Here is a 55,966-nt window from a genome sequence, read left to right on the forward strand (position 1 = left end):
TTATCGAGGCGCATACCGAGGGACAGACCGCGAGAGGCCAGAACGTCCTTGATTTCGGTCAGGGACTTCTTGCCCAGGTTCGGAGTTTTCAACAGCTCTACTTCGGTGCGCTGAATCAGGTCACCGATGTAATAGATGTTCTCCGCCTTGAGGCAGTTGGCCGAACGAACGGTCAGCTCCAGGTCATCGACCGGACGCAGCAGGATCGGATCGATCTCGTCTTCCTGCTCTTCAACGACGGGCTCGCTGTCGCCTTTGAGGTCCACGAACGCTGCCAGCTGCTGTTGCAGGATGGTAGCGGCGCGACGGATAGCCTCTTCAGGGTCCAGGGTGCCGTTGGTTTCCAGATCGAGGACAAGCTTGTCCAGGTTGGTACGCTGTTCGACACGGGCGTTCTCGACCACGTAGGCAACACGACGTACGGGGCTGAACGACGCATCGAGCTGAAGACGGCCAATGCTACGGCTTTCGTCTTCATCGCTGGTGCGGGCATCAGCCGGCTCGTAGCCACGGCCACGAGCGACTTTCAGCTTCATATTCAGCGCGCCGTTATCAGCCAGGTGGGCGATAACATGGTCACCGTTGACGATCTCGACATCATGATCCAGCTGAATATCGGCAGCGGTCACCACACCCGAGCCCTTTTTCGCCAGGGTCAGCGTCACTTCGTCACGGCCGTGCAGCTTGATGGCCAGGCCTTTCAGGTTGAGCAGGATCTCGATGACGTCTTCCTGAACACCTTCGATGGCGGAGTACTCGTGGAGTACGCCGTCGATCTCGGCCTCGACTACCGCACAGCCGGGCATGGAGGACAACAGGATGCGACGCAGCGCGTTGCCCAAAGTATGGCCGAAACCACGCTCGAGAGGCTCGAGGGTGATCTTGGCGCGGGTTTGGCTGACCACCTGCACATCAATGTGGCGGGGGGTCAGGAACTCATTTACCGAACTCTGCATGGATGCACCTATTTTCTAGCCCTTACTTGGAGTAGAGCTCGACAATCAGGTTTTCGTTGATGTCGGCGGACAGATCGGCACGAGCCGGGACACTTTTGAAGGTGCCAGCTTTCTTGTCGGTGTCCACGTCGACCCACTCAACGCGACCGCGCTGGGCGCACAGGTCCAGAGCTTGGGCGATACGCAGCTGGTTCTTCGATTTCTCGCGAACAGCAACGACATCACCGGCTTTGACCTGGTAGGACGGTACGTTTACGGTCTGACCGTTGACGCTGATGGTCTTGTGGGACACCAGCTGACGGGATTCGGAACGAGTGGAACCGAAGCCCATACGGTAGACGACGTTGTCCAGACGGCACTCAAGCAGCTGCAGCAGGTTTTCACCTGTGGAGCCCTTGCGGCGGGACGCTTCCTGATAGTAGCCACGGAACTGACGTTCCAGAACGCCGTAGATGCGGCGAACTTTTTGTTTCTCGCGCAGCTGCAGACCGTAGTCGGACAGACGACCACGACGCTGGCCATGCTGGCCGGGAACTTGTTCTGCCTTGCACTTCGAGTCGAGGGCACGAACGCCGCTCTTCAGGAAGAGATCAGTGCCTTCGCGGCGGGACAGTTTGCACTTGGGACCAATGTAACGAGCCATTTCTCACTGTCTCCTATTACACGCGACGCTTTTTCGGCGGACGGCAGCCGTTATGCGGGATCGGGGTTACGTCGGTGATGCTGGCGATCTTGTAACCGCAGGCATTCAGCGCACGAACAGCCGACTCGCGACCCGGGCCCGGGCCTTTGACGTTGACGTCAAGGTTCTTCAGACCGTATTCCAGAGCAGCCTGGCCGGCACGCTCGGCCGCTACCTGGGCAGCGAACGGAGTGCTCTTACGCGAGCCACGGAAGCCCGAACCACCGGAAGTGGCCCAGGACAGGGCGTTGCCCTGACGATCAGTGATGGTAACGATGGTGTTGTTGAAGGACGCGTGGATATGCGCGATCCCGTCAACCACCGTCTTTTTGACTTTCTTGCGAGGACGAGCAGCAGGTTTTGCCATGACTATATTCCTAAGCGATTACTTGCGGATCGGCTTACGCGGGCCCTTACGGGTGCGCGCGTTGGTCTTGGTACGCTGACCGCGAACCGGCAGACCGCGACGATGACGCAGACCGCGGTAGCAACCGAGGTCCATCAGACGCTTGATATTCATGTTGATTTCGCGACGCAGGTCACCTTCGGTGGTCAGTTTGGCCACTTCGGTACGCAGCGAATCGATCTGCTCTTCGCTCAGCTCTTTGATCTTTACAGCCGGGCTGATGCCGGTGGCTGCACAGATGCTCTGTGCGGTAGTGCGACCAACACCATAGATGTAGGTCAGCGAGATAACAGTGTGCTTGTTATCCGGAATGTTTACGCCTGCAATACGGGCCATTCAGAAAAACTCCAATTGACAGCTACCCGGCGCCCAGGGAGCCAAGAAAGGGCGCGGATATTAGCGCTGTAAAAACAAATAATCAACCCGGCAGCACACTAGCTGCCGGGTTATAACGCGTGGTTCACACTCAGCCTTGGCGCTGCTTGTGACGCGGCTCCGAGCTGCAGATCACACGAACGACGCCTTCGCGACGGACGATCTTGCAGTTACGGCACAGCTTCTTAACCGATGCACGAACTTTCATCAGTGACTCCTCGAACCTTACGGGTTAGCGCAGCAGACCGCTGCCATAGCCCTTCAGGTTGGCTTTCTTCATGAGGGATTCGTACTGGTGAGAAACGAGGTGCGATTGTACTTGAGCCATAAAGTCCATCACAACCACGACCACGATCAGCAACGAGGTCCCGCCAAGGTAGAACGGTACGTGGGCAGCTACGACCAGGAACTGGGGCAGCAGACACACAGCCGTCATGTACAGGGCACCGAACATGGTCAAACGAGTCAGTACGCCATCGATATAGCGAGCCGACTGTTCACCCGGACGAATACCCGGAATAAATGCACCGGACTTCTTGAGGTTTTCCGCCACGTCCTTCGGGTTGAACATCAGCGCTGTGTAGAAGAAGCAGAAGAAAACGATCCCTGCACTAAACAGCAGAATGTTCAGCGGCTGACCAGGAGCGATCGCTTGCGCGACGTCCTGCAGCCAACCCAGGCCTTCCGACTGACCGAACCAGGCACCCAGGGATGCCGGGAACAGCAGGATGCTGCTGGCGAAGATCGCGGGAATGACACCCGCCATGTTCACTTTCAGCGGCAGATGGCTCGTCTGGGCGGCAAACACCTTGCGACCTTGCTGGCGCTTGGCGTAATGCACAGCGATACGACGCTGCCCACGCTCGATGAACACCACGAACGCAATGATTGCCACAGCCAGCAGGCCGATGGCGATCAGGGCGAAGATGTTGATGTCACCTTGACGCGCGGACTCGAAGGACTGGCCGATTGCTCGGGGCAGGCCTGCGACGATACCGGAGAAGATCAACATGGAGATGCCGTTGCCGACACCCCGCTCGGTGATCTGCTCACCCAGCCACATCATGAACAGCGCACCCGCCACGAAGGTGGTGACCGACACGAAGTAGAAGCCGAAGTCGTTGGAGAAGGCCACACCCTGGCTACCCAGACCAATGGACATGCCAATGGCCTGGACGAGAGCCAGGACGAGAGTTGCGTAGCGGGTGTACTGGCTGATCTTGCGACGCCCAGACTCACCCTCTTTCTTCAACTGCTCCAGCTGCGGGCTGATAGCGGTCATGAGCTGCATGATGATCGATGCCGAGATGTACGGCATGATCCCCAGTGCAAAGATACTCATGCGCTCCAGCGCGCCGCCGGAAAACATGTTGAAGAGGCTAAGAATGGTCCCCTCGTTCTGCCGGAACAGTGCCGCCAAGCGATCGGGGTTGATGCCCGGGACTGGGATATGCGCGCCGATCCGATAGACGATGATCGCCAGGAACAGGAAACGCAGACGTGCCCAGAGCTCGGACAAACCACCACCGTTGCTCAGCGCAGAGAGAGCACCTTGCTTAGCCATTTAGTCCTCGATTTTGCCGCCAGCTGCTTCGATAGCCGCACGAGCGCCCTTGGTGGCGCCGATGCCTTTCAGAGTGACCGCGCGAGTAACGTCGCCCGACAGCATGACTTTCACACGCTGTACGTTCTGGTTAATCACGTTGGCATCCTTCAGGGACTGCACGGTAACGACATCACCCTCGACCTTGGCCAGCTCGGAGGTACGCACTTCTGCGCGATCCATGGCTTTCAGCGAGTTGAAGCCGAACTTCGGCAGACGACGGTGCAGCGGCTGCTGACCACCCTCGAAGCCCGGAGCGATGGAGCCACCGGAGCGGGAGGTTTGACCCTTGTGGCCACGGCCACCGGTCTTGCCCAGACCGCTACCGATACCACGGCCCGGACGGTGCTTTTCGCGACGGGCACCCGGCGCGGAACGCAGATCGTTCAGTTGCATGGATTAACCCTCCACACGCAGCAGGTAGTAGGCCTTGTTAATCATGCCGCGGTTTTCAGGAGTGTCCTGAACTTCGACGGTGTGATTAATGCGACGCAGGCCGAGGCCTTTAACGCAAGCCTTGTGATTGGCCAGACGGCCGTTCACGCTCTTGATCAGAGTAACTTTGACAGTTGCCATGGTTAGAGAATCTCCTCGACGCTCTTGCCACGCTTGGCCGCTACCGACTCAGGGGACTGCATGTTCTTCAGGCCCTTGAAGGTTGCGTAGACCACGTTCACCGGGTTGGTGGAGCCGTAGCACTTCGCCAGAACGTTCTGCACGCCAGCAACTTCCAGGACAGCACGCATGGCGCCGCCGGCGATGATGCCGGTACCTTCGGAAGCCGGCTGCATGTACACCTTGGAGGCGCCATGGGCGGACTTGGTCGGGTACTGCAGGGTGGTGCCGTTCAGATCAACCTGGATCATGTTGCGGCGAGCAGCTTCCATTGCCTTCTGGATAGCGGCCGGCACTTCACGCGCCTTGCCACGACCGAAGCCAACACGGCCCTTGCCATCGCCAACCACGGTCAGCGCGGTGAAGGCGAAGATACGGCCACCTTTTACGGTTTTGGCGACGCGGTTCACTTGAACCAGCTTCTCGATGTAGCCTTCGTCGCGCTTTTGATCGTTGTTTGCCATAACTTAGAACTCCAGACCGCCTTCACGAGCGGCATCAGCCAGGGCCTTGATACGACCGTGGTACTTGAAGCCAGAACGGTCGAACGCCACCTGAGTGACGCCGGCAGCCTTGGCGCGTTCCGCGACCAGTTGACCAACTTTCTTGGCTGCGTCGACGTTGCCAGTGGCAGCTTCGCGCAGTTCCTTGTCCAGGGTCGAGGCGCTGGCCAGGACCTTGCCGCCGTCGGCTGCAATAACCTGGGCGTAGATGTGCTGGGAGGAGCGGTACACGCAGAGGCGTACGGCTTCCAGTTCGCGCATCTTCAGGCGAGCCTTGCGAGCGCGGCGCAGACGGGTTTCTTTCTTGACGCTCATTTGCTATGCCCTACTTCTTCTTGGCTTCTTTACGAAGGACGACTTCGTCGGCGTAACGCACGCCCTTGCCTTTGTACGGCTCCGGCGGACGGAAGTCGCGGATTTCCGCGGCAACCTGGCCAACCAGCTGCTTGTCGATACCCTTGATCAGGATGTCGGTCTGGCTGGGGGTTTCCGCGACGATGCCGGCAGGCAGTTCGTAATCAACCGGGTGGGAGAAGCCGAGAGCCAGGGACAGCACTTGGCCTTTGGCCTGCGCCTTGTAACCAACGCCGACCAGCTGGAGCTTGCGCTCGAAGCCCTGGCTGACGCCGATTACCATGTTGTTGACCAGAGCGCGGGTGGTACCGGCCATGGCACGGGTCTGCTGATCGCCGTTACGCGCAGCGAAACGCAGCTCACCGTTGTCCTGAATGACTTCGACGGACGGATGTACTTTCAGCTCGAGAGCGCCTTTGGCACCCTTGATCGAAAGTTCCTGACCAGCCAGCTTGATTTCAACGCCAGCGGGCAGAATGACGGGGTTCTTAGCAACGCGAGACATGCTGATTCCCCTTAGAACACAGTGCAGAGCACTTCGCCACCGACACCAGCGGCACGGGCAGCACGATCAGTCATCACACCTTTGTTGGTGGAGACGATCGAAACACCCAGGCCGCCACGAACTTTCGGCAGCTGGTCTACGGATTTGTACTGGCGCAGGCCAGGACGGCTGATTCGCTTCACTTCCTCGATGACAGGCTTGCCTTCGAAGTACTTCAGCTCGATCGACAGCAGAGGCTTAGCCTCGGCGGTGACTTGGAAATCCGCAATGTAACCTTCGTCCTTGAGGACTTTGGCGACTGCCGCTTTCAGCTTGGAAGACGGCATGCTCACGACGGTCTTCTCAGCCATCTGGGCATTACGGATGCGAGTTAGCATGTCTGCTAACGGGTCCTGCATACTCATGGGCTTAATGCTCCTGATACAAAAGATAAGCCTTCAACTTCACAACTCGCCCTCATAACGCCAGGCGAACTAAACCCGGGCTCGGGGGAGCCGGGTATTCTAGAGATCGCTCAAAAACGAATCAAGCCCCACAAGGGGGCTTGCTTCGCAAAGCGATCAACGGAGCCGTTTCCGGCTCCGTGTAGCACTTACCAGCTGGCTTTCACCAGGCCCGGTACGTCACCGCGCATTGCTGCTTCACGCAGCTTGTTACGGCTCAGGCCGAACTTGCGGTAGTAACCGTGCGGACGACCGGTCAGACGGCAACGGTTACGCAGGCGGCTGGCGCTCGCGTCACGCGGTTGCTTCTGCAGGGCGACCTGGGCATTCCAACGATCTTCCGCAGTGGTGCTCGGATTAACAATGATCGCTTTCAGCTCGGCACGCTTTTTGGCGTACTTGGCTACCGTGCGCTGACGCTTCAGCTCACGGTTCTTCATGCTCTCTTTAGCCATGGTCCTACTCCAATCAGTTGCGGAACGGGAATTTGAAGGCGCGCAGCAGGGCACGACCTTCATCATCCGAACGCGCGGTAGTGGTCAGAGTGATATCCATACCGCGGAGGGCATCGATCTTGTCGTAATCGATTTCCGGGAAGATGATCTGCTCTTTGACGCCCATGCTGTAGTTGCCACGGCCGTCGAAGGACTTGGCGTTCAGACCGCGGAAGTCACGAACACGCGGCAGGGAGATCGACAGCAGACGGTCCAGGAACTCGTACATGCGATCGCCACGCAGGGTGACTTTCACGCCGATTGGCCAGCCTTCACGAATCTTGAAGCCAGCGATGGACTTACGAGCGTAAGTCACAACCGGCTTCTGACCCGCGATCTTTTCCAGATCAGCTACGGCGCTTTCGATGACTTTCTTGTCACCAACAGCTTCGCCAAGACCCATGTTCAGGGTGATTTTGGTAACGCGCGGAACTTCCATCACGTTGCCCAGCTGCAGCTCTTGCTTCAGCTTGGGAGCGATTTCCTTCCGATAAATTTCTTTCAATCGTGCCATGGTGATCTACCTAGCTCCCTCAAGCCTGAACCGGTTTCTGGGTCGACTTGAAGACACGAATCTTCTTACCGTCTTCGACTTTGAAACCAACGCGGTCAGCCTTGTTGGTTTCAGCGTTGAAGATGGCGACGTTGGAGACGTGCAGAGGCGCCTCCTTCTCGACGATCCCGCCTTGCTGGTTGAGCATGGGGTTGGGCTTGGTGTGGCGCTTGACCAGGTTCACACCGCCAACGACCAGACGGTCGTCAGCCAGAACCTTGATCACTTTGCCACGCTTGCCCTTGTCCTTGCCGGCAATGACGATGACTTCGTCGTCACGACGAATTTTTTGCATGACGGCTACTCCTTACAGCACTTCTGGGGCAAGGGAGACGATCTTCATGAACTTCTCAGTACGAAGTTCACGAGTCACGGGCCCGAAGATACGGGTGCCGATCGGCTCCTGCTTGTTGTTCAGCAGGACGGCGGCGTTGCCGTCGAAGCGAATGATGGAACCGTCGGTACGACGTACGCCGTGCTTGGTGCGAACGACCACAGCAGTCATTACCTGGCCCTTCTTCACCTTGCCACGAGGAATCGCTTCCTTGACGGTGACCTTGATGATGTCGCCAATGCCGGCGTAACGGCGGTGGGAACCGCCGAGTACCTTGATGCACATTACGCGACGCGCGCCGCTGTTATCAGCGACTTCGAGCATGGATTGAGTCTGAATCATCTTCTATCTCCGACCCTTAGACTTCAACCGCGCGCTCGACGACATCAACCAGGGTCCAGGCCTTGGTTTTGGCCAGCGGACGAGTTTCGCGAATGGTGACCAGGTCACCAATGCGGCACTGATTGGTTTCGTCGTGGGCGTGCAGTTTGGTCGAACGCTTCACGTATTTGCCGTAGATCGGGTGCTTTACGCGACGCTCGATCAGAACGGTAACGGTCTTGTCCATCTTGTCGCTGACGACGCGGCCAGTCAGCGTACGGACGGTTTTCTGAGCTTCAGCCATGATTACTTACCTGCTTGCTGGTTGAGCACAGTTTTCACGCGAGCGATATCGCGCTTAACCTGCGAGAGCAGGTGAGACTGCCCCAACTGGCCAGTTGCTTTCTGCATGCGCAGATTGAACTGGTCGCGCAGCAGGCCGAGCAGTTGCTCGTTCAGCTGCTCAACGGATTTTTCACGAAGTTCATTCGCTTTCATCACATCACCGTCCGCTTAACAAAGGAGGTGGCGAGCGGCAGCTTTGCAGCAGCCAGGGCGAATGCCTCACGCGCCAGCTCTTCGGATACACCCTCGATCTCGTACAGGACCTTGCCCGGTTGAATCTGGGCTACCCAGTACTCGACGCCGCCCTTACCTTTACCCATACGTACTTCCAGGGGCTTCTTGGTAACAGGCTTGTCGGGGAATACGCGGATCCAGATCTTGCCGCCACGTTTTACGTGACGGGTCAGCGCACGACGTGCGGACTCGATCTGACGCGCGGTGAGACGGCCACGGCTGGTTGCCTTGAGGGCGAACTCGCCGAAGCTGACTTTAGAACCGCGATGAGCCAGGCCACGGTTGTGACCGGTCATTTGCTTGCGGAACTTCGTACGCTTGGGTTGCAGCATTTGCGTACTCCTTACTTAGCAGCTTTTTTACGAGGAGCGGGCGCTTGGGGCTTCAGCTCTTCCTGGCGGCCACCAATGACCTCGCCTTTGAAGATCCAAACCTTCACACCGATCACACCGTAGGTGGTGTGCGCTTCGTAGGTTGCGTAGTCGATGTCGGCACGCAGGGTGTGCAGGGGCACACGACCTTCGCGATACCACTCGGTACGAGCGATTTCAGCGCCGCCCAGACGACCGCTTACCTGGATCTTGATGCCTTTGGCACCAATGCGCATGGCGTTCTGTACAGCGCGCTTCATGGCGCGACGGAACATAACGCGGCGCTCCAGCTGCTGAGCTACGCTTTGCGCAACCAGCATACCGTCGAGTTCCGGCTTGCGGATCTCTTCGATGTTGATGTGCACAGGCACACCCATTTGCTTGGTCAGGTCCTGACGCAGCTTCTCAACATCTTCACCTTTCTTGCCGATCACGATGCCGGGACGAGCGGTGTGGATGGTGATGCGTGCGGTTTGGGCCGGGCGATGGATATCGATACGGCTTACGGACGCGCTTTTTAGTTTGTCTTGGAGATACTCACGTACCTTCAGGTCGGCGAACAGATAATCGGCGTAAGTGCGCTTATCTGCGTACCAAACGGAGGTGTGCTCCTTGACGATACCCAGGCGGATGCCATTGGGATGTACTTTCTGACCCATCTGATCGACTCCGTTACTTGTCCGCAACCTTGACAGTGATATGGCAAGACCGCTTGACGATGCGATCAGCACGGCCTTTGGCACGCGGCATGATGCGCTTGAGCGAACGACCTTCGTTGACGAAGACGGTGGAGACTTTGAGATCGTCTACATCGGCGCCTTCGTTGTGCTCGGCGTTGGCAACGGCCGACTCCAGCACTTTCTTCATGATCTCGGCGGCTTTCTTGTTGCTGAAAGCCAGGAGGTTGAGCGCGTCGCCCACCTTCTTCCCGCGGATCTGGTCGGCGACCAAGCGGGCTTTCTGGGCGGAGATACGAGCGCCCGAGAGCTTAGCGGCTACTTCCATCTTCCTTACCCCTTAACGCTTGGCTTTCTTGTCCGCAGCGTGCCCACGATAAGTGCGGGTAGCAGCGAACTCGCCGAGTTTGTGACCGACCATGTCTTCGTTGACCAGAACCGGCACGTGTTGACGGCCGTTGTGGACAGCGATGGTCAGACCAACCATGTGCGGCATGATCATAGAACGGCGCGACCAGGTCTTGATCGGCTTGCGGTCGTTCTTTTCTACCGCCACTTCGATCTTCTTCAGCAGGTGAAGATCGATAAAAGGACCTTTTTTCAGAGAACGTGGCACTGTCGTATCCCTCTATTTACTTGCGGCGACGGACGATCATGTTGTCGGTACGCTTGTTCGCGCGAGTCTTCTTACCCTTGGTCTGAAGACCCCACGGCGATACCGGATGACGACCAGCAGAGGTACGACCTTCACCACCACCGTGCGGGTGGTCGACCGGGTTCATGGCAACACCACGAACGGTCGGGCGAACGCCACGCCAGCGCTTGGCACCGGCCTTACCCAGCGAACGCAGGCTGTGCTCGGAGTTCGAGACTTCACCCAGGGTCGCACGGCAGTCAGCCAGGACTTTGCGCATTTCACCGGAACGCAGACGTACGGTTACGTATGCACCTTCACGAGCAACCAGCTGAGCCGAAGCGCCAGCGGAGCGAGCGATCTGAGCGCCTTTGCCAGGCTTCAGTTCGATACCGTGGATGGTGCTACCTACCGGAATGTTGCGCAGCGGCATGTTGTTGCCGGCCTTGATCGGAGCGCCGATACCGGAGATCAGTTGATCGCCAGCCACCACGCCTTTGGGGGCGATGATGTAACGACGCTCGCCGTCCGCGTATTTCAGCAGAGCGATGTGAGCAGTACGGTTCGGATCGTATTCGACGCGTTCAACGATGGCAGGGATGCCATCCTTGTTGCGACGGAAGTCGACCAGACGATAGTGCTGCTTGTGACCACCACCGATATGACGGGTGGTGATGCGACCGTTGTTGTTACGGCCGCCCGACTTGGACTTCTTCTCGAGCAGGGGAGCGAACGGAGCACCTTTGTGCAGGTCCTGGTTCACTACCTTGACGACGAAACGACGACCAGCGGAAGTCGGTTTGCATTTAACGATTGCCATGATGCACCCCTTTACTCAGCGCCAGCTGCGAAATCGAGATCCTGGCCCGGCTGGAGAGCGATGTACGCTTTTTTCCAGTCGTTACGCTTGCCCAGGCCGCGAACGGTACGCTTGGTCTTGCCCTGAACGTTCAGGGTGGTGACGCGACGTACTTTCACGCCGAACAGGCTTTCTACGGCCTTCTTGATTTCCAGCTTGGTTGCATCAGTGGCAACCTTGAAAACGAATTGGCTGTTGCCGTCCGCCAGGCCAGTGGCCTTCTCGGAGATATGCGGGCCCAGCAGCACTTTGAATACGCGTTCCTGGTTCATGCCAGCAGCTCCTCGAACTTCTTCACGGCGGACACGGTGACCAGCACCTTGTCGTAGGCGATGAGGCTGACCGGATCGGAAGCCTGGACGTCACGTACATCGACGTGGGCCAGGTTGCGAGCTGCCAGGTACAGGTTCTCATCGACGCCTTCGGTGACGATCAGTACATCTTTCAGGCCCAGGCCTTCCAGCTTGCTGACCAGACCCTTGGTCTTCGGTGCATCGACAGCGAAGTCGGCAACGACAACCAGACGATCCAGACGAACCAGCTCAGAGAGGATGGAGCGCAGAGCAGCGCGGTACATCTTCTTGTTGAGCTTCTGGGAGTGATCCTGGGGCTTGGCTGCGAAAGTCGCGCCGCCGCCACGCCAGATGGGGCTACGAATGGTGCCAGCACGAGCACGACCAGTGCCCTTCTGACGCCACGGCTTCTTGCCACCACCGGAGACTTCGGAACGAGTCTTCTGAGCCTTGGTGCCCTGACGACCGCCAGCCATGTAGGCGACGACTGCCTGGTGAACCAGGGTCTCGTTGAATTCGCTACCAAAGGTACGCTCGGAAACCTCGATCGCCTGAGCGCCATTTACATTCAGTTGCATCTCAGCTTCCTCTCTTAACCGCGAGCCTTGGCTGCCGGACGCACCAGCACATCACCACCGGTAGCGCCGGGAACGGCACCTTTCACCAGCAGCAGATTGCGCTCTGCATCGACACGCACGACCTCAAGGGATTGAACGGTTACACGCTCAGCACCCATGTGGCCCGACATTTTTTTGCCCTTGAACACTCGACCAGGAGTCTGGCACTGGCCGATGGAACCCGGGACGCGGTGGGAAACGGAGTTACCGTGGGTGTTATCTTGACCACGGAAGTTCCAGCGCTTGATGGTACCGGCAAAGCCTTTACCCTTGGACTCGCCGGTAACATCTACCAGCTGGCCTGCCTGGAACAGATCGACAGAGATGGAATCGCCTGCCTTGAACTCCTCTTCACCCAGACGGAATTCCCACACGCCGCGACCGGCGGCGACATTCGCCTTGGCAAAGTGACCGGCTTGCGCCTTGGTCACGCGAGAAGCACGGCGCTCGCCAGCAGTTACCTGCACAGCGCGATAGCCATCGCTTTCTTCGTTTTTGAACTGGGTGACGCGATTCGGCTCGACCTCAATGACCGTGACCGGAATGGAGACACCATCTTCGGTGAAGATGCGGGTCATGCCGCACTTACGACCGACAACACCAATTGTCATCTTTAGAACCTCTTTAGTGTACGGGGCTTTCACCCGCTATGGCCGCCCATTTCAGAGCGTTACACGACCAATGCCGAAGGCATTAGCCGAGGCTGATCTGTACTTCGACGCCAGCAGCAAGGTCGAGCTTCATCAGCGCGTCGACGGTTTTGTCGGTCGGCTGAACGATGTCGAGAACACGCTTGTGGGTACGAATTTCGTACTGGTCACGAGCGTCCTTGTTGACGTGCGGGGAAATCAGCACGGTGTAACGTTCCTTGCGGGTCGGCAGAGGAATCGGACCACGCACCTGAGCGCCAGTACGTTTCGCGGTTTCCACGATTTCCTGGGTAGATTGGTCGATCAGGCGGTGATCAAAAGCCTTCAACCGAATACGGATTTGTTGATTTTGCATTTGACCTCAGACTCCAAGTTGCCATTCCCAACGGACGGACTCCGCCCGTTAAAAGGAGGCGCAATTGTACGGATGCGTCTGGGGGGTGTCAATATTTAACCAACCCAACGAAAAAGGGACCCCGAAGGGTCCCTTTTTCTGGAGCGGATCAGCGATTACTCGATGATCTTGGCAACCACACCGGCGCCAACGGTACGGCCGCCTTCGCGAATTGCGAAGCGCAGGCCATCTTCCATGGCGATCGGAGCGATCAGGGTGACAACCATTTTCACGTTGTCGCCCGGCATTACCATTTCAACGCCTTCCGGCAGTTCGCAGTTGCCGGTTACGTCGGTGGTACGGAAGTAGAACTGCGGACGGTAGCCCTTGAAGAACGGGGTGTGACGACCGCCTTCTTCCTTGGACAGCACGTACACTTCGCACTCGAACTTGGTGTGCGGCTTGATGGTGCCCGGCTTGGCCAGAACCTGGCCACGCTCTACGTCTTCACGCTTGGTGCCACGCAGCAGAACGCCAACGTTCTCACCAGCACGACCTTCGTCGAGCAGCTTGCGGAACATTTCAACGCCGGTGCAGGTAGTTTTGGTAGTCGCCTTGATGCCGACGATTTCCACTTCTTCCTGGATCTTGACGATGCCACGCTCAACACGGCCAGTTACCACGGTGCCACGACCGGAGATCGAGAACACGTCTTCGATCGGCATCAGGAACGGCTTGTCGATGGCGCGCTCGGGCTCGGGGATGTACGAGTCCAGGGTTTCTACCAGCTTGCGCACGGCGGAAACGCCCATCTCGTTGTCGTCCTGGCCGTTCAGGGCCATCAGAGCGGAACCGATCACGATCGGAGTGTCGTCGCCCGGGAAGTCGTAGGTGTTCAGCAGATCGCGAACTTCCATTTCGACCAGTTCCAGCAGCTCAGCGTCGTCCACCATGTCGGCCTTGTTCAGGAACACGACGATGTAAGGAACGCCTACCTGGCGGGACAGCAAGATGTGCTCGCGGGTCTGCGGCATGGGGCCGTCAGCAGCCGAGCAAACCAGGATCGCGCCGTCCATCTGGGCAGCACCGGTGATCATGTTCTTCACGTAGTCGGCGTGGCCCGGGCAGTCTACGTGAGCGTAGTGGCGTACCGGCGAGTCGTATTCAACGTGAGAGGTGTTGATGGTGATACCACGAGCCTTCTCTTCCGGCGCGTTGTCGATCTGGTCGAAAGCGCGAGCGGAACCGCCCCAGGTCTCGGAGCAGACCTTGGTCAGAGCAGCGGTCAGAGTGGTTTTGCCGTGGTCAACGTGACCGATGGTGCCGACGTTGACGTGCGGTTTGTTACGTTCAAATTTTTCTTTAGCCACGAGAGTAACCTCTTACTAAAAGAGCTGAATCAAGCTTGTTTTTTGGCCAGAGCTTCGACGACGTTCGCCGGAGCTTCAGCATACTTGGAGAATTCCATGGAGTAGCTAGCGCGACCCTGGGACATGGAACGCACGTCGGTTGCATAACCGAACATCTCGCCCAGCGGAACCTCGGCACGGATAACCTTACCGGAAACCGAGTCTTCCATCCCCTGAATCAGACCACGACGACGGTTCAGGTCACCCATCACGTCACCCATGTAGTCCTCAGGAGTCACCACTTCCACCTTCATGATCGGCTCCAGAACCTTGCCGCCGCCCTTCTGGGCCAGCTGCTTGGTCGCCATGGAAGCAGCGATCTTGAACGCCATCTCGTTGGAGTCGACGTCGTGGTAGGAACCATCGAAGACAGTCGCCTTCAGGCCGATCAGCGGATAGCCGGCGACAACGCCGTTCTTCATCTGCTCTTCGATGCCTTTCTGGATGGCCGGGATGTATTCCTTCGGAACCACACCGCCCACGACTTCGTTGGTGAAGACCAGGCCTTCAGTGATGTTGCCCTTGTCGTCCACGTCCGGAGTCGAGAAACGAATCCAGCAGTGACCGAACTGACCACGACCACCGGACTGACGAACGAACTTGCCTTCGATCTCGATGTTGTCCTTCGAGATGGTTTCGCGGTACGAAACCTGCGGCTTGCCGATGTTCGCCTCAACGCCGAATTCACGCTTCATGCGGTCGACGAGGATGTCCAGGTGCAGCTCACCCATACCGGAGATGATGGTCTGGCCGGTTTCTTCGTCGGTCTTGACGCGGAACGACGGGTCTTCCTGAGCCAGTTTACCGAGGGCGATGCCCATCTTCTCCTGGTCAGCCTTGGTCTTCGGCTCAACAGCCACCGAGATCACAGGCTCCGGGAAGTCCATACGCTCAAGGATGATCGGCTTCTCGATGTCGCACAGGGTGTCACCGGTGGTGACGTCCTTCATGCCGATCAGAGCAGCGATGTCGCCAGCGCGTACTTCTTTGATCTCGTCACGCTGGTTGGCGTGCATCTGCACCATACGACCAACGCGCTCTTTCTTGCCTTTCACGGAGTTGATAACGGAGTTACCAGACTCCAGAACGCCCGAGTAGACGCGAACGAAGGTCAGAGTACCTACGAACGGGTCAGTGGCGATCTTGAATGCCAGAGCCGAGAACGGAGCATTGTCGTCAGCCGGACGCTCGTCTTTCGGAGCGTCGTCGCCGTCGTCAATGTGATCCGGGTGGATACCCTGGATCGCCGGGATCTCGGTCGGAGCAGGCAGGAAGTCGATGACGGCGTCGAGAACCAGGGGCACGCCCTTGTTCTTGAACGAGGAGCCACAGACAGCCGGTACGATTTCGCAAGCGATGGTACGCAGACGCAGGCCAGCCTTGATCTCTTCGATCGACAGCTCACCCTCTTCCAGGTACTTGTTCATCAGCTCTTCGTTGGCTTCGGCAGCAGCCTCAACCATGTTGCTGCGCCACTCGTTGGCCAGCTCGACCATATCGGCAGGAATTTCTTCCTCGCGATAGGAGGTGCCTTTGTCGTCTTCGTTCCAGTAGATGGCCTTCATCTTCAGCAGGTCAACCTGACCCTGGAAGTCATCTTCTGCACCGATGGCCAGCTGAACCGGAACCGGGGTGTGACCCAGGCGGTTCTTGATCTGACCGACGACGCGCAGGAAGTTGGCGCCGGCGCGGTCCATCTTGTTCACGTAAACGATACGCGGAACACCGTATTTGTTGGCTTGACGCCATACGGTTTCGGACTGCGGTTCAACGCCGGAGGTGCCGCAGAACACAACGACGGCGCCGTCCAGTACGCGCAGGGAGCGCTCAACTTCAATGGTGAAGTCTACGTGGCCGGGGGTGTCGATGACGTTTACGCGGTACTTGTCGTACTGGCCGCGCGAACCTTCCCAGAAGGTCGTGATCGCAGCGGAGGTGATGGTGATACCACGCTCCTGCTCCTGCACCATCCAGTCGGTGGTAGCAGCGCCGTCGTGCACCTCACCCATCTTGTGGCTGAGACCTGTGTAGAACAGGATTCGCTCGGTAGTGGTGGTCTTGCCCGCGTCAACGTGGGCACAGATACCAATGTTCCGGTAGCGGTTGATTGCTGTATTACGAGCCATAAAGCCCTCGCAGAAGTGTTGATGCCGTAATTAGAAGCGGTAGTGCGAGAACGCTTTGTTGGCTTCAGCCATACGGTGCACGTCTTCACGCTTCTTGACGGCGGCGCCTTTACCTTCAGCGGCGTCCATCAGTTCGCCAGCGAGACGCAGAGCCATGGACTTCTCGCCACGCTTGCGGGCGAAGTCCACCAGCCAGCGCATGGCCAGTGCATTACGACGGGACGGACGTACTTCGACCGGAACCTGGTAGGTAGCACCGCCGACACGGCGGGACTTCACTTCGACCAGCGGAGCGATGGCGTCGAGTGCTTTTTCGAAGATTTCCAGGGGGTCGCCTTTACCGCGCTCTTTGACCTTGTCCAGAGCACCGTAAACGATACGCTCGGCAACGGCTTTCTTGCCGCTTTCCATCACGTGGTTCATGAACTTCGCCAGAATCTGGCTTCCGTATTTCGGATCGGCCAGGATCTCACGTTTGGCCGCTACACGACGTCTTGGCATTGATAAGCCCTCAAACGGTCTTCAGGTAATCCGGGACTTGATGCCCGACCTTACTCTTATCGACTCAGCAAATAGGAAAACAAAATTACTTCGGACGCTTCGCGCCGTACTTCGAACGACCCTGCTTACGGTCTTTGACACCGGAGGTGTCCAGCGAACCGCGCACGGTGTGGTAACGCACACCCGGAAGGTCTTTTACACGACCGCCACGGATCAGCACTACGCTGTGCTCCTGCAGGTTGTGGCCTTCACCGCCGATGTACGAGGAAACCTCGAAACCGTTGGTCAGACGAACACGGCACACCTTACGCAGTGCGGAGTTCGGCTTCTTCGGGGTGGTGGTGTATACGCGGGTGCATACGCCGCGACGCTGAGGGCAGTTCTGCAGGGCAGGAACGCCACTCTTGTCTACCAGGCGCTTGCGCGGCTTGCGCACCAGCTGGTTGATAGTTGCCATCTATAGCTCCACTGATTGTCTTACGACACTTAAAAACGAAAATGGGCAGAGCATGCGCCCTGCCAATTTTCGGGGTACAAGATACTAAAGAGCTTACGGATTCCAGTCAAGACAAAGCCCCGGTTGTCAAGACAACCGGGGCTTTGTTTGAGGCTTAGTTACCGCTCAGATTGAGCGCTTCGGCCAGTGCTGCTTCGGCCTCGCTCGCGCTCACTCGCTGCGGTTTGCCGAGCTCGCGCTGACGCTTGCGCTCGCTGTGGTAAGCCAGACCGGTACCCGCCGGGATCAGTCGACCCACGACCACGTTTTCCTTCAGGCCGCGCAGGAAGTCGCGCTTGCCGGTGACCGCTGCCTCGGTGAGGACGCGAGTGGTCTCCTGGAAGGATGCCGCCGAGATGAACGACTCGGTGGACAGCGAGGCCTTGGTGATGCCCAGCAGAACGCGCTCGTACTTGGCAGGGAACTTGTCCTGGGTACCCAGCACTTCGTTCTCTTCCAGCACATGGACCAGTTCGACCTGATCGCCCTTGATGAAGGACGAATCGCCCGACTCGGCCACTTCGACCTTGCGCAGCATCTGGCGCAGGATGGTCTCGATGTGCTTGTCGTTGATCTTCACGCCCTGCAGACGGTAAACGTCCTGGATCTCGTTGACGATGTACTTGGCCAGCGAGCTCACACCCAGCAGACGAAGGATGTCGTGCGGGTTGCTCGGGCCGTCGGAGATCACTTCACCACGGCTTACCTGTTCACCTTCGAACACGTTCAGGTGACGCCACTTCGGAATCAGCTCCTCGTACGGATCGCTACCGTCGGTGGGAGTGATGACCAGGCGGCGCTTGCCCTTGGTTTCCTTGCCGAAGGAGATGGTGCCGCTGATTTCCGCCAGGATCGAAGGCTCTTTCGGACGACGAGCTTCGAACAGGTCGGCAACGCGCGGCAGACCACCGGTGATGTCGCGGGTCTTCGAGGTTTCCTGCGGGATACGCGCGATAACGTCACCGATACGCACTTTCGCGCCATCGTTGAGGTTGACCAGGGCGTTCGCCGGCAGGAAGTACTGAGCCGGTACGTCGGTACCCGGCAGCAGCAGATCCTTGCCCGCGGCGTCGATCAGCTTCACGGCCGGACGGATGTCCTTGCCGGCAGCCGGACGATCCTTCGGATCCATCACTTCAATGTTGGTCAGACCAGTCAGTTCGTCGGTCTGACGCTTGATGGTGATGCCCTCTTCCATGCCCACGAAGGCCACGGTGCCGTCCATCTCGGTAACGATCGGGTGGGTGTGCGGGTCCCACTTGGCGACGATGGCGCCCGGATCGACCTTGTCACCTTCCTTCACGGAAATCACCGCACCGTACGGCAGCTTGTAGCGCTCGCGCTCACGACCGAAGTCGTCGGCTACCGCCAGCTCACCGGAACGGGAAACCGCTACCAGGGCGCCGTCGGCACGCTCTACGTGCTTCAGGTTGTGCAGGCGGATAGTGCCGCCGTTCTTGACCTGTACGTTATCCACGGCAGAAGTACGGCTGGCCGCACCACCAATGTGGAAGGTACGCATGGTCAACTGGGTACCCGGCTCACCGATCGACTGGGCAGCGATAACGCCGACAGCTTCACCGATGTTCACGCGGTGACCACGGGCCAGATCGCGGCCGTAGCACATGGCGCAGATGCCGTGACGGGTTTCGCAGGTGATCGGCGAACGCACAACGACTTCGTCGACGCTCATCTGCTCGAGGAAATCGACCCACTTCTCGTCGATCAGGGTGCCGCCTTCGACGATCACGTCGTCGCTGCCCGGCTTGAACACGTCACGCGCGATCACACGACCGAGTACGCGCTCACCCAACGGTTCGACCACGTCGCCGCCTTCGATGTGCGGAGACATCACCAGGCCACGATCGGTGCCGCAGTCGATCTCGGTCACTACCAGGTCCTGGGCCACGTCGACGAGACGACGGGTCAGGTAACCGGAGTTCGCGGTCTTCAGTGCGGTATCCGCCAGACCTTTACGAGCACCGTGAGTGGAGATGAAGTACTGGAGTACGTTCAGGCCTTCACGGAAGTTGGCGGTAATCGGGGTCTCGATGATGGAGCCGTCCGGCTTGGCCATCAGGCCACGCATACCGGCCAGCTGACGGATCTGAGCCGCGGAGCCCCGCGCACCGGAGTCCGCCATCATGTACATGGAGTTGAAGGACTCCTGGTCGACCTGCTTGCCCTCGCGATCGGTCACCTTCTCTTTCGAGAGGTTGGCCATCATCGCCTTGGACACTTCGTCGTTGGCCTTGGACCAGAGGTCGATCACCTTGTTGTACTTCTCGCCCTGGGTTACCAGGCCGGAGGCGTACTGGCTCTCGATCTCCTTCACTTCCTCGGTGGCGGCATCGATGATGCGAGCCTTTTCGTCCGGGATGACGAAGTCGTTCACGCCGATCGACACACCGGAGATGGTCGAGTAGGCGAAGCCGGTGTACATCAGTTGGTCAGCGAAGATGACGGTGTCCTTCAGACCGACCACGCGATAGCAGTGGTTGATCAGCTTGGAGATCGCCTTCTTCTTCATCGACTGGTTGACGACGTCGTACGGCAGGCCTGCCGGTACAACCTGGAACAGCAGCGCACGGCCTACGGTGGAGTCGACGATGCGAGTGTTGGCGGTCAGGGTGCCGTCTTCGTTCTTGATCTTCTCGTTGATGCGCACTTTTACGCGGGCGTGCAGGGACACCTGGCCGCTGCGGTAGGCGCGGTCAACTTCCTGCAGGTCTGCGAAAGCCATGCCCTCGCCCTTCGCGTTGATCGCTTCACGGGTCATGTAGTACAGACCCATTACCACGTCCTGCGACGGAACGATGATCGGCTCGCCGTTGGCGGGCGACAGAATGTTGTTGGTCGACATCATCAGCGCACGCGCTTCCAGCTGAGCCTCGAGGGTCAGCGGAACGTGCACGGCCATCTGGTCACCGTCGAAGTCGGCGTTGTACGCGGCGCAGACCAGCGGGTGCAGCTGGATGGCTTTACCTTCGATCAGTACCGGCTCGAACGCCTGGATGCCCAGACGGTGCAGGGTCGGCGCACGGTTCAGCAGTACGGGGTGTTCGCGGATGACTTCGGCGAGAACGTCCCACACTTCCGGCAGCTCGCGCTCGACCATCTTCTTGGCGGCCTTGATGGTGGTGGCCATGCCACGACCTTCCAGCTTGCCGAAGATGAACGGTTTGAACAGCTCCAGAGCCATTTTCTTCGGCAGACCGCACTGGTGCAGACGCAGGGTCGGACCTACGGTAATTACCGAACGGCCGGAGTAGTCCACGCGCTTGCCGAGCAGGTTCTGACGGAAGCGACCCTGCTTACCCTTGATCATGTCGGCCAGGGACTTCAGCGGGCGCTTGTTCGAACCGGTGATGGCACGACCGCGACGGCCGTTATCCAGCAGAGCGTCGACGGCTTCCTGCAGCATGCGCTTTTCGTTGCGCACGATGATGTCCGGAGCTGCCAGGTCGAGCAGGCGCTTCAGACGGTTGTTACGGTTGATCACGCGGCGATACAGATCGTTCAGATCCGAGGTCGCGAAGCGACCGCCATCCAGCGGAACCAGCGGACGCAGGTCCGGCGGCAGCACCGGCAGGACGGTCAGCACCATCCACTCGGGATGGTTGCCGGAGCCCTGAAAGGCTTCCATCAGCTTCAGGCGCTTGGACAGCTTCTTGATCTTGGTTTCCGAGTTGGTCTGCGGAATCTCTTCGCGCAGGCGGCCAATCTCGTGCTCCAGGTCGATAGCGTTGAGCAGCTCGCGAACGGCTTCCGCACCCATGCGGGCGTCGAAGTCGTCACCGAACTCTTCGAGGGCTTCGAAGTACTGCTCGTCGTTCAGCAGCTGGCCCTTCTCCAGGGTGGTCATGCCCGGATCGATCACCACGTAGCTCTCGAAATAGAGCACGCGCTCGATGTCACGCAGGGTCATGTCCAGCAGCAGGCCGATACGGGACGGCAGGGACTTCAGGAACCAGATGTGGGCGACCGGCGAGGCCAGCTCGATATGACCCATGCGCTCACGGCGCACCTTGGCCAGGGCAACTTCGACGCCGCACTTCTCGCAGATCACACCGCGATGCTTGAGGCGCTTGTACTTGCCGCACAGGCACTCGTAGTCCTTCACCGGGCCGAAGATCTTGGCGCAGAACAGGCCGTCGCGCTCCGGCTTGAAGGTGCGGTAGTTGATGGTCTCCGGCTTCTTGACTTCACCGAAGGACCAGGAACGAATCATCTCGGGCGAGGCCAGGCCAATACGGATGGCATCGAACTCTTCGATCTGACCCTGGTTTTTCAACAGATTAAGCAAGTCTTTCAAGGCCTTTCCTCCTCACGGACCCGGTGCGACCGGCCTTGACCAGCCGCACCGTTTGACGTCACGTGTTATTCGGTTTCCAGTTCGATATCGATGCCGAGCGAGCGGATCTCTTTGATCAACACGTTGAAGGACTCGGGCATGCCGGCCTCCATGCGGTGATCCCCGTCCACGATGTTCTTGTACATCTTGGTACGGCCGTTCACGTCGTCCGACTTCACGGTCAGCATTTCCTGCAGGGTGTAGGCGGCACCGTAGGCTTCCAGCGCCCAGACCTCCATCTCCCCGAAACGCTGGCCACCGAACTGCGCCTTACCACCCAGCGGCTGCTGGGTAACCAGGCTATAGGAGCCGGTGGAACGTGCGTGCATCTTGTCATCGACCAGGTGGTTCAGCTTGAGCATGTACATGTAACCAACAGTGGTCGTACGCTCGAACTGGTTGCCGGTGCGGCCGTCGTACAGACGCATCTGACCGCTCTCCGGCAGATCGGCCAGCTTCAGCATGGCCTTGATCTCGCGTTCCTTGGCACCGTCGAACACCGGGGTAGCCATGGGCACGCCGCCCTTGAGGTTGTTGGCCAGAGCGAGGATCTCGTTATCGTTCAGCTCGTCCAGGCTCTCCTGGCGGCCGCCGATCTCGTTGTAGATCTCGTTCAGGAACACACGCAGCTCAGCGATCTTGCGCTGCTCTTCGAGCATGCGGTTGATCTTCTCGCCCAGACCCTTTGCCGCGAGGCCCAGGTGGGTTTCGAGGATCTGACCGACGTTCATGCGCGAAGGTACGCCCAGCGGGTTCAGAACGATGTCGACCGGAGTGCCATGCACGTCGTGCGGCATGTCTTCGACCGGCATGATCACCGAGACCACACCCTTGTTACCGTGGCGGCCTGCCATCTTGTCGCCCGGCTGGATGCGGCGCTTGATAGCGAGGTAGACCTTGACGATCTTCAGTACGCCCGGAGCCAGGTCGTCGCCCTGCTGCAGCTTGCGCTTCTTGTCTTCGAACTTGTCGTCCAGCATCTGGCGGCGATCGCTGATGTAGGCCTGAGCCTTCTCCAACTGCTCGTTCAGAGCATCTTCCGCCATGCGCAGCTTGAACCACTGGCCGCGCTCGAGACCGTCCAGGTACTCGTCGGTAATCTCTGCGCCTTTCTTCAGGGCAGGACCGCCGTCGGCCTTGGAGCCGACCAGAGCGGAACGCAGACGCTCGAAGGTCGCGCCTTCGACGATGCGGAACTCTTCGTTCAGGTCCTTGCGGATCTCGTCCAGCTGCATCTTCTCGATGGACAGGGCACGGCTATCGCGCTCCACGCCATCGCGAGTGAAGACCTGTACGTCGATGACGGTGCCCTTGGTGCCGGTCGGCACACGCAGGGAGGTGTCCTTCACGTCGGACGCCTTCTCACCGAAGATCGCGCGCAGCAGCTTCTCTTCCGGAGTCAGCTGGGTCTCGCCTTTCGGGGTGACCTTGCCGACCAGGATGTCGCCGGCCTGTACTTCGGCGCCGACGTAGACGATGCCAGCTTCGTCCAGCTTGTTCAGCGCAGCTTCACCCACGTTCGGGATGTCCGCGGTGATTTCTTCTGGGCCGAGCTTGGTGTCACGGGCAACGCAGGTCAGTTCCTGGATGTGGATCGTGGTGAAACGATCTTCCTGGACCACGCGCTCGGACAGGCAGATGGAGTCTTCGAAGTTGAAGCCGTTCCAGGGCATGAACGCGACGCGCATGTTCTGACCCAGAGCCAGCTCACCCATGTCGGTGGACGGACCGTCGGCCAGGATGTCGCTGCGCGAAACCTGGTCACCCTTCTGCACCAGCGGACGCTGGTTGATGCAGGTGTTCTGGTTGGAACGGGTGTACTTGGTCAGGTTGTAGATGTCGACACCGGCTTCGCCAGTCTCGACTTCGTCGTCGTTCACACGCACAACGATACGGCTGGCGTCGACCGAGTCGATCACGCCGCCACGACGGGCAACCACGCAGACGCCGGAGTCACGGGCGACGTTGCGCTCCATGCCGGTACCTACCAGCGGCTTGTCGGCGCGCAGGGTCGGTACAGCCTGACGCTGCATGTTCGAACCCATGAGTGCACGGTTGGCGTCGTCGTGCTCGAGGAACGGAATCAGCGAGGCAGCGACGGAAACGACCTGCTTCGGCGATACGTCCATGAGGGTGACGTCTTCCGGCGCCTTCACGGTGAATTCGTTCAGGTGACGGACGGCTACCAGTTCGTCGATCAGCTGGCCTTTTTCGTTCAGGGTCGCAGACGCCTGAGCGATGACGTGGTCAGCTTCTTCGATCGCGGACAGGAAGACGATGTCGTCGCTGACCAGACCTTCCTTCACCACGCGGTACGGGCTTTCCAGGAAGCCGTACTTGTTGGTGCGGGCGTAGGTGGCCAGGGAGTTGATCAGACCGATGTTCGGACCTTCAGGGGTTTCGATCGGGCACACACGGCCGTAGTGGGTCGGGTGTACGTCACGAACCTCGAAGCCCGCGCGCTCACGGGTCAGACCACCTGGGCCGAGTGCAGAGACACGGCGCTTGTGGGTGATCTCGGAGAGCGGGTTGTTCTGGTCCATGAACTGCGAGAGCTGGCTGGAACCGAAGAACTCCTTGATCGCAGCAGCCACCGGCTTGGCGTTGATCAGGTCCTGCGGCATCAGGCCTTCGCTTTCGGCCATCGACAGACGTTCCTTGACCGCGCGCTCTACACGCACCAGGCCAACGCGGAACTGGTTCTCGGCCATCTCACCGACGCAACGAACGCGACGGTTCCCCAGGTGGTCGATGTCGTCGACGATGCCTTTACCGTTACGGATGGCAACCAGAGTCTTGAGGACCTCGACGATGTCTTCCTTGCTCAGGACGCCGGCGCCTTCGATCTCGGTACGACCGATACGACGGTTGAACTTCATGCGGCCAACGGCAGACAGGTCGTAACGCTCGGCGCTGAAGAACAGGTTGCCGAACAGGGTCTCGGCGGCTTCCTTGGTCGGCGGCTCGCCGGGACGCATCATGCGATAGATCTCGACCAGCGCTTCCAGTTGGTTGCTGGTGGAGTCGATCTTCAGCGTGTCGGAGATGAACGGTCCGCAGTCGATGTCGTTGGTGTACAGCGTTTCGAGACGCGCAACCTGGGCCTTGGCGATCTTGGCCAGGGCATCGACGGTCAGCTCGGTGTTGCACTCGGCGATGATCTCACCGGTAGCCGGGTGCACGACAGCCTTGGCCACGGTACGGCCAATCAGGTAGTCGAACGGCACTTCCAGCTGGCTGATGCCGGCCTTCTCGAGCTGGTTGATGTGTCGTGCGGTAATACGGCGACCCGCTTCAACGATGACCTTGCCGGCAGCATCCTTGATATCGAAGCTGGCGATCTCGCCACGCAGACGCGACGGCACCAGCTCCAGATTCAGGGTCTCACCCTTGATCTCGTAGACGTTGGTGTCATAGAACGCGTTGAGGATTTCCTCGGTGCTGTAGTTCAGCGCGCGCAGCAGTACCGAAGCCGGCAGCTTGCGGCGACGGTCGATACGAACGAACACGCAGTCCTTCGGATCGAACTCGAAGTCGAGCCAGGAACCGCGGTAAGGAATGATCCGAGCGGAGTACAGCAGCTTGCCGGAGCTGTGGGTCTTGCCACGGTCGTGGTCGAAGAACACACCCGGGGAGCGGTGCAACTGGGAAACGATGACGCGCTCGGTACCGTTGATGATGAAGGTACCGTTCTCGGTCATCAGGGGGATTTCCCCCATGTAGACTTCCTGTTCCTTGATGTCCTTGATCGCTTTGTTCGACGATTCCTTGTCGAAAATGATCAGGCGCACTTTCACACGCAGCGGGACCGCAAAGGTCACACCGCGCAGCACGCATTCCTTGACATCGAAGGCCGGCTCACCCAGACGGTAGCCGACGTATTCCAGGGCAGCATTGCCGGAATAGCTGATAATCGGGAAGACGGACTTGAAGGCCGCATGCAGGCCGATGTCTCGGACCTGGTCCTTGCTTGCACCCGCCTGCAGGAATTCGCGATAGGAATCCAGCTGGATGGCCAGCAAATACGGCACATCCATGACGTCCGGCAACTTGCTAAAGTCCTTGCGGATACGTTTTTTCTCAGTGTATGAGTAAGCCATCAGCGTTCCCCAGCTTGGTCACCTGCTTGTTTGGCCTCTCCCGCACAGGGGAGCAGCCCAAAATCGTGCAAACCCTAGGTTTGCGCCGCCACTCGTGGCGGGTTTTTCCCGTGATGGAGGCACCTACGGCACCCCACCCATAACGGAAAAAGGCCGGTGGCAATTGCCACCAGCCATCAGCCTGTCGCTTAACGCTCGGGCTGTCGACGCAAGGTGCGAACTTACTTGAGCTCGACCTTGGCGCCTGCTTCTTCCAGGGCTTTCTTGGCAGCTTCGGCTTCTTCTTTCGAAGCGCCTTCCTTGACCACGCCCGGGGCGCCGTCAACGACAGCCTTGGCTTCTTTCAGGCCCAGGCCGGTCAGTTCACGAACGACCTTGATCACGTTCACTTTCTTGTCGCCAGCTTCGGCCAGGACGATGGTGAACTCGGTCTGCTCTTCAGCAGCGGCAGCAGCCGGGCCGGCAGCAGCAACGGTAGCGGCAGCAGCGGTAACGCCGAACTTCTCTTCCATCGCCTTGATCAGTTCAACGATCTGCATGACGGACATTTCGGATACGGCGGAGATGATGTCTTCGTTGGTCAGAGCCATGACTCTAATTCCTGTATTGGGTGACGGCCTAAGGCCATCGAATTAAACAAAAAAGGTTGAAAGCAGATGCCGAGCCTTAGGCTGCGGTAGCTTCTTTCTGATCGCGAATTGCCGCCAGAGTACGAGCCAGCTTGCTGGTAGCGCCTTGGATCACGCTCATCAGCTGTGCAACAGCTTCGTTGTAGGTCGGCAGGGTCGCCAGCACGTCGATCTGATTGGCTGCGAGGAACTGACCCTCAAACGCGGCCGCCTTGATCTCGAACTTGTCCTGACCCTTGGCAAACTCCTTGAAGATACGAGCGGCAGCGCCCGGATGTTCGTTGGAGAAAGCAATCAGGGTCGGGCCCTTGAACGTGTCGTTGAGCACTTCAAACTGAGTGCCTTCAACGGCGCGCTTGAGCAGGGTGTTGCGTACGACTTTCACGTACACACCAGCTGCGCGGGCCTCTTTACGGAGTCCGGTCATAGCGCCGACAGTCACGCCGCGTGCATCAACCACGACAGCGGACAGACCGGCTTTGGCAGCCTCGTTGACTTCAGCGACGATGGCCTTCTTGTCTTCGAGTTTAATTGCCACGGGTTTACTCCTGGATGTTACCGATTCGTCCAGCCGGAGCCGGACGGCGTTTTGGTGTCTGATTCGGTAAACGAATCGGGAGCACCATCTGCGTAGGCTTGAGAGGATCACCTCCCGGGTTTAAGGCTTGCGCCGCCTACGGTCTTGGATAGCCCCCGCCAGGCAGGGACCCCAATACCTGCGAGCAGTGGGCGAACCCACTACTCGACTTAGTTCATCAGCCTTCCAGCGAAGCCTGATCGATCTGCAGACCCGGGCCCATGGTGGTGCTCAGGGTAACGCGCTGAACGTACACGCCCTTCGAGGAGGACGGCTTCAGGCGTTTCAGATCGCTCAACAGCGCTTCCACGTTCTGCTTCAGCTTGACCGGCTCGAAGTCGATCTTGCCAACGGAGGCGTGGATGATGCCGTTCTTGTCGGTACGGAAACGTACCTGACCGGCCTTGGCGTTCTTGACGGCGGTAGCGACGTCCGGGGTCACGGTGCCGACTTTCGGGTTCGGCATCAGACCGCGCGGGCCCAGTACCTGGCCCAGTTGGCCAACAACACGCATGGCGTCCGGGGAAGCGATGACGACGTCGTAGTTCAGGTCGCCGGCTTTCATTTCGGCCGCCAGCTCGTCCATGCCAACCTTGTCTGCACCAGCAGCCAGGGCAGCTTCAACACCAGGACCCTGGGTGAAGACGGCAACGCGTACGGATTTACCGGTGCCGTTCGGCAGAACGGTGGCGCCACGTACGACCTGGTCGGATTTACGCGGATCAACGCCCAGATTGATGGCGATGTCCACGGACTCCTTGAACTTGATGGTCGACAGCTCGGCCAGCAGCTTGGCGGCATCTTCGAAGCCGTATTGCTTGCCCGCTTCAATCTTCTCGGCGATAGCCTTTTGACGCTTGGTCAGCTTAGCCATTACACACCCTCCACGTTCAGGCCCATGCTGCGCGCGGAGCCAGCAATGGTGCGTACGGCAGCGTCCAGGTCAGCAGCGGTCAGGTCAGCCTGCTTGGCCTTGGCGATCTCTTCCAGCTGAGCACGGGTAACGGTGCCGACTTTCTGAGAGTTCGGACGAGCGGAACCGCTGGTGATGCCAGCTGCTTTTTTCAGCAGAACGGCAGCCGGGGTGCTCTTGGTTTCGAAGGTGAAGCTACGGTCGCTGTAAACAGTGATGATCACAGGAGTCGGCAGACCCGGCTCTTGGCCTTGGGTCTTGGCGTTGAACGCCTTGCAGAATTCCATGATGTTCACGCCGTGCTGACCCAGAGCCGGGCCGACGGGCGGCGACGGGTTGGCCTGGCCGGCCTTAACTTGCAGCTTGATGTAAGCCGTGATTTTCTTAGCCATTTGCTACTCCAAATGCGGGTCAAGCGCCCTGTCGGGCTCCCCGGTTGCTTTCGCGTTTTATCCCAAGGACGACAAAACCCCGCAGCCTATGGCTGCGGGGTGTGGGATTCATTGTGCCGGTTAGACTTTCTCTACCTGGCTGAACTCCAGCTCTACCGGAGTAGAGCGACCGAAAATGAGCACGGCGACCTGGATGCGGCTCTTTTCGTAGTTAACTTCTTCGACGACGCCATTGAAGTCGGCGAACGGACCGTCGATCACACGAACAGTCTCGCCCGGCTCGAACAGGGTCTTCGGCTTGGGCTTGTCGCCGCTATCGGCAACGCGACGCAGGATGGCATCAGCTTCTTTATCAGTGATAGGCGCCGGCTTGTCGGCAGTACCACCAATGAAGCCCATGACGCGAGGAGTGTCCTTGACCAGGTGCCAAGTACCCTCGTTCATCTCCATCTGCACCAGGACATAGCCCGGGAAGAATTTGCGCTCACTCTTGCGTTTCTGGCCGTTCCGCATCTCTACCACTTCTTCGGTAGGGACCAGAATCTCACCAAACCCGTCTTCCATGCCGGCCAGTTTGACCCGCTCGATCAGCGAGCGCATGACATGCTTCTCGTAACCCGAGTAGGCATGCACAACGTACCAACGCTTAGCCACGGAACACCCTTAACCTACGATCATGGAAACCAGCCAACCCAGCAGGGAGTCGAGCCCCCAAAGCACCAGCGCCATTACCAGCACTACTGCCACTACGATCAGCGTGGTCTGAGTTGTCTCTTGACGAGACGGCCATACAACCTTGCGAATCTCGGCGCGAGCTTCTTTAGCCAAAGTAAAGAACGCTCGCCCCTTGACGGTCTGCAGCGCAATGAAACCTGCAACAGCCGCCATCACGAGGATACCGAGAACGCGATAGAAGATCGGTTGCGTGGAGTAATACTGGTTGGCAACCACAGCCACCACCACCAGCACCGCAACCACAAGCCACTTCAAGAGATCAAGACGCGACTCTTTGGCTTCTACCTTCGCATTCATCTGCTAGGAATCCCGTTTAAAGAAGTGCCAGATCTTGAAAAATCTGGCAGGCCAGGAGGGAATCGAACCCCCAACCTGCGGTTTTGGAGACCGCCGCTCTGCCAATTGAGCTACTGGCCTAGAACAAAGTCAGGCCGACCATTATGCCGGCCTGATAGGGAAAGATCAATCGATTATTCGATGATCTTGGCAACCACGCCGGCGCCAACGGTACGGCCGCCTTCGCGAATCGCGAAGCGCAGGCCATCTTCCATGGCGATCGGAGCGATCAGAGTGACAACCATTTTCACGTTGTCGCCCGGCATTACCATTTCAACGCCTTCCGGCAGTTCGCAGTTGCCGGTTACGTCGGTAGTACGGAAGTAGAACTGCGGACGGTAGCCCTTGAAGAACGGGGTGTGACGACCACCTTCTTCCTTGGACAGCACGTACACTTCGCACTCGAACTTGGTGTGCGGCTTGATGGTGCCCGGCTTGGCCAGAACCTGGCCACGCTCTACGTCTTCACGCTTGGTGCCACGCAGCAGAACGCCAACGTTCTCACCAGCACGACCTTCGTCGAGCAGCTTGCGGAACATTTCAACGCCGGTGCAGGTAGTTTTGGTAGTCGCCTTGATGCCGACGATTTCCACTTCTTCCTGGATCTTGACGATGCCACGCTCAACACGGCCAGTTACCACGGTGCCACGACCGGAGATCGAGAACACGTCTTCGATCGGCATCAGGAACGGCTTGTCGATGGCGCGCTCGGGCTCGGGGATGTACGAGTCCAGGGTTTCTACCAGCTTGCGCACGGCGGAAACGCCCATCTCGTTGTCGTCCTGGCCGTTCAGGGCCATCAGAGCAGAACCGATCACGATCGGAGTGTCGTCGCCCGGGAAGTCGTAGGTGTTCAGCAGATCGCGAACTTCCATTTCGACCAGTTCCAGCAGCTCAGCGTCGTCCACCATGTCGGCCTTGTTCAGGAACACGACGATGTAAGGAACGCCTACCTGGCGGGACAGCAGGATGTGCTCGCGGGTCTGCGGCATGGGGCCGTCAGCAGCCGAGCAAACCAGGATCGCGCCGTCCATCTGGGCAGCACCGGTGATCATGTTCTTCACGTAGTCGGCGTGGCCCGGGCAGTCTACGTGAGCGTAGTGGCGCACCGGCGAGTCGTATTCAACGTGAGAGGTGTTGATGGTGATACCACGAGCCTTCTCTTCCGGCGCGTTGTCGATCTGATCGAAAGCGCGAGCGGAACCGCCCCAGGTCTCGGAGCAGACCTTGGTCAGAGCAGCGGTCAGAGTGGTTTTGCCGTGGTCAACGTGACCGATGGTGCCGACGTTTACGTGCGGCTTGTTACGCTCAAACTTTTCTTTAGCCATCTTGACCGCCTCCCGTAAGGAATTGAGAAAGTCACGTCACCATTAAAACAAAGGCAGATATTTTCATATCTGCCTTTGCGAGATGGAGCTCATGAGCGGATTTGAACCGCTGACCTCACCCTTACCAAGGGTGTGCTCTACCAGCTGAGCTACATGAGCAAGACATCAGCAACAAACTTGGAGCGGGTAGCGGGAATCGAACCCGCATCATCAGCTTGGAAGGCTGAGGTTCTACCACTGAACTATACCCGCGGAGCTTGCAGCTCACGCTTGAAACTGGTGGAGGGGGAAGGATTCGAACCTTCGAAGTCTGAGACGTCAGATTTACAGTCTGATCCCTTTGGCCGCTCGGGAACCCCTCCGAGTGAGGCGGCATTCTACAGCCTGCCACCGCGTTGTCAACTGTTTTTCTTTAAAAAACTTGAGCTTAGCTCTTCGACAACGGCTTCCAGCGTTCAACCTTTTCAGGTCACCCCTGTGAAGCGGGCGCCATTCTATTCAAACTATTGAGCGCTTGCAACGTTTTTGCACGGCATTGTTTGTTTCTGCAATTCGGGGAAATCCGGGGCCAGCTGACGCACCAGGGAGTCATCCACCAGGCGCCCACTTTCTGGTGCGATCTGCGCCCAGTAATCATGCTGCGAACGAGCCAGTTCGCGCACCAAAGCATCGTAACCAGCGGTCTTCAGCCGCTCCACCACGCTGTCGGCGGAGTCCTTGCGCTGAAATATGCCAAGGGAGATCCCGTCAGTCAGATCCCCTTCCGTAATGATGTAGCTGTCAATCTTTCGTGCCTGCAACTCGCGCAGTTGCCATAGCGATGCCTGGCGCGACGCCAACGGCGGCAGATAAACCCAGAAGTCGACACCAGCAGCAGCATCCACTGTTTGCACTGACGCCTGCACATCCAGGCTCAACAGACGCTGCACCAACTGCCGAGCACGATCCTCCACCGGGAAGCTGCCCAGGTAGACGCAAGCAGATGCGGGGGCGGTCGCCACCTTTTCTTCAGCCTGTCGACGCTGAGGCGTCTCCGCAGACTCGCTGAGTAGCCGAATATTCTTCTGCTCACTGTGAAACAGGCTGAGCGGGGCAATCTCCTTGGGGCGGAGAGGCGCCTGCTGTTGATGCCAGACGTAGTAGAAGACGTTGAGGGCAAGCAGGAAAAGAAAGAACCAGCGCATCGATCAGACTCACTCGATCGGACAGGCAAGTGCCAGCCCGAGAAATACCAGGTCCGGAAGCACAACCGCGCGAGCAGACTCATCCTTGACGAGCTCAGCATCTCCACCGGTCAGGTAGACGGCGCAGTCATCACCCAGCAGCTTGTTGGCCAACTCGATCTGCTCCCGCACGAACCCGCGCAGCATCAGCACGCAGCCACGCTCCACCGCCTCGGAGGTTTCCCGCCCCGGCAGCAGATTCTGCAGCGCCTCATGAGCCGCCTCGTCGTCGTAGCGAATACGCCGAGTGTGAGTACGCAACTGGCTTCGCATCAGCGGCATGCCGGGTGCGATATAGCCTCCCAGATGCTTGCCCGCGGCATCGACTAGGTCCGAAGTCACGGCAGTTCCAAGGTCGAGCACCAGGCATCCGCGCCCCGCCAGACAGTGACCAGCCACCAGAGCCAGCCAACGATCCATTCCCAGGCGCTGATACTCCCGGTAGCCGTTTACCACACCACTGAGCTCGATAGCCGGCGCAGCTATCTGCACCGCAATGGGGAAAGCACTCTCCAGGCTCACACGAAGCGCGTCGGTTTCCTGCTCGCTTCGAACACTCACCATGCGGCAATAGCGAATATCGGCCGCTTCATTGCCCTGCAACTGCGCGAGCAACGCTTGGTCCGAGTCCGCTACGCCACCTGCGACAGTCACTAGGTCATGCTTTCTGACCACTCGCCACTTGATCAGGCTATTTCCACAATCCAACTCAAGAATCATCCGACAACCTCAGACTCAACTCGCCTCCGCTGTAGCTGTGCTCCTTGCCATCGACCAGAAGGCGAAGCGCGCCCCGCTCATCGATGCCAAGCGCGCGCCCAACGATATTATTGGCAGCAGTGGACAGCGTGACTTGCCGCCCCTGCCATAGATGAAGGGACTCCCACTCCTCGCGGCTGGCAGCGAAGCCAGACTCGCGATGACGGGATAGAACATCCGCAAGCTGAGACTCCAGCGCCTGCAGCAACTCGTTACGGTCAACCACCCTGCCTAGCGCCTCCCGCACCGAAGTCCAGGGCTGATCGATCCCCTCCGCCTTGCGCATGTTCACATTGATGCCGATACCGATGGCAACACTGCAGATGTCAGCGGGATCTCCGGTGAGCTCGAGCAGAATGCCGGCAATCTTCTTGCCGCCCACCAGAACGTCATTGGGCCACTTGAGGCCTACATCCGTCACACCCAGAGACTGAATCGCTCTCGCTACCGCAAGACCGACCACCAGACTCAACCCCTCCAACTCCTGCGCACCACCACGAACAGTGATACCCAGGGTGTAATAAAGGTTGGCGCCGAACGGACTTTCCCATTGCCGCCCTCGCCTGCCCCGCCCAGCGGTCTGCCGCTCTCCAAGGATGGCAAACGGAGCCGCGGCGCCGGCAGAAAGACGTCGCAGCACTTCGGCATTGGTGGAGTCGATCGAAAACAGGACATCAAGAGGCCACAGGCCGAAGTCGGACCTGGGCGAGATAATACTCAGCGGCTCTTCCAGGCGGTAACCACGGCCGCGCACTCGCTGCACGACCATACCGTAGTCACGCTCAAAGCCTTCAAGGCGTTTCCAGACGGCGCTGCGACTTACTCCGAGGAGAGCACCCAGCTCTTCTCCGGAATGAAAGCGGCCATCGCTCAGCAATTTCAGCAAGGTCTGCATATCACCCCCACAACAGTCAGGCACGCATCATATAGAGGCATGCCTGAATTGCCTACGCAGCAATGGCCCGACTTTCCCGCGCGCAAAAGCAAAACCCCCGGCCAGCGATGCTGACCAGGGGTCTTGGGATAGGAGCTTGACGATGACCTACTCTCACATGGAGAAACTCCACACTACCATCGGCGATGCGTCGTTTCACTACTGAGTTCGGGATGGGATCAGGTGGTTCCAACGCTCTATGGTCGTCAAGCAATTCTTTATGGACGCTCGTGGCAGTTGCACACGCTCATCCAGATTCGGGTATGTGACAGGTAATTTGCGGTTCACACGAACTTTCGGTTCGTTACGTCTTCACCGTACAACACGCAAATTGTTTGGGTGTTATATGGTCAAGCCTCACGGGCAATTAGTATCGGTTAGCTCAACGCCTCACAGCGCTTACACACCCGACCTATCAACGTCGTAGTCTTCGACGGCCCTTCAGGGGAATCAAGTTCCCAGTGAGATCTCATCTTGAGGCTAGTTTCCCGCTTAGATGCTTTCAGCGGTTATCTATTCCGAACATAGCTACCCGGCAATGCCACTGGCGTGACAACCGGAACACCAGAGGTTCGTCCACTCCGGTCCTCTCGTACTAGGAGCAGCCCCTCTCAAATCTCAAACGTCCACGGCAGATAGGGACCGAACTGTCTCACGACGTTCTAAACCCAGCTCGCGTACCACTTTAAATGGCGAACAGCCATACCCTTGGGACCGGCTTCAGCCCCAGGATGTGATGAGCCGACATCGAGGTGCCAAACACCGCCGTCGATATGAACTCTTGGGCGGTATCAGCCTGTTATCCCCGGAGTACCTTTTATCCGTTGAGCGATGGCCCTTCCATACAGAACCACCGGATCACTAAGACCTACTTTCGTACCTGCTCGACGTGTCTGTCTCGCAGTCAAGCGCGCTTTTGCCTTTATACTCTACGACCGATTTCCGACCGGTCTGAGCGCACCTTCGTACTCCTCCGTTACTCTTTAGGAGGAGACCGCCCCAGTCAAACTGCCCACCATACACTGTCCTCGATCCGGATAACGGACCAGAGTTAGAACCTCAAGCATGCCAGGGTGGTATTTCAAGGATGGCTCCACGCAGACTGGCGTCCACGCTTCAAAGCCTCCCACCTATCCTACACAAGCAGGCTCAAAGTCCAGTGCAAAGCTACAGTAAAGGTTCACGGGGTCTTTCCGTCTAGCCGCGGATACACTGCATCTTCACAGCGATTTCAATTTCACTGAGTCTCGGGTGGAGACAGCGCCGCCATCGTTACGCCATTCGTGCAGGTCGGAACTTACCCGACAAGGAATTTCGCTACCTTAGGACCGTTATAGTTACGGCCGCCGTTTACCGGGGCTTCGATCAAGAGCTTCGCTTTCGCTAACCCCATCAATTAACCTTCCGGCACCGGGCAGGCGTCACACCCTATACGTCCACTTTCGTGTTTGCAGAGTGCTGTGTTTTTAATAAACAGTCGCAGCGGCCTGGTATCTTCGACCGGCATGGGCTTACGCAGTAAATGCTTCACCCTCGCCGGCGCACCTTCTCCCGAAGTTACGGTGCCATTTTGCCTAGTTCCTTCACCCGAGTTCTCTCAAGCGCCTTGGTATTCTCTACCCAACCACCTGTGTCGGTTTGGGGTACGGTTCCTAGTTACCTGAAGCTTAGAAGCTTTTCCTGGAAGCATGGCATCAACCACTTCATCATCTGAAAGATGACTCGTCATCAGCTCTCGGCATTAAGACCCCGGATTTACCTAAGATCTCTGCCTACCACCTTAAACTTGGACAACCAACGCCAAGCTGGCCTAGCCTTCTCCGTCCCTCCATCGCAGTAACTAGAAGTACAGGAATATTAACCTGTTTCCCATCGACTACGCTCTTCAGCCTCGCCTTAGGGACCGACTAACCCTGCGTCGATTAACGTTGCGCAGGAACCCTTGGTCTTTCGGCGTGGGAGTTTTTCACTCCCATTGTCGTTACTCATGTCAGCATTCGCACTTCTGATACCTCCAGCAAGCTTCTCAACTCACCTTCACAGGCTTACAGAACGCTCCTCTACCGCGCATCTTGCGATGCACCCGTAGCTTCGGTGTATGGTTTGAGCCCCGTTACATCTTCCGCGCAGGCCGACTCGACTAGTGAGCTATTACGCTTTCTTTAAAGGGTGGCTGCTTCTAAGCCAACCTCCTAGCTGTCTAAGCCTTCCCACATCGTTTACCACTTAACCATAACTTTGGGACCTTAGCTGACGGTCTGGGTTGTTTCCCTTTTCACGACGGACGTTAGCACCCGCCGTGTGTCTCCCACGCTGACACTTCCAGGTATTCGGAGTTTGCATCGGTTTGGTAAGTCGGGATGACCCCCTAGCCGAAACAGTGCTCTACCCCCTGGAGTGATACGTGAGGCGCTACCTAAATAGCTTTCGAGGAGAACCAGCTATCTCCGAGCTTGATTAGCCTTTCACTCCGATCCACAAGTCATCCCCTACCTTTTCAACGGGAGTGGGTTCGGTCCTCCAGTCAGTGTTACCTAACCTTCAACCTGCTCATGGATAGATCGCCCGGTTTCGGGTCTATACCCAGCGACTAAAACGCCCTATTAAGACTCGCTTTCGCTACGCCTTCCCTATACGGTTAAGCTCGCCACTGAATATAAGTCGCTGACCCATTATACAAAAGGTACGCAGTCACCTAACAAAGTAGGCTCCCACTGCTTGTACGCATACGGTTTCAGGTTCTATTTCACTCCCCTCTCCGGGGTTCTTTTCGCCTTTCCCTCACGGTACTGGTTCACTATCGGTCAGTCAGTAGTATTTAGCCTTGGAGGATGGTCCCCCCATATTCAGACAAAGTTTCTCGTGCTCCGTCCTACTCGATTTCACTTCAAAGAACCTTTCACATACGGGGCTATCACCCACTATGGCCGCACTTTCCAGAGCGTTCTGTTAGATTCAAAGAAGCTTAAGGGCTAATCCCCGTTCGCTCGCCACTACTAAGGGAATCTCGGTTGATTTCTTTTCCTCAGGGTACTTAGATGTTTCAGTTCCCCTGGTTCGCCTCTTGCACCTATGTATTCAGTACAAGATACCTAGCTTATGCCAGGTGGGTTTCCCCATTCAGAGATCTCCGGATCAAAGTCTGTTTGCCGACTCCCCGAAGCTTATCGCAGGCTACCACGTCTTTCATCGCCTCTGACTGCCAAGGCATCCACCGTATGCGCTTCTTCACTTGACCATATAACCCCAAGCAATCTGGTTATTGTCTCGAACGTGAAGACGACATTCGCCGAAAATTCGCGCTTGAACTCGCAAATTTTACCTTGACTTGAATAATCACCAGTGAAAGAGATTATTCAGTCTACTTCTATCACATACCCAAATTTTTAAAGAACGGTTCTGGCACAAAGACCAGACATCAATGTTCGTTCAACTTGAACATTCATGTCTGAGCTTTCGACGATTTAATGGTGGAGCCAAGGAGGATCGAACTCCTGACCTCCTGCGTGCAAAGCAGGCGCTCTCCCAGCTGAGCTATGGCCCCATCGGATCGCAGCACACCACAACAATTGGTGGGTCTGGGCAGATTCGAACTGCCGACCTCACCCTTATCAGGGGTGCGCTCTAACCAACTGAGCTACAGACCCAATCGTCTAACCAGTGAATCAAGCAATTCGTGTGGGAGCTTATGAAGAAGCTGAGATCTTCGATTAAGGAGGTGATCCAGCCGCAGGTTCCCCTACGGCTACCTTGTTACGACTTCACCCCAGTCATGAATCACTCCGTGGTAACCGTCCCCCTTGCGGTTAGACTAGCTACTTCTGGAGCAACCCACTCCCATGGTGTGACGGGCGGTGTGTACAAGGCCCGGGAACGTATTCACCGTGACATTCTGATTCACGATTACTAGCGATTCCGACTTCACGCAGTCGAGTTGCAGACTGCGATCCGGACTACGATCGGTTTTATGGGATTAGCTCCACCTCGCGGCTTGGCAACCCTCTGTACCGACCATTGTAGCACGTGTGTAGCCCTGGCCGTAAGGGCCATGATGACTTGACGTCATCCCCACCTTCCTCCGGTTTGTCACCGGCAGTCTCCTTAGAGTGCCCACCATAACGTGCTGGTAACTAAGGACAAGGGTTGCGCTCGTTACGGGACTTAACCCAACATCTCACGACACGAGCTGACGACAGCCATGCAGCACCTGTGTTCCGATTCCCGAAGGCACTCCCGCATCTCTGCAGGATTCCGGACATGTCAAGGCCAGGTAAGGTTCTTCGCGTTGCTTCGAATTAAACCACATGCTCCACCGCTTGTGCGGGCCCCCGTCAATTCATTTGAGTTTTAACCTTGCGGCCGTACTCCCCAGGCGGTCGACTTATCGCGTTAGCTGCGCCACTAAGATCTCAAGGATCCCAACGGCTAGTCGACATCGTTTACGGCGTGGACTACCAGGGTATCTAATCCTGTTTGCTCCCCACGCTTTCGCACCTCAGTGTCAGTATCAGTCCAGGTGGTCGCCTTCGCCACTGGTGTTCCTTCCTATATCTACGCATTTCACCGCTACACAGGAAATTCCACCACCCTCTACCGTACTCTAGTCAGGCAGTTATGGATGCAGTTCCCAGGTTGAGCCCGGGGATTTCACATCCATCTTACCAAACCACCTACGCGCGCTTTACGCCCAGTAATTCCGATTAACGCTTGCACCCTTCGTATTACCGCGGCTGCTGGCACGAAGTTAGCCGGTGCTTATTCTGTTGGTAACGTCAAAACAGCAAGGTATTAACTTACTGCCCTTCCTCCCAACTTAAAGTGCTTTACAATCCGAAGACCTTCTTCACACACGCGGCATGGCTGGATCAGGCTTTCGCCCATTGTCCAATATTCCCCACTGCTGCCTCCCGTAGGAGTCTGGACCGTGTCTCAGTTCCAGTGTGACTGATCATCCTCTCAGACCAGTTACGGATCGTCGCCTTGGTAGGCCTTTACCCCACCAACTAGCTAATCCGACCTAGGCTCATCTGATAGCGCAAGGCCCGAAGGTCCCCTGCTTTCTCCCGTAGGACGTATGCGGTATTAGCGTTCCTTTCGAAACGTTGTCCCCCACTACCAGGCAGATTCCTAGGCATTACTCACCCGTCCGCCGCTGAATCCAGGAGCAAGCTCCCATCATCCGCTCGACTTGCATGTGTTAGGCCTGCCGCCAGCGTTCAATCTGAGCCATGATCAAACTCTTCAGTTCAATACTGCTTGGGTTTTGAGAAAACCCTAAACTTGGCTCAGCAATCGCATGCTCTATTTAAAGAGCTAAAACTCTCGAATTCACGAGTGTTACTTGCGCTGCTGATAATCAGTCGATCATCAGTCTTACATCACAAGCACCCACACGAATTGCTTGATTCAACTTGTTAAAGAGCAGTTGGTTGATTCTTTCGTCTCAACCGAGGCGCGCATTCTACGCTAACCTCATCTTTCGTCAAGCTTTATTTTTCGAAAATTTCTTTTCTACTCGACCGCTTGGGCTTCCGAGAAGTCAAACCTCTCATCAGCGGGAGGCGCATTCTACAGCGATCAAACTCACTGTCAAGCACCTCGGCGATCTTCTTTTCAGCTCGCTGCCGGAGCAGCTAATGAAGAGCAGCAAGTGAATCACCTGCCTGACCACCACTCTCAACTCAGATCTCTGTAAGTACTTGATTTTCAAGTTCTTTCAGCGCTTCGTCGCTGGGAGTGGTGCGCATTATAGGGAGTTTAAATTGGCCGTCAACGACTAATTTAAACTTTCTTCATTCAGCAACCAGGGAGACACGCGCGAAGGCCTTCTTGCCCGCTTGCAGCACGTGGGTAGCGCCAACCTTGAAGACAAAGCTGCGATCCACCACATCGCCATCCACACGCACACCACCAGACGACAGCAGATCACGAGCGACAGCAGAGTTCTTCACCAGGCCCGCCTTATTAAGGACGGCACCGATCGGCAGGTCTTCTGCCGCCGCCACTTCCACTTCCGGCAGATCTTCCGGCAGCTCGCCTTCCTTAAGACGGTTACCAGCGGACTTGTGCGCCGAAGAAGCAGCTTCTTCGCCATGGAAGCGAGCGACGATCTCTTCAGCCAGCTTGATCTTGATGTCACGCGGGTTGGCGCCAGCCTCTACATCCTTGCGGAAACCATCGATCTCCTCCATGGAGCGGAAGCTGAGCAGCTCGAAGTAACGCCACATCAGGGTGTCCGGGATGGAGACCAGCTTGCTATACATGACGCCCGGCGCTTCCTGGATGCCGATGTAGTTGCCCAGAGACTTGGACATCTTCTTCACGCCATCCAGGCCTTCGAGCAGCGGCATGGTCAGGATGCACTGCGGCTCCTGCTCATAGGCGCGCTGGAGCTCGCGCCCCATCAGCAGGTTGAATTTCTGATCAGTACCGCCGAGCTCGACGTCCGCACGCAGCGCTACCGAGTCGTAGCCCTGAACCAGCGGGTAAAGGAACTCGTGAATGGCAATGGACTGATTGCTGGCATAGCGTTTGCTGAAATCATCGCGTTCCAGCATACGGGCAACGGTGTACTGGGAAGCCAGACGAATGAAATCAGCGGGGGAAAGCTGGTCCAGCCAGGTAGAATTGAACGCCACCTCGGTCTTTGCGGGGTCGAGAATCTTGAAGACCTGGGCTTTGTACGTCTCGGCGTTGTCGAGAACCTGCTCGCGAGTGAGGGGTGGACGGGTAACACTCTTACCGCTCGGGTCACCGATCATCCCAGTGAAGTCGCCAATCAGGAAGATCACCTGATGGCCCAGCTCCTGGAATTGGCGCAGCTTATTAATAAGGACGGTATGCCCCAGGTGCAGGTCAGGAGCGGTCGGGTCGAAGCCGGCCTTGATACGCAGGGGTTGGCCGCGCTTGAGCTTTTCGATCAGCTCGGCCTCCACGAGAATTTCGTCTGCTCCGCGCTTGATCAGCGCCAGCTGCTCTTCGACCGACTTCATTGCAGTTTCCTGTACGTTGCGAATTGCGAAAGGGAACCAACGATACAAGAACAGGCACTAAAAACAAGTTTTGCCCAGCGCCAGAGGACAGGACGTCAGAAGCCCGACATCAGGGTTGCTTCAGAGGGAATTTGGTTATATTTTAGGCAGTTATTTCACATTCCAAAAACACCACTCACGCCATGACGCAATCCGATCAGAAAGCGCCGTACTACCCGAAGAGCCATCTGCTGGCCGCAAGCGGTGTAGCAGCGCTCCTCAGCCTGGCTCTGCTGGTGTTCCCCTCGGCCGAGGTCGAGGCGAAGAAGACCACGCTCAATCTCGAGCTGGAAAACGGCACCGAGCAGATTCTCCAGGAAAAAGACGACCTTCGACCCGCTCCGGTCACGGAAGACGGCGGCTCCTCCCCTTTCGCACAGATTGAAGGGCAGCCCGACAACCAGAACAGCGCCGGAAAAGACGCGAAAAAGAAGAACGATCTCGCCGATTCGAACCAGCAATCCTCCCCCTCCGCTTCCGCAGAACCTGCGTGGAAAAGCGTGACCGTGGGCAAGGGCGACACTCTTTCCAACGTGTTCGCGAAGGCCGGCCTGCCGGCGAACGCCGTGCACGACATGCTTGCCGCCAACAAGGACGCCAAGCAGTTCACTCGTCTTGATGTCGGCCAGGACGTGGACTTCCTCATCGATTCCAAGGGCGAGTTGCAGGGCCTCAAGGTCAAGCGCAGCGATCTGGAGACCATCAGCCTGGCCAAGTCCGCCAAGGGCTATGACTTCAAGCGCGACCTGGTCAAACCCTCAGTACACGCCAACTACGCCCACGGCCGAATCGACAGCTCGCTCTTCGTCGCGGGCCGCAATGCCGGCCTGTCCCACGACCTGATCATGTCGATGGCCAACGTCCTGGGCTACGACATCGACTTCGCCCAGGATATTCGCCAGGGCGACGAGTTCGACGTGATCTACGAATCCCAGCAGGTGAAGGACAAGCAGGTCGGCACCGGCAGCATCCTGGCGGTGCGCTTCGTCAACCGCGGCAAGGAATACACCGCGGTGCGCTACACCAACAAGCAGGGCAACACCAGCTACCTGCGTGCGGATGGCAGCAGCATGCGCAAGGCGTTCATCCGCACCCCGGTGGACTTCGCCCGCATCAGCTCGCGCTTCTCTATTGGGCGTTTCCATCCCATCCTGAACAAGATTCGTGCACACAAGGGCGTGGATTACGCGGCGCCGATCGGCACCCCGATCAAGGCGACCGGCGACGGCAAGATCCTCGAAGCCGGCCGCAAAGGTGGCTACGGCAACGCCGTGGTGATCCAGCACGGCCAGCGCTATCGCACCGTTTACGGCCACATGAGCCGCTTCGCCAAGGGCATCCGCTCCGGCGTGGCAGTGAAGCAGGGCCAGATCATCGGTTACGTCGGCATGACCGGGCTGGCCACCGGCCCACACCTGCATTACGAGTTCCAGGTCAACGGCCAGCACGTCGATCCGCTGAGTGCCAAGCTGCCGACCGCCGACCCGCTGACCGGTCCGGAGCGCAAGCGCTTCATGGCCCAGGCGCAACCGCTAATCGCGCGCATGGACCAGGAGAAGGCAACCTTCCTGGCCCTGAACAAGCGCTGATCGATGCCGCTCTATCTGGGGGTAATGTCCGGGACCAGTCTCGACGGACTGGACATTGCCCTGATCGAGCAAGGCGAGCAGACCACTCTGCTCGCCTCCCACTACCTTCCCATGCCTGCGGCGCTACGCGCCGATCTCCTCGCACTCTGCTCTTCCGGCCCTGACGAAATCGCCCGCAGCGCCCTCGCGGAAAACCGCTGGGTACGCCTGGCCGCACAGGGCATCAATGAACTCCTCGCCCGCGAGAATCTGAGCGCCAGCACAATTCGCGCGATTGGCAGCCACGGCCAGACCATTCGCCACGAGCCGCACCTGGGCTTCACCGTGCAGATCGGTAACCCGGCGTTGCTCGCCGAGCTGACCGGCATCGATGTGGTGGCCGACTTCCGTCGCCGTGACGTCGCCGCCGGCGGCCAGGGCGCGCCGCTGGTGCCTGCCTTCCACCGCGCGCTGTTCGGCAGCGATAGCCGCGAGTGCGCCATCCTCAACGTGGGTGGATTCAGCAACGTTTCGCTGCTGAGCCCCGGCGAGCCGGTTCGCGGATTCGATTGCGGCCCCGGCAACGTACTGCTGGATGCCTGGATTCAGGAGCAGCGCGGCGAACCCTATGACCGTGACGGCGCCTGGGCTGCCAGCGGCAGCATCGATCAGGCGCTACTGCAGAAGATGCTGTCCGATGAGTTCTTTGCCGCGAAAGGCCCGAAGAGCACCGGACGCGAACGCTTCAACCTGAACTGGCTCAATGCAGTTCTGGCCGAGCATGGCTCGGTGAGGGCCGAAGATGTGCAGGCCACCCTGCTGGAGCTGACCGCGCAAAGCATCGCCGCAGCGCTGCTGGAAGCGCAGCCCGGCTGCAAGGAAGTAGTGGTTTGCGGTGGCGGCGCCTTCAACGCGACGCTGATGCAGCGCCTTGATGCGCATATACCGGGCGCCAGCGTGATCAGCAGCATCGACCGCGGCGTACCGCCGGAATGGATGGAGGCCATGGCCTTCGCCTGGCTGGCCCATCGTTTTCTCCAGCGTGAGCCCGGCAACTGCCCGGAAGTCACCGCCGCCCAGGGGCCGCGCATTCTTGGAGCGCTCTACCCCGCCTGAACCCGGCCCACAAACAAAAACGCCGCGCATCTGCGCGGCGTTTTCGCTTTTACGGCATCAGATCGAGAAGGACTGACCGCAGCCGCAAGTGGTCGCTGCGTTCGGGTTCTTGATGACGAACCGCGAACCTTCGAGACCTTCCTGGTAGTCCACTTCCGCACCGGCGAGGTACTGGAAGCTCATCGGATCGACCACGAGGTTGACTCCGTCGCGCTCGACGATGGTGTCGTCGTCCGCGGTGTCTTCATCGAAGGTGAAGCCGTACTGGAAGCCCGAACAGCCACCGCCCGTGACGAACACCCGCAGCTTGAGGCGCGGATTGCCTTCTTCGTCGATCAGGTTCTTCACCTTGTTCGCAGCGCCTTGCGAGAACATCAGCGGAGTGGGGGTGAAGGTTTCGATGGTCATGGTGACAACTCTCCCGGCCGAAGCCGTACGTTACAACATTGCGGACTATTATCCGCTTACCCCAGAAAAACGGTCAACTAATCCGACTCATCCATTGGTCCAGATCAATCGACCGCCTTCCGGGGCAATCTTTCCTTACGGCAGCAGTGCGACGTTGGACAGGCCCAGGTGCTCGTCCAGACCGAAGAGGATGTTCATGTTCTGGATCGCCTGGCCGGACGCGCCCTTCACCAGGTTGTCGATGACCGACAGGATCACCACCAGGTCGCCGCCCTGGGGACGGTGCACCGCAATGCGGCAGACGTTGGCGCCACGTACGCTACGGGTTTCCGGATGGCTGCCGGCCGGCATCACGTCGACGAACGGCTCATTGGCGTAACGCTCTTCATAGAGCTTCTGCAGATCGACACCACGGTCGGCGACGCTAGCGTAAAGCGTCGCATGGATGCCGCGGATCATCGGGGTCAGGTGCGGCACGAAGGTCAGGCCGACATCGCCCTTGGCCGCGCGACGCAGGCCCTGGCTGATTTCCGGCAGGTGCCGGTGACCTTTCACCGAGTACGCCATCATGCTTTCGCCGGCTTCGCAGAACAGCGAGCCGACCTTGGCGCCACGACCGGCGCCGCTGACGCCGGACTTGCAGTCGGCGATCAGCTGGCTGGCGTCGGCCAGGCCGTTCTCCAGCAGTGGAATGAAGCCGAGCTGAGTGGCGGTCGGGTAGCAGCCGGGAACGGCGATCAGGCGCGCGGACTTGATGGCCTCACGATTCACTTCCGGCAAGCCGTAGACGGCTTCGGGCAGCAGATCCGGCGCACCGTGCGGCTGGCCATACCACTTGGCCCACTCCTCGGCGTCCTGCAGGCGGAAGTCCGCGGACAGGTCGATCACCCGGGTACCGGTGGCCAGCAGTTCGCCGGCCAGCGCGTGGGCCACGCCATGCGGCGTGGCAAAGAACACCACGTCGCACTCGCCCAGACGTTTCACGTCCGGCACGCTGAAGGCCAGGCCGTCGTAGTGGCCTCGCAGGTTCGGGTACATGTCGGCGACTTTCACGCCCTCCTCGGAGCGCGAGGTGATCACCTCGACGCGCGCCTGGGGATGCTGTGCCAGCAGGCGCAGCAGTTCCACGCCCGTATAACCCGTACCGCCTACGATACCGACCTTGATCATCTGCCTGTCACTCCACCTATGGGGCCAAATTCAGGGGCAGTCATGATATGAGCCACTGCCCCGGCTGAACAGAGCGAATCCGCCTGAATTGAGGGTTACGCGGTTCAAGAGTTTCCGCTTTCCGATCAGGGGCCTGATTGACGCCTGGCGATACCGATTGCCGCAGTCGAACGATCTTTCCCACACTGCAGCCGCCACAGGGATGACGGCATTGCACGGCGCCACTACTATCGGCTCAACCGTGATCCGAGGACGTCCCGATGCTTTACCTGTGGTTGAAAGCCTTTCACATCATTGCCGTGGTCTGCTGGTTCGCCGGCCTCTTCTATCTCCCGCGCCTGTTCGTCTACCACGCCATGAGCGAGGACGCCGCCAGCCGCGAACGCTTCTGCGTCATGGAGCGCAAGCTGTACCGCGGCATCATGGGCCCGTCGATGATCCTCACCATCGTCCTCGGTGCCTGGATGCTCTATCTCAACCCCGCCTGGCTGACCCAGGGCTGGATGCACGCCAAGCTCACGCTGGTGGTGCTGCTGATTGGCTACCACCACGCCTGCGGCGCCATGCTCAAGCGCTTCGCGCGCGGCGAGAACGGGCGCAGCCATGTGTTCTACCGCTGGTTCAACGAAGTGCCGGTACTGTTCCTGATCGCCATCGTGATCCTGGTGGTCGTCAAACCTTTCTGACCCCGACAAGGAGACTGTCATGTCCCTGCCCGCCCTGCTCGACCGCCGCCTGCGCATTCCCCTGGTGGCGGCACCGATGTTCCTGGTCTCCACCCCGCAACTGGTGCTGGCGTGCTGCAAGAGCGGCATCGTCGGCAGTTTCCCCGCGCTGAACCAGCGCGAAAGCAGCGGTTTCAAGGCCTGGCTGGAGGAGATCGAGGCCGGGCTGGCAGCCGACCCGCAGGCAGCGCCCTATGCGGTCAACCTGATCGTCCACAACACCAACCCGCGCCTGCAGGCCGACTTGAAACTGTGCGTCGAGCACAAGGTGCCCATCGTGATCACCAGCCTGGGCGCGGTGCGCGAGGTGGTCGACGCCGTGCACAGCTATGGCGGCCTGGTCTTCCATGACGTGACTACCCGCCGGCATGCCGAGAAAGCGGCGGAGGCCGGCGTCGACGGCCTGATCGCCGTGGCCGCCGGAGCCGGTGGCCACGCCGGTACCTGGAGCCCCTTCGCGCTGGTCGCGGAGATTCGCCAGTTCTTCGACAAGACCCTGCTGCTGGCCGGCTGCATCAACCATGGCCACGAGATCCTGGCCGCCCAGGTGCTGGGCGCCGACCTCGCCTACCTCGGCACCCGTTTCATCGCCACCCGAGAAAGCGCGGCCTCCGAGGCCTACAAGCACATGCTGCTCGACGCCCGCGCCGCCGATATCATCCACACTCCCGCCGTTTCCGGCGTACCGGCCAGCTTTATGCGCCAGAGCCTGGAGGCTGCCGGCTTCGACATGCAGCGGCTGAATGACAAGGGCGCGCTCAACTACGGCGAGAAACTCAAGCCGGTGAGCGACGAGGCCAAGGCCTGGAAGACCGTGTGGTCCGCCGGCCAGGGCGTCGGCGATATCCGCGACCTGCCGGCCGTGGGCGAGCTGATCGCACGCCTGGACCATGAATACCGCCAGGCCCTGACCCGCAGCGCCGGCCTGTCCAATCAACTGCTGGTCTGAGCTGCGGCACCGCTCACGATATATCCGCCGAGGCCGCTTGTTGGCCTTCGGCGGCCCGATTACGCTGTAGCGATTCCAACATAGCCAGAAGACAAGGATGCCCCTATGGACCAATCCCGCTTCAAGATCGTGTTCGACGGCGCGCTGATGCCCCAGACGCCGCTGGAAACCGCCAAGGAAAACCTCGCCCGCCTGTTCAAGAGCGACGCCGCGAAGATCGAAGCGCTGTTCAGCGGCCAGCCGGTCGTGCTCAAGCGCGACCTGTCCGGCGACGAAGCCGACAAGTACCTGCGCGCGCTCCATGGCGCCGGTGCCAACGCCCGCAAGGAAGCCGAAGGCGTCGCGGACTTCAGCCTGGTGGAAACCGATGACCACCCCAGCGAAGCGACCCTGGCCGCCCGCGCGGCCGGTGAAACGGCCAGCAACGAGCGAATGACCTGCCCCAAGTGCGGGCATGAGCAAGCCAGCGCCATCGAGTGCAGCGCCTGCGGCATCGTCATCGAGAAATACCTGGCGCGCCAGGCCGAACTCGCAGCCAACCCGGCGCCCGTCGCGGCGACCGCCACTCCGGCCACTGCAGCATCTCCCTATGCGCCGCCCCAGGCGCAAGTTGGCGACGACCTGCCGGAGTTCGGCGAGCTGAAAGTCCGTAGCCTGTCCGGCCGAATCGGCCGCGTGCGCTACCTTGGCTGGTCAGCGGCACTGTCCTTCATCGTTTTCGGCGCCTACCTGGTCGCCAGCCTGCTGATGGCCGTTTCACTGCCCCTGGGCGTGGTCGCCATTGCCGCGGTGGTCATTGCCGCCATGGTCTTCAGCGTGCCGATCGGCGTGCAGCGCCTGCATGACCTGGGCTGGTCCGGCTGGCTCTGGCTCGCGCTGCTGGTGCCCTTCGTCAACGTGGTTCTCAGCCTGCTGATGCTGTTCATGCCCGGCGAGCAGACCGCCAACCGCTTCGGTCCGCCGCCGCCGCCCAACAGCACCGGCGTCAAGGTCCTGGCCTTCTCCTGGCTGCTGTTCCCGGTGTTTGGCGGTATCCTCGCCGCCATCGCGATCCCGGCCTACCAGAGCTACATCGAGCGCGCCCAGGCTGCCCAGGCGCAGTCCCAGCAAGGCGACGAAGCTGCCGACCCGGCGGCCACCGCGGAGCCCTCCGACGGCGACTTCAGCAGTGGCGACACCGAAGGCGGCGACTCGGATCAGTAATGCAACAACCCGTGGCAGGCGTGGTCGAACGCCACCCCGCCACAGAGACTCCTGAATGCCTCGTTTTGCCCTCATCACCGGCGCCTCCAGCGGTATCGGCCTGGCCCTGGCCGAAGCCCTCGCTCGCCGCGGCCAGGCGCTGATCCTGGTGGCGCGCAAGCGCGACGCGCTGGATAGCATCGCCTGCGAACTGTCCCAGCGTTTCGGGGTGGAGGTGCTGTTCCGCGTCTGCGACCTCTCCGAACCGCTGCAGATATCCGGGCTGCTCCACGAGCTGGAACAGAGCGGGCGACAGATCGAACTGCTGGTGAACAACGCCGGTGTCGGCACCTCCGGCGCCTTCATCGACCAGGACTGGTCCCGCGAGCAGGAACTGCTGGAACTCAATGTGCTGGCCCTGGCGCGCCTGTGCCACGGCATCGGCGCCATGATGGAGCGCAGCGGTGGCGGGCGGATTCTCAACGTCGCCTCCATGGCGAGCCTCCTGCCCGGCCCCTGGATGAGCAGCTACTACGCCAGCAAGGCGTTCGTGCTGCACTTCTCCGAGGGGTTGCGCGAGGAGCTCAAAAGCCGTGGCATCAAGGTTTCCGTGCTCTGCCCGGGCCCAACCCGCACGGCGTTCTACCGCAACGCCGACATGCGCCTGGGCAAGCTCGACAATGGCAAGCGGATCATGTCGCCCGAAGAAGTCGCCTTCCTCGCGGTGAAGGCACTGCGCCGCGCGCCAGCGATCATCATTCCCGGCTGGCGCAACCGACTCTTCGCCCGCTCGGTGCGCCTGCTGCCGCGCTGGGCCCTGCGCAAGCTGGCCGGCCGGGTCAATCGCCTGGCCCTGGCCAGCTAGCCAGGTTCAGTCCGCGCGTACCGTACGGCCATCGGCCCACGCGCGCAGGGCTGCCAACTCCTCGGCCATCACCACCGACAGCGGCGCTGTGCGGCGGATTTCCTCCAGCAGCAACGCCTGGTCCACGGACTTCTGCCGAGCCTGCGCGGCATAGAACGCGCCGACGACTGCCTGCTCGATCTCCGCGCCGGAGAACCCTTCGGTGGCAGCGGCCAGCTCGCCCAGTTCGAACTGGGTGGCGCCCAGTTCACGACGCTGCAGATGGATGCGGAAGATATCCTGGCGTACCTCATCGTCCGGCAGGTCGACGAAGAACAGCTCGTCGAAACGCCCCTTACGCACCAGTTCCGGCGGCAGGCGCTCGATGGCGTTGGCGGTGGCCACCATGAATACCGGCGCCTTGCGCTCGGCCATCCAGGTCAGCAGCGTGGCCAGAACGCGCTGACTGACACCGTTGTCCTGGTCACCGGTGGCCACGCCTTTCTCGATCTCGTCCGCCCAGAGCACGCAGGGCGCCATGCTGTCGGCCAGGCGCAGCGCTTCGCGCAGGTTACGTTCGGTCTCGCCGAAGTACTTGTTGTAGAGACTGCCGAAGTCCAGGCGCAGCAGCGGCAGGCCCCACAGACCGGCGATCGCCTTGGCGGCCAGGCTCTTGCCACCGCCCTGCACACCGACCAGCAGCACGCCCTTGGGCAGGTCCTTGTCCTTGCCTTCGGTGAACGCGCTCTGCCGCTCGCCCAACCAGCGCTTGAGGCTGGCCAGCCCGCCCACTTCGGCGAAACGCGCAGTATCGTGCTCGAAGCTGAGCACGCCATCGAGGTTGAGCAGCTCGAACTTGGTGCGGTTGAGCTCCGGCAGGTCTTCCTGGGTGATCGCCCCGTCATTGCAGATCACGCTGCGCGCCAGCAGCCGCGCCTCACCGTGAGTGAGTCCGCGCAGGTTCTTCACCACCTGGCGCAGGGTACGATTGTCCGTACGTACCCGCGCGCCCCGGTTACGCTCGCTCCAGCGGGTCGCTTCCTCGCGTACCAGTCCCACCAGTTCATCCTCGGACGGCAACGACAGGGCAAAGCGCGCAGCGAAACGCTGGACCTCGGCGGGCAGCTTCAGTGCGTGGGAAACCAGCACCACCGTGGGGCGGAAATTCCCCTCGGCCATGGCGATCTCCTTGAGCAGACGCACGGCACGCGGGTTGTCCGCCAGATAGGGATGCAGATCGCAGAGCACATAGAGGTTCGGCTGCGGATCGGCCTTGATCAGCCGCAGGGCATTCTCCGCCTCACGGCTGTCGCCCTCGCCCTGGGGTTCGCCACCGAAACCCAGGCGCTGCAAGCCTTCGGTCGCCGACCAGAGTTGCAGGTTGAGCCCGCGCCGTACCGCCAGGCCGGTCAGGGTTTCCAGAACCCTGGGCTCGTCCCAGGATTCGATCACGATCAGTTTGACCCTGGAATCGAGCACCAGGCCCAGGTCATGGATATCGTTCTGCACGCTCGCTCCTTGCGCTGGCCGGCCCGGAACTGGGCGCGGCGATCGACGGCCGCTAAACTGCTGCTCCTGCCCATATGACTGGAGGTGCATTTCGTGGACTGTCTGTTCTGCAAGATCGTCGCCGGGGAAATTCCCGCGCGCAAGCTCTATGAGGATGACCAGGTCATCGCCTTCCACGACATCGGCCCACAGGCGCCCGTACATTTCCTGGTGATCCCGAAGAAGCACGTCTCCACCCTCAATGACCTGACCGAGGCAGACAAGCCGCTGGCCGGCCACATCCTCTTCACCGCCCAGCGGCTGGCAAAGGAGCAGGGTTGCGACGAGGGCTTCCGCGTGGTGATGAACTGCAACGACCTGGGCGGCCAGACCGTGCACCACATCCACATGCATGTGCTGGGTCAGCGCCAGATGCACTGGCCACCGGGTTGATTGGCGCCCCGTCGATAAAAGGAAGCTGCGCGCACCTCGGCAAGACCTGTCATCCGCCATCCGGTAAACTGCCGGGCGAATGTTCCTACTCGGAGGTGCGCCATGTCCGCCGACCGTCACTACTCCCCCGCCGACCGCTTCCTGCTGCAGGCCGATGCCGCACTGCGCACCCTGCTGCCGTTCAGCGGTCATCCGGGGCGCCCGTCCCCAGCTATCGTCCAGCCCGACGCCGAGCTCAGCGAGACCGATGCCCGCCATGTGGCCGGCCTGATGCGCATCAACCACACCGGCGAGGTCTGCGCCCAGGCGCTGTACCAGGGCCAGGCGTTGACCGCCAAGCTGCCGAAGGTGCGCAAGGCCATGGAAGAGGCGGCCGACGAAGAGGTCGACCATCTTGCCTGGTGTGAGCAGCGCATCCGCGAACTGGGCAGCCGCCCGAGCGTGCTCAACCCGCTCTTCTACGGGCTGTCCTTCGGCGTAGGCGCAGCCGCCGGGCTGATCAGCGACCGCGTCAGCCTGGGCTTCGTCGCCGCCACCGAAGACCAGGTCTGCAAGCATCTGGACGAACACCTGGCGGAAATCCCCGCCGAGGACCAGAAGTCCCGCGCCATCCTCGAGCAGATGCGCGAGGACGAGGAGCACCACGCCACCAGCGCCATCGAGGCTGGCGGCCTGCGCTTCCCGGCACCGGTGAAGTTCGGCATGACGCTGTTGTCCAAGGTCATGACCAAGTCCACCTACCGGATCTGATCCGGCCGGTAACGAAAAAGGGCGCCCACTGGGCGCCCTTTTTCATCGTGCCGGAGATCAGCGCGGCATGTTGCGCGCGTAGAAGATCTCCAGCATCTCGTGCCGAACACGCTCTTCCACCTGCTTGCGCTGCTCGGGCGAGAGGTTGCTCGTGGCATCGCCGAACAAGTAGTTGTCCAGGTCGAACTCCTTGAGCAGCATCTTGGTGTGGAACAGGTTCTCCTGGTACACGTTCACGTCGGTCATCTGATAGGCCTCGTACGTGTCGTCGGAGAGGTAGTTCTGGATCGAGTTGATCTCGTGGTCGATGAAGTGCTTCCTGCCTTCCACGTCACGGGTGAAACCGCGCACGCGGTAATCCACGGTGACGATGTCCGAATCGAACTGGTGGATGAGGTAGTTGAGCGCCTTGAGCGGCGAGATGACGCCGCAGGTCGACACATCGATGTCCACTCGGAAGGTCGCGATGCCTTCCACCGGATGAATCTCCGGATAGGTGTGCACGGTGATATGGCTCTTGTCGAGGTGCGCCAGGATGGTTTCCGGTAGCGGCCCCGGGGATTCCTCGATCTGGCTGTCGGTCGGGGTGACCGGCTGCTCGGAGATCAGGATGGTTACGCTGGCGCCTTGCGGATCGTAATCCTGACGGGCGATGTTCAGGATGTTTGCGCCAATGATGTCGACAACATCGGTGAGGATCTGCGTGAGACGCTCGGCATCGTACTCTTCGTCGATGTACTGCACGTAGGCCTGCTGGTCTTCAGGCGTCTCGGCGTAGCAGATGTCATAGATGTTGAAGCTCAAGGTCTTCGTCAGGTTGTTGAACCCGTGGAGCTTGAGTTTGCTTTTCACCGTGGGAGAACTCTCATCAAATGCGGCTCTGCCGCGTGGTTGAGCATGCCCGTCAGATGCGTACGGCGCACCTGCGTAGGACGGTTTACACCTCTTCGCGATGGCGATTGTGGTTTCTGGTTTCGGGCGGAAGGCCCTGAAAAAAGGTGGCGCATTATGCAGAGGTCAGGCGACCTCTGCCAGATTTTGCGCACCCTTGATGATGAAAGGATGAAGGGAGCTGTCAGCCCAGTTCCACGATCTCGTAGTCGTGGGTGATCTCGACGCCGGCGCGGCCGAGCATGATCGAGGCGGAGCAGTATTTCTCGGCCGACAGTTCGACCGCACGCTTGACCTGCGCTTCCTTCAGACCACGTCCCTTGACCACGAAATGCACGTGGATCTTGGTGAACACCTTCGGGTCTTCGTCGGCGCGCTCGGCTTCGAGGAAGGCCTCACAGCTCTCCACCGGCTGACGGCCTTTCTTCAGGATGCTGACCACATCGAAGTTGGTGCAGCCACCGAGGCCGAGCAGGAGCATTTCCATCGGACGCACACCCAGGTTGCGGCCGCCGGCGTCCGGCGGGCCGTCCATTACCACCACGTGGCCGCTGCCGGATTCACCGAGGAACATGGCCTCGCCCGCCCACTGGATTCGCGCTTTCATTGCAAAGGACTCCGCCGGAAAAAAGGGGCGATAGCTTAACACAGCCCTCTAGCACGCCCACCGGGGCCTGCGGCTGTTACCCAGGTCTCATTTCCACACGGCGAGTATGCATTTATCACTTAAGCTGGCGCCGGTTTACTGGCACACTCTAGGAAATTGCCCGCACGAATGTTCCAGCTTTCCGATTGTTGGTAACACGTCGTCTGTTAAGCTCTTGCGGATTTACGTACGCGCAAGAATGCTCAGCAAGGCAATCTGCCGCCCTGCGGATCGAGGGGGATCGAGCCAGGGACGCACGGCACTACAGCTGGTCATAAAAAATCATTAGCGCCTGTTGTGCAAAGGCCACTCTTTATTCTTTCCGGGACTCGGGCATGGTAGCTATTACCCTCACACCCAAAATCAAGAACCTCGACAAGTTGCTCGCGCACTGTCATCGCCGCCGCTTCACCGCCAAGAGCACCATCATCTACGCTGGCGACCGCTGCGAAAGCCTGTTCTTCATCATCAAGGGGTCGGTCACCGTCCTGATCGAGGACGACGACGGCCGCGAGATGATCATCGGGTACCTCAACACCGGCGATTTCTTCGGGGAGATGGGGCTCTTCGAGAAGGAAGGCAGCACCGGCCAGGAGCGCAGCGCCTGGATCCGCGCCAAGACCGAATGCGAAGTCGCCGAGATCAGCTACGCGAAATTCCGCGAACTGAGCCAGCAGGATCCGGAGATTCTTTTCACCCTGGGCAGCCAGATGGCCGATCGCCTGCGCAAGACCACGCGCAAGGTCGGCGACCTGGCCTTCCTCGACGTCACCGGCCGCGTCGCCCGCACTCTGCTGGACCTGTGCCAGCAGCCGGACGCCATGACCCACCCGGACGGCATGCAGATCAAGATCACCCGCCAGGAAATCGGCCGCATCGTCGGCTGCTCCCGCGAGATGGTCGGCCGCGTGCTCAAGAGCCTGGAGGAACAGGGCCTGGTGCATGTGAAAGGCAAGACCATGGTGGTCTTCGGCACCCGCTGAAGCATCCGCAGAATGCAAAAAAGCCGGCAATCGCCGGCTTTTTTGTTGTCCTGACTCTGTAGGAGCGAGCTTGCTCGCGAGCCCTTGCCGGCCGCTAGGGCGCCTGGGCAGTTCGCGAGCAAGCTCGCTCCTACATAAGGGCTGTCAGTCCGGATCGGCGCCCAGCTTGACCTTGCTGCGCTCGGGGAAGAACAGGCGCTTGAGCTCGGTACCCGGCTCGTCGGCACGCATGAAGGCTTCGCCGACCAGGAAGCCGAACACGTCGCTGACTTCCATCAGCTCCACATCGGCGCGGTTGAGGATGCCGCTCTCGGTGATCACCATGCGCTCGCGCGGGATTTCCGGCAGCAGGTCCAGAGTGGTCTCCAGGCTGACTTCGAAGGTGTGCAGGTTGCGGTTGTTGATGCCGACCAGCGGAGTGTCCAGGGTCTTCAGCGCGCGCTCCAGTTCCGGGGCGTCGTGCACTTCCACCAGCACGTCGAGGCCGACGTCCTTGGCCACCGAGGCCAGCTCGGCCATGCGCACGTCATCCAACGCCGAGACGATCAGCAGGATGCAGTCGGCGCCGATGGCGCGGGCTTCCACCACCTGATAAGGGTCAATCAGGAAGTCCTTGCGGATCACCGGCAGCGTGCAGGCCGCGCGGGCTTCCTTGAGGTAGGCGTCGCTGCCGAGGAAGAAATCAATGTCGGTCAGCACGGAGAGGCAGGCGGCGCCGCCCTCCTCGTAACTGCGGGCAATGTCGGCGGGGTCGAAGTTCTCGCGCAGGATGCCCTTGCTCGGGGACGCCTTCTTCACCTCGGCGATCACCGCCGGCTCGCGGCGCTTGGCGCGTTCCAGCAAGGCATTGGCGAAACCACGGGGTGCGTCCGCGGCACGCGCCAGCTGCTCCAGCTCGGCAATGCTCACGCGGGTGCGGCGATCAGCGACTTCTTCGGCCTTGCGGGCCAGGATCTTCTGCAGAACCGTCGGCACACTCACTGTGCGTTCTCCTCTCGGTAAACGGCGGTGAAGGCCGCCAGCTCTTCCATCTTCTCCCGCGCCAGCCCGGTGTGCAGGGCGTCGTGGGCCAATTGCATGCCTTCGTGCAGGCTGGTCGCCAGGTCCGCCGCGTAGAGCGCAGCGCCGGCATTGAGCACGATCAGCTCGGCGGCCTTCTGCCCGGCCTCGGTCTTGCGACGGCCAAGGGCATCACGGATCAGCTCCAGCGACTGCTGCGGGCTGTCCACAGTCAGGCCGATCAGGCTCTGGCTCTTGATGCCAAAGTCTTCCGGCTGCACTTCGTACTCGGTGACCACGCCGTCCTTCAGTTCGGCCACATGGGTCGGAGCGGCGAGGCTGAACTCGTCCAGGCCATCGCGCGAATGAACCACCAGGATGTGCTCGCTGCCCAGGCGCTTGAGCACCTCGGCCAACGGACGGCACAGCGCCTGGCTGAACACGCCGACCACCTGGTGTTTCACACCAGCGGGGTTGGTCAGCGGGCCGAGCATGTTGAACAGGGTACGCAGGCCCAGCTCGCGGCGCGGGCCGGCGGCGTGCTTCATGGCCTTGTGGTGGACCTGGGCGAACATGAAGCCGACGCCGACGGTCTCGATGCAGCGCTTCACCTGGACCGGCTTGAGGTCCAGGTAGATGCCGGCCGCTTCCAGCAGGTCGGCGCTGCCGCTCTTGCCGGAGACCGCACGGTTGCCGTGCTTGGCGACTTTGCCGCCCGCCGCGGCGACGACGAAGGCCGCCGCCGAGGACACGTTGAAGATGTTCGCGCCGTCACCGCCGGTGCCGACCACGT

60 protein-coding genes, 6 tRNA genes and 3 rRNA genes (2 of these 69 only partly in view) are annotated in these 55,966 nt (G+C 59.5%); 9 read left to right on the plus strand and 60 right to left on the minus strand.

All coding sequences use genetic code 11. The annotated features are described in order from the left end of the window. The 53 genes from G4G71_RS29265 to tyrS all read right to left on the minus strand — a co-directional run. A protein-coding gene (locus G4G71_RS29265) for a DNA-directed RNA polymerase subunit alpha (protein WP_024767078.1) crosses the window boundary here: on the minus strand, positions 1-956 show its 5' portion. It extends 46 nt beyond the left edge of the window; the window shows 956 of its 1,002 coding nt (coding positions 1-956); it begins with the start codon at positions 954-956; its stop codon lies off the left edge, out of view. A 22-nt stretch (positions 957-978) separates the two neighbouring features. Further along, positions 979-1,599 (minus strand): 30S ribosomal protein S4, encoded by a 621-nt coding sequence (rpsD, locus tag G4G71_RS29270; RefSeq protein WP_054906702.1) that lies wholly within the window; start codon positions 1,597-1,599, stop codon positions 979-981. Positions 1,600-1,615: 16 nt separating this feature from the next. Further along, entirely contained in the window at positions 1,616-2,005 is a 390-nt protein-coding gene (gene rpsK / locus G4G71_RS29275; RefSeq protein ID WP_003093689.1) for a 30S ribosomal protein S11, read from the minus strand. An 18-nt stretch (positions 2,006-2,023) separates the two neighbouring features. Further along, a complete protein-coding gene (gene rpsM / locus G4G71_RS29280) occupies positions 2,024-2,380 on the minus strand; it encodes a 30S ribosomal protein S13 (RefSeq protein WP_024767079.1) in 357 nt (118 codons plus the stop codon). A gap of 130 nt (positions 2,381-2,510) precedes the next feature. Continuing rightward, positions 2,511-2,627 (minus strand): 50S ribosomal protein L36, encoded by a 117-nt coding sequence (gene rpmJ / locus G4G71_RS29285; RefSeq protein ID WP_045215308.1) that lies wholly within the window; start codon positions 2,625-2,627, stop codon positions 2,511-2,513. Between the two features lie 24 nt (positions 2,628-2,651). Beyond that, positions 2,652-3,983, minus strand: coding sequence for a preprotein translocase subunit SecY (gene secY, locus G4G71_RS29290; RefSeq protein WP_024767080.1), 1,332 nt, complete (start codon positions 3,981-3,983; stop codon positions 2,652-2,654). Next, positions 3,984-4,418 carry a 50S ribosomal protein L15 gene (gene rplO, locus G4G71_RS29295; protein WP_045215310.1) on the minus strand — a complete coding sequence of 145 codons (435 nt, stop codon included), beginning with the start codon at positions 4,416-4,418 and terminating at the stop codon, positions 3,984-3,986. Between the two features lie 3 nt (positions 4,419-4,421). Next, positions 4,422-4,598: a 50S ribosomal protein L30 gene (gene rpmD, locus G4G71_RS29300; protein ID WP_169942327.1), complete on the minus strand. Its 177-nt coding sequence runs from the start codon at positions 4,596-4,598 to the stop codon at positions 4,422-4,424. 2 nt (positions 4,599-4,600) lie between these two features. Continuing rightward, positions 4,601-5,101: a 30S ribosomal protein S5 gene (gene rpsE, locus G4G71_RS29305; RefSeq protein ID WP_009617173.1), complete on the minus strand. Its 501-nt coding sequence runs from the start codon at positions 5,099-5,101 to the stop codon at positions 4,601-4,603. A 3-nt stretch (positions 5,102-5,104) separates the two neighbouring features. Continuing rightward, positions 5,105-5,455, minus strand: coding sequence for a 50S ribosomal protein L18 (gene rplR, locus G4G71_RS29310; RefSeq protein WP_017521897.1), 351 nt, complete (start codon positions 5,453-5,455; stop codon positions 5,105-5,107). 10 nt (positions 5,456-5,465) lie between these two features. Beyond that, positions 5,466-5,999: a 50S ribosomal protein L6 gene (rplF, locus tag G4G71_RS29315; RefSeq protein ID WP_015475332.1), complete on the minus strand. Its 534-nt coding sequence runs from the start codon at positions 5,997-5,999 to the stop codon at positions 5,466-5,468. A gap of 11 nt (positions 6,000-6,010) precedes the next feature. Next, positions 6,011-6,403, minus strand: coding sequence for a 30S ribosomal protein S8 (gene rpsH, locus G4G71_RS29320; protein ID WP_015475331.1), 393 nt, complete (start codon positions 6,401-6,403; stop codon positions 6,011-6,013). A 188-nt stretch (positions 6,404-6,591) separates the two neighbouring features. Next, entirely contained in the window at positions 6,592-6,897 is a 306-nt protein-coding gene (gene rpsN, locus G4G71_RS29325) for a 30S ribosomal protein S14 (protein ID WP_024767384.1), read from the minus strand. Positions 6,898-6,910: 13 nt separating this feature from the next. Further along, positions 6,911-7,450, minus strand: a complete 540-nt coding sequence (gene rplE / locus G4G71_RS29330) for a 50S ribosomal protein L5 (protein WP_169942329.1) — start codon at positions 7,448-7,450, stop codon at positions 6,911-6,913. A 19-nt stretch (positions 7,451-7,469) separates the two neighbouring features. Beyond that, the gene (gene rplX, locus G4G71_RS29335; protein ID WP_045215317.1) at positions 7,470-7,784 is read right to left on the minus strand and encodes a 50S ribosomal protein L24; all 315 of its coding nucleotides are present in this window, start codon (positions 7,782-7,784) and stop codon (positions 7,470-7,472) included. A 12-nt stretch (positions 7,785-7,796) separates the two neighbouring features. Beyond that, the gene (rplN, locus tag G4G71_RS29340; protein WP_017521901.1) at positions 7,797-8,165 is read right to left on the minus strand and encodes a 50S ribosomal protein L14; all 369 of its coding nucleotides are present in this window, start codon (positions 8,163-8,165) and stop codon (positions 7,797-7,799) included. A gap of 16 nt (positions 8,166-8,181) precedes the next feature. Continuing rightward, complete coding sequence (rpsQ, locus tag G4G71_RS29345) at positions 8,182-8,448, minus strand: 30S ribosomal protein S17 (protein WP_024767386.1); 267 nt, start codon at positions 8,446-8,448, stop codon at positions 8,182-8,184. Positions 8,449-8,450: 2 nt separating this feature from the next. Beyond that, a complete protein-coding gene (gene rpmC / locus G4G71_RS29350; protein WP_003093720.1) occupies positions 8,451-8,642 on the minus strand; it encodes a 50S ribosomal protein L29 in 192 nt (63 codons plus the stop codon). Continuing rightward, positions 8,642-9,055, minus strand: a complete 414-nt coding sequence (rplP, locus tag G4G71_RS29355) for a 50S ribosomal protein L16 (protein ID WP_009617163.1) — start codon at positions 9,053-9,055, stop codon at positions 8,642-8,644. Before rplP ends, rpmC begins: the two co-directional genes overlap by 1 nt. Positions 9,056-9,066: 11 nt before the next feature. Next, positions 9,067-9,753 (minus strand): 30S ribosomal protein S3, encoded by a 687-nt coding sequence (rpsC, locus tag G4G71_RS29360; protein ID WP_024767387.1) that lies wholly within the window; start codon positions 9,751-9,753, stop codon positions 9,067-9,069. A gap of 13 nt (positions 9,754-9,766) precedes the next feature. Then, positions 9,767-10,099 (minus strand): 50S ribosomal protein L22, encoded by a 333-nt coding sequence (rplV, locus tag G4G71_RS29365; protein ID WP_015475325.1) that lies wholly within the window; start codon positions 10,097-10,099, stop codon positions 9,767-9,769. A 12-nt stretch (positions 10,100-10,111) separates the two neighbouring features. Next, positions 10,112-10,387, minus strand: a complete 276-nt coding sequence (gene rpsS / locus G4G71_RS29370) for a 30S ribosomal protein S19 (RefSeq protein ID WP_017521902.1) — start codon at positions 10,385-10,387, stop codon at positions 10,112-10,114. A 16-nt stretch (positions 10,388-10,403) separates the two neighbouring features. Then, positions 10,404-11,225 carry a 50S ribosomal protein L2 gene (rplB, locus tag G4G71_RS29375; protein WP_024767388.1) on the minus strand — a complete coding sequence of 274 codons (822 nt, stop codon included), beginning with the start codon at positions 11,223-11,225 and terminating at the stop codon, positions 10,404-10,406. Positions 11,226-11,236: 11 nt separating this feature from the next. Continuing rightward, on the minus strand, positions 11,237-11,536 hold the full coding sequence (gene rplW / locus G4G71_RS29380; protein ID WP_015475322.1) for a 50S ribosomal protein L23: 300 nt from the start codon (positions 11,534-11,536) through the stop codon (positions 11,237-11,239). Next, entirely contained in the window at positions 11,533-12,135 is a 603-nt protein-coding gene (gene rplD / locus G4G71_RS29385) for a 50S ribosomal protein L4 (RefSeq protein WP_017521904.1), read from the minus strand. The genes rplW and rplD overlap by 4 nt, the downstream gene beginning before the upstream one ends. Positions 12,136-12,149: 14 nt before the next feature. Next, entirely contained in the window at positions 12,150-12,785 is a 636-nt protein-coding gene (gene rplC, locus G4G71_RS29390; RefSeq protein ID WP_024767389.1) for a 50S ribosomal protein L3, read from the minus strand. Positions 12,786-12,867: 82 nt separating this feature from the next. Beyond that, positions 12,868-13,179, minus strand: a complete 312-nt coding sequence (gene rpsJ, locus G4G71_RS29395) for a 30S ribosomal protein S10 (protein ID WP_003243886.1) — start codon at positions 13,177-13,179, stop codon at positions 12,868-12,870. Positions 13,180-13,334: 155 nt separating this feature from the next. Further along, the gene (gene tuf / locus G4G71_RS29400; RefSeq protein ID WP_054910987.1) at positions 13,335-14,528 is read right to left on the minus strand and encodes an elongation factor Tu; all 1,194 of its coding nucleotides are present in this window, start codon (positions 14,526-14,528) and stop codon (positions 13,335-13,337) included. Between the two features lie 29 nt (positions 14,529-14,557). Continuing rightward, positions 14,558-16,693, minus strand: a complete 2,136-nt coding sequence (gene fusA, locus G4G71_RS29405) for an elongation factor G (protein WP_169942331.1) — start codon at positions 16,691-16,693, stop codon at positions 14,558-14,560. A gap of 30 nt (positions 16,694-16,723) precedes the next feature. Further along, positions 16,724-17,194, minus strand: coding sequence for a 30S ribosomal protein S7 (gene rpsG, locus G4G71_RS29410; RefSeq protein ID WP_054910989.1), 471 nt, complete (start codon positions 17,192-17,194; stop codon positions 16,724-16,726). A gap of 85 nt (positions 17,195-17,279) precedes the next feature. Continuing rightward, on the minus strand, positions 17,280-17,651 hold the full coding sequence (gene rpsL / locus G4G71_RS29415) for a 30S ribosomal protein S12 (RefSeq protein WP_015475317.1): 372 nt from the start codon (positions 17,649-17,651) through the stop codon (positions 17,280-17,282). A gap of 154 nt (positions 17,652-17,805) precedes the next feature. Next, positions 17,806-22,005 (minus strand): DNA-directed RNA polymerase subunit beta', encoded by a 4,200-nt coding sequence (gene rpoC / locus G4G71_RS29420; protein ID WP_169942333.1) that lies wholly within the window; start codon positions 22,003-22,005, stop codon positions 17,806-17,808. Positions 22,006-22,070: 65 nt separating this feature from the next. After that, positions 22,071-26,144 (minus strand): DNA-directed RNA polymerase subunit beta, encoded by a 4,074-nt coding sequence (gene rpoB, locus G4G71_RS29425; protein WP_169942335.1) that lies wholly within the window; start codon positions 26,142-26,144, stop codon positions 22,071-22,073. Between the two features lie 221 nt (positions 26,145-26,365). Further along, positions 26,366-26,734 carry a 50S ribosomal protein L7/L12 gene (gene rplL / locus G4G71_RS29430; RefSeq protein WP_017516430.1) on the minus strand — a complete coding sequence of 123 codons (369 nt, stop codon included), beginning with the start codon at positions 26,732-26,734 and terminating at the stop codon, positions 26,366-26,368. 76 nt (positions 26,735-26,810) lie between these two features. Continuing rightward, positions 26,811-27,311 carry a 50S ribosomal protein L10 gene (gene rplJ, locus G4G71_RS29435; RefSeq protein WP_017516429.1) on the minus strand — a complete coding sequence of 167 codons (501 nt, stop codon included), beginning with the start codon at positions 27,309-27,311 and terminating at the stop codon, positions 26,811-26,813. Positions 27,312-27,528: 217 nt separating this feature from the next. Next, a complete protein-coding gene (gene rplA / locus G4G71_RS29440) occupies positions 27,529-28,224 on the minus strand; it encodes a 50S ribosomal protein L1 (protein ID WP_015475312.1) in 696 nt (231 codons plus the stop codon). Then, positions 28,224-28,655, minus strand: coding sequence for a 50S ribosomal protein L11 (gene rplK, locus G4G71_RS29445; protein WP_024767122.1), 432 nt, complete (start codon positions 28,653-28,655; stop codon positions 28,224-28,226). Before rplK ends, rplA begins: the two co-directional genes overlap by 1 nt. 120 nt (positions 28,656-28,775) lie before the next feature. Beyond that, positions 28,776-29,309 (minus strand): transcription termination/antitermination protein NusG, encoded by a 534-nt coding sequence (nusG, locus tag G4G71_RS29450; protein WP_015475310.1) that lies wholly within the window; start codon positions 29,307-29,309, stop codon positions 28,776-28,778. 9 nt (positions 29,310-29,318) lie between these two features. Next, a complete protein-coding gene (secE, locus tag G4G71_RS29455; protein WP_024767121.1) occupies positions 29,319-29,687 on the minus strand; it encodes a preprotein translocase subunit SecE in 369 nt (122 codons plus the stop codon). Positions 29,688-29,731: 44 nt separating this feature from the next. Next, a tRNA-Trp gene (locus tag G4G71_RS29460) sits at positions 29,732-29,807 on the minus strand. A 53-nt stretch (positions 29,808-29,860) separates the two neighbouring features. Beyond that, positions 29,861-31,054, minus strand: a complete 1,194-nt coding sequence (gene tuf, locus G4G71_RS29465) for an elongation factor Tu (protein WP_054910987.1) — start codon at positions 31,052-31,054, stop codon at positions 29,861-29,863. A gap of 83 nt (positions 31,055-31,137) precedes the next feature. Beyond that, positions 31,138-31,213: transfer RNA gene (locus G4G71_RS29470), tRNA-Thr, on the minus strand. Positions 31,214-31,232: 19 nt separating this feature from the next. After that, positions 31,233-31,306: transfer RNA gene (locus G4G71_RS29475), tRNA-Gly, on the minus strand. Positions 31,307-31,331: 25 nt separating this feature from the next. Next, positions 31,332-31,416: transfer RNA gene (locus G4G71_RS29480), tRNA-Tyr, on the minus strand. 141 nt (positions 31,417-31,557) lie between these two features. Further along, on the minus strand, positions 31,558-32,238 hold the full coding sequence (locus G4G71_RS29485) for an SPOR domain-containing protein (RefSeq protein ID WP_169942337.1): 681 nt from the start codon (positions 32,236-32,238) through the stop codon (positions 31,558-31,560). A gap of 9 nt (positions 32,239-32,247) precedes the next feature. After that, entirely contained in the window at positions 32,248-32,997 is a 750-nt protein-coding gene (locus tag G4G71_RS29490) for a pantothenate kinase (protein WP_169942339.1), read from the minus strand. Then, a complete protein-coding gene (gene birA, locus G4G71_RS29495) occupies positions 32,987-33,931 on the minus strand; it encodes a bifunctional biotin--[acetyl-CoA-carboxylase] ligase/biotin operon repressor BirA (RefSeq protein WP_169942341.1) in 945 nt (314 codons plus the stop codon). The genes G4G71_RS29490 and birA overlap by 11 nt, the downstream gene beginning before the upstream one ends. Positions 33,932-34,065: 134 nt before the next feature. Beyond that, positions 34,066-34,181: ribosomal RNA gene (rrf, locus tag G4G71_RS29500) — 5S ribosomal RNA — on the minus strand. A gap of 135 nt (positions 34,182-34,316) precedes the next feature. Next, positions 34,317-37,208: ribosomal RNA gene (locus G4G71_RS29505) — 23S ribosomal RNA — on the minus strand. A 230-nt stretch (positions 37,209-37,438) separates the two neighbouring features. Further along, a tRNA-Ala gene (locus G4G71_RS29510) sits at positions 37,439-37,514 on the minus strand. A gap of 26 nt (positions 37,515-37,540) precedes the next feature. Then, positions 37,541-37,617 (minus strand) — tRNA-Ile (locus tag G4G71_RS29515). Between the two features lie 64 nt (positions 37,618-37,681). Continuing rightward, positions 37,682-39,218, minus strand: a 16S ribosomal RNA gene (locus tag G4G71_RS29520). The 16S, 23S and 5S rRNA genes sit together here with 2 tRNA genes alongside, the layout of an rRNA operon. Before the next feature lie 544 nt (positions 39,219-39,762). Next, complete coding sequence (gene tyrS, locus G4G71_RS29525) at positions 39,763-40,962, minus strand: tyrosine--tRNA ligase (protein ID WP_169942872.1); 1,200 nt, start codon at positions 40,960-40,962, stop codon at positions 39,763-39,765. A gap of 182 nt (positions 40,963-41,144) precedes the next feature. Here tyrS and G4G71_RS29530 point away from each other — a divergent pair, with 182 nt between their 5' ends. Both G4G71_RS29530 and G4G71_RS29535 read left to right on the plus strand, forming a co-directional pair. Next, positions 41,145-42,590, plus strand: coding sequence for a peptidoglycan DD-metalloendopeptidase family protein (locus tag G4G71_RS29530; RefSeq protein ID WP_169942343.1), 1,446 nt, complete (start codon positions 41,145-41,147; stop codon positions 42,588-42,590). A gap of 3 nt (positions 42,591-42,593) precedes the next feature. After that, entirely contained in the window at positions 42,594-43,685 is a 1,092-nt protein-coding gene (locus tag G4G71_RS29535) for an anhydro-N-acetylmuramic acid kinase (protein ID WP_169942345.1), read from the plus strand. Positions 43,686-43,742: 57 nt separating this feature from the next. Here the strand turns inward: G4G71_RS29535 and erpA are convergent, their stop codons facing one another. Both erpA and argC read right to left on the minus strand, forming a co-directional pair. Further along, complete coding sequence (gene erpA / locus G4G71_RS29540) at positions 43,743-44,093, minus strand: iron-sulfur cluster insertion protein ErpA (RefSeq protein WP_045212604.1); 351 nt, start codon at positions 44,091-44,093, stop codon at positions 43,743-43,745. A 135-nt stretch (positions 44,094-44,228) separates the two neighbouring features. After that, positions 44,229-45,263, minus strand: a complete 1,035-nt coding sequence (gene argC / locus G4G71_RS29545; protein WP_169942347.1) for an N-acetyl-gamma-glutamyl-phosphate reductase — start codon at positions 45,261-45,263, stop codon at positions 44,229-44,231. A gap of 260 nt (positions 45,264-45,523) precedes the next feature. On the opposite strand from argC, the gene hemJ reads away from it, so the two are divergent. From hemJ to G4G71_RS29565, 4 genes are all read left to right on the plus strand, one after another. Beyond that, entirely contained in the window at positions 45,524-45,949 is a 426-nt protein-coding gene (gene hemJ / locus G4G71_RS29550; RefSeq protein ID WP_065085717.1) for a protoporphyrinogen oxidase HemJ, read from the plus strand. Between the two features lie 19 nt (positions 45,950-45,968). Next, positions 45,969-46,937, plus strand: a complete 969-nt coding sequence (locus tag G4G71_RS29555; protein ID WP_024763559.1) for an NAD(P)H-dependent flavin oxidoreductase — start codon at positions 45,969-45,971, stop codon at positions 46,935-46,937. Between the two features lie 105 nt (positions 46,938-47,042). Continuing rightward, positions 47,043-48,140 carry a DUF805 domain-containing protein gene (locus G4G71_RS29560; RefSeq protein WP_169942349.1) on the plus strand — a complete coding sequence of 366 codons (1,098 nt, stop codon included), beginning with the start codon at positions 47,043-47,045 and terminating at the stop codon, positions 48,138-48,140. A gap of 55 nt (positions 48,141-48,195) precedes the next feature. Next, positions 48,196-48,984: an SDR family NAD(P)-dependent oxidoreductase gene (locus G4G71_RS29565; protein WP_169942351.1), complete on the plus strand. Its 789-nt coding sequence runs from the start codon at positions 48,196-48,198 to the stop codon at positions 48,982-48,984. A gap of 6 nt (positions 48,985-48,990) precedes the next feature. On the opposite strand, the gene G4G71_RS29570 is transcribed toward G4G71_RS29565, so the two are convergent. After that, a complete protein-coding gene (locus G4G71_RS29570; RefSeq protein WP_169942353.1) occupies positions 48,991-50,472 on the minus strand; it encodes an AAA family ATPase in 1,482 nt (493 codons plus the stop codon). Between the two features lie 93 nt (positions 50,473-50,565). Between G4G71_RS29570 and G4G71_RS29575 the strand changes: the two genes are divergently transcribed. Then, positions 50,566-50,904 (plus strand): histidine triad nucleotide-binding protein, encoded by a 339-nt coding sequence (locus G4G71_RS29575; RefSeq protein ID WP_024763563.1) that lies wholly within the window; start codon positions 50,566-50,568, stop codon positions 50,902-50,904. Positions 50,905-51,006: 102 nt separating this feature from the next. After that, positions 51,007-51,654 carry a 2-polyprenyl-3-methyl-6-methoxy-1,4-benzoquinone monooxygenase gene (gene coq7 / locus G4G71_RS29580; protein ID WP_024763564.1) on the plus strand — a complete coding sequence of 216 codons (648 nt, stop codon included), beginning with the start codon at positions 51,007-51,009 and terminating at the stop codon, positions 51,652-51,654. Positions 51,655-51,711: 57 nt separating this feature from the next. Here coq7 and speD read toward each other — a convergent pair whose 3' ends face one another. Next, the gene (speD, locus tag G4G71_RS29585; protein ID WP_024763565.1) at positions 51,712-52,506 is read right to left on the minus strand and encodes an adenosylmethionine decarboxylase; all 795 of its coding nucleotides are present in this window, start codon (positions 52,504-52,506) and stop codon (positions 51,712-51,714) included. 223 nt (positions 52,507-52,729) lie between these two features. Further along, positions 52,730-53,152, minus strand: coding sequence for an OsmC family protein (locus G4G71_RS29590; protein WP_015475289.1), 423 nt, complete (start codon positions 53,150-53,152; stop codon positions 52,730-52,732). 374 nt (positions 53,153-53,526) lie between these two features. Between G4G71_RS29590 and crp the strand changes: the two genes are divergently transcribed. Further along, the gene (gene crp, locus G4G71_RS29595; protein WP_024763566.1) at positions 53,527-54,174 is read left to right on the plus strand and encodes a cAMP-activated global transcriptional regulator CRP; all 648 of its coding nucleotides are present in this window, start codon (positions 53,527-53,529) and stop codon (positions 54,172-54,174) included. A 144-nt stretch (positions 54,175-54,318) separates the two neighbouring features. Here the strand turns inward: crp and trpC are convergent, their stop codons facing one another. Together trpC and trpD are read right to left on the minus strand one after the other, a co-directional pair. Next, positions 54,319-55,155, minus strand: coding sequence for an indole-3-glycerol phosphate synthase TrpC (gene trpC / locus G4G71_RS29600; RefSeq protein WP_045212629.1), 837 nt, complete (start codon positions 55,153-55,155; stop codon positions 54,319-54,321). Next, a protein-coding gene (gene trpD / locus G4G71_RS29605; protein ID WP_169942355.1) for an anthranilate phosphoribosyltransferase crosses the window boundary here: on the minus strand, positions 55,152-55,966 show its 3' portion. 235 nt of this gene lie beyond the right edge of the window; only the last 815 of its 1,050 coding nucleotides appear in the window; its start codon lies off the right edge, out of view — the gene reads right to left on this strand; it ends in the stop codon at positions 55,152-55,154. Before trpD ends, trpC begins: the two co-directional genes overlap by 4 nt.

The sequence above is a fragment of the Pseudomonas multiresinivorans genome, from assembly GCF_012971725.1.
Classification (GTDB): Bacteria; Pseudomonadota; Gammaproteobacteria; order Pseudomonadales; family Pseudomonadaceae; genus Pseudomonas; species Pseudomonas multiresinivorans.

Coding starts and splice junctions, on each gene's coding strand:
- rpsD (WP_054906702.1), bottom strand. CDS start 1,599: ATGGCTCGTTACATTGGTCCCAAGTGCAAACTGTCCCGCCGCGAAGGC.
- rpsK (WP_003093689.1), bottom strand. CDS start 2,005: ATGGCAAAACCTGCTGCTCGTCCTCGCAAGAAAGTCAAAAAGACGGTG.
- rpsM (WP_024767079.1), bottom strand. CDS start 2,380: ATGGCCCGTATTGCAGGCGTAAACATTCCGGATAACAAGCACACTGTT.
- rpmJ (WP_045215308.1), bottom strand. CDS start 2,627: ATGAAAGTTCGTGCATCGGTTAAGAAGCTGTGCCGTAACTGCAAGATC.
- secY (WP_024767080.1), bottom strand. CDS start 3,983: ATGGCTAAGCAAGGTGCTCTCTCTGCGCTGAGCAACGGTGGTGGTTTG.
- rplO (WP_045215310.1), bottom strand. CDS start 4,418: ATGCAACTGAACGATCTGCGTTCCGCGCCGGGTGCCCGTCGCGAAAAG.
- rpmD (WP_169942327.1), bottom strand. CDS start 4,598: ATGGCAACTGTCAAAGTTACTCTGATCAAGAGCGTGAACGGCCGTCTG.
- rpsE (WP_009617173.1), bottom strand. CDS start 5,101: ATGGCAAACAACGATCAAAAGCGCGACGAAGGCTACATCGAGAAGCTG.
- rplR (WP_017521897.1), bottom strand. CDS start 5,455: ATGAGCGTCAAGAAAGAAACCCGTCTGCGCCGCGCTCGCAAGGCTCGC.
- rplF (WP_015475332.1), bottom strand. CDS start 5,999: ATGTCTCGCGTTGCTAAGAACCCCGTCATTCTGCCCGCTGGCGTTGAA.
- rpsH (WP_015475331.1), bottom strand. CDS start 6,403: ATGAGTATGCAGGACCCGTTAGCAGACATGCTAACTCGCATCCGTAAT.
- rpsN (WP_024767384.1), bottom strand. CDS start 6,897: ATGGCTAAAGAGAGCATGAAGAACCGTGAGCTGAAGCGTCAGCGCACG.
- rplE (WP_169942329.1), bottom strand. CDS start 7,450: ATGGCACGATTGAAAGAAATTTATCGGAAGGAAATCGCTCCCAAGCTG.
- rplX (WP_045215317.1), bottom strand. CDS start 7,784: ATGCAAAAAATTCGTCGTGACGACGAAGTCATCGTCATTGCCGGCAAG.
- rplN (WP_017521901.1), bottom strand. CDS start 8,165: ATGATTCAGACTCAATCCATGCTCGAAGTCGCTGATAACAGCGGCGCG.
- rpsQ (WP_024767386.1), bottom strand. CDS start 8,448: ATGGCTGAAGCTCAGAAAACCGTCCGTACGCTGACTGGCCGCGTCGTC.
- rpmC (WP_003093720.1), bottom strand. CDS start 8,642: ATGAAAGCGAATGAACTTCGTGAAAAATCCGTTGAGCAGCTGAACGAG.
- rplP (WP_009617163.1), bottom strand. CDS start 9,055: ATGCTGCAACCCAAGCGTACGAAGTTCCGCAAGCAAATGACCGGTCAC.
- rpsC (WP_024767387.1), bottom strand. CDS start 9,753: ATGGGTCAGAAAGTACATCCCAATGGCATCCGCCTGGGTATCGTCAAG.
- rplV (WP_015475325.1), bottom strand. CDS start 10,099: ATGGAAGTAGCCGCTAAGCTCTCGGGCGCTCGTATCTCCGCCCAGAAA.
- rplB (WP_024767388.1), bottom strand. CDS start 11,225: ATGGCAATCGTTAAATGCAAACCGACTTCCGCTGGTCGTCGTTTCGTC.
- rplW (WP_015475322.1), bottom strand. CDS start 11,536: ATGAACCAGGAACGCGTATTCAAAGTGCTGCTGGGCCCGCATATCTCC.
- rplD (WP_017521904.1), bottom strand. CDS start 12,135: ATGCAACTGAATGTAAATGGCGCTCAGGCGATCGAGGTTTCCGAGCGT.
- rplC (WP_024767389.1), bottom strand. CDS start 12,785: ATGACAATTGGTGTTGTCGGTCGTAAGTGCGGCATGACCCGCATCTTC.
- rpsJ (WP_003243886.1), bottom strand. CDS start 13,179: ATGCAAAATCAACAAATCCGTATTCGGTTGAAGGCTTTTGATCACCGC.
- fusA (WP_169942331.1), bottom strand. CDS start 16,693: ATGGCTCGTAATACAGCAATCAACCGCTACCGGAACATTGGTATCTGT.
- rpsG (WP_054910989.1), bottom strand. CDS start 17,194: ATGCCAAGACGTCGTGTAGCGGCCAAACGTGAGATCCTGGCCGATCCG.
- rpsL (WP_015475317.1), bottom strand. CDS start 17,651: ATGGCAACTATCAACCAGCTGGTGCGCAAGCCGCGCAAGCGCCTGGTA.
- rpoB (WP_169942335.1), bottom strand. CDS start 26,144: ATGGCTTACTCATACACTGAGAAAAAACGTATCCGCAAGGACTTTAGC.
- rplL (WP_017516430.1), bottom strand. CDS start 26,734: ATGGCTCTGACCAACGAAGACATCATCTCCGCCGTATCCGAAATGTCC.
- rplA (WP_015475312.1), bottom strand. CDS start 28,224: ATGGCTAAGCTGACCAAGCGTCAAAAGGCTATCGCCGAGAAGATTGAA.
- rplK (WP_024767122.1), bottom strand. CDS start 28,655: ATGGCTAAGAAAATCACGGCTTACATCAAGCTGCAAGTTAAGGCCGGC.
- secE (WP_024767121.1), bottom strand. CDS start 29,687: ATGAATGCGAAGGTAGAAGCCAAAGAGTCGCGTCTTGATCTCTTGAAG.
- tuf (WP_054910987.1), bottom strand. CDS start 31,054: ATGGCTAAAGAAAAGTTTGAGCGTAACAAGCCGCACGTAAACGTCGGC.
- G4G71_RS29485 (WP_169942337.1), bottom strand. CDS start 32,238: ATGCGCTGGTTCTTTCTTTTCCTGCTTGCCCTCAACGTCTTCTACTAC.
- G4G71_RS29490 (WP_169942339.1), bottom strand. CDS start 32,997: ATGATTCTTGAGTTGGATTGTGGAAATAGCCTGATCAAGTGGCGAGTG.
- birA (WP_169942341.1), bottom strand. CDS start 33,931: ATGCAGACCTTGCTGAAATTGCTGAGCGATGGCCGCTTTCATTCCGGA.
- tyrS (WP_169942872.1), bottom strand. CDS start 40,962: ATGAAGTCGGTCGAAGAGCAGCTGGCGCTGATCAAGCGCGGAGCAGAC.
- G4G71_RS29530 (WP_169942343.1), top strand. CDS start 41,145: ATGACGCAATCCGATCAGAAAGCGCCGTACTACCCGAAGAGCCATCTG.
- G4G71_RS29535 (WP_169942345.1), top strand. CDS start 42,594: ATGCCGCTCTATCTGGGGGTAATGTCCGGGACCAGTCTCGACGGACTG.
- erpA (WP_045212604.1), bottom strand. CDS start 44,093: ATGACCATCGAAACCTTCACCCCCACTCCGCTGATGTTCTCGCAAGGC.
- argC (WP_169942347.1), bottom strand. CDS start 45,263: ATGATCAAGGTCGGTATCGTAGGCGGTACGGGTTATACGGGCGTGGAA.
- hemJ (WP_065085717.1), top strand. CDS start 45,524: ATGCTTTACCTGTGGTTGAAAGCCTTTCACATCATTGCCGTGGTCTGC.
- G4G71_RS29555 (WP_024763559.1), top strand. CDS start 45,969: ATGTCCCTGCCCGCCCTGCTCGACCGCCGCCTGCGCATTCCCCTGGTG.
- G4G71_RS29560 (WP_169942349.1), top strand. CDS start 47,043: ATGGACCAATCCCGCTTCAAGATCGTGTTCGACGGCGCGCTGATGCCC.
- G4G71_RS29565 (WP_169942351.1), top strand. CDS start 48,196: ATGCCTCGTTTTGCCCTCATCACCGGCGCCTCCAGCGGTATCGGCCTG.
- coq7 (WP_024763564.1), top strand. CDS start 51,007: ATGTCCGCCGACCGTCACTACTCCCCCGCCGACCGCTTCCTGCTGCAG.
- G4G71_RS29590 (WP_015475289.1), bottom strand. CDS start 53,152: ATGAAAGCGCGAATCCAGTGGGCGGGCGAGGCCATGTTCCTCGGTGAA.
- crp (WP_024763566.1), top strand. CDS start 53,527: ATGGTAGCTATTACCCTCACACCCAAAATCAAGAACCTCGACAAGTTG.